Annotated in this window: 52 protein-coding genes and 1 pseudogene (1 of these 53 running past the window's edge); 25 read left to right on the top strand and 28 right to left on the bottom strand. The window is 60.5% G+C overall.

Translation table 11 applies throughout. The features are described 5' to 3' along the window. The 4 genes from KQ659_RS11215 to hxlB all read right to left on the bottom strand — a co-directional run. Nucleotides 1-3,355, bottom strand: partial view of a methylmalonyl-CoA mutase family protein gene (locus tag KQ659_RS11215; protein ID WP_216688717.1) — the 5' portion only. 65 nt of this gene lie to the left of the window's left edge; 3,355 of the gene's 3,420 nt are visible here — the first part of the coding sequence; it begins with the start codon at nt 3,353-3,355; its stop codon lies beyond the left edge, outside the window. Nucleotides 3,356-3,464: 109 nt separating this feature from the next. Continuing rightward, nucleotides 3,465-3,809: a hypothetical protein gene (locus KQ659_RS11210; RefSeq protein WP_216688718.1), complete on the bottom strand. Its 345-nt coding sequence runs from the start codon at nt 3,807-3,809 to the stop codon at nt 3,465-3,467. Nucleotides 3,810-3,902: 93 nt separating this feature from the next. Further along, on the bottom strand, nt 3,903-4,535 hold the full coding sequence (gene hxlA / locus KQ659_RS11205) for a 3-hexulose-6-phosphate synthase (protein ID WP_216688719.1): 633 nt from the start codon (nt 4,533-4,535) through the stop codon (nt 3,903-3,905). A gap of 56 nt (nt 4,536-4,591) precedes the next feature. Next, nucleotides 4,592-5,176, bottom strand: a complete 585-nt coding sequence (hxlB, locus tag KQ659_RS11200) for a 6-phospho-3-hexuloisomerase (protein WP_216688720.1) — start codon at nt 5,174-5,176, stop codon at nt 4,592-4,594. Nucleotides 5,177-5,501: 325 nt separating this feature from the next. On the opposite strand from hxlB, the gene KQ659_RS11195 reads away from it, so the two are divergent. After that, nucleotides 5,502-6,419: an AraC family transcriptional regulator gene (locus KQ659_RS11195; RefSeq protein ID WP_216688721.1), complete on the top strand. Its 918-nt coding sequence runs from the start codon at nt 5,502-5,504 to the stop codon at nt 6,417-6,419. 84 nt (nt 6,420-6,503) lie between these two features. On the opposite strand, the gene KQ659_RS11190 is transcribed toward KQ659_RS11195, so the two are convergent. Continuing rightward, entirely contained in the window at nt 6,504-7,349 is an 846-nt protein-coding gene (locus tag KQ659_RS11190) for a hypothetical protein (protein ID WP_216688722.1), read from the bottom strand. A gap of 469 nt (nt 7,350-7,818) precedes the next feature. On the opposite strand from KQ659_RS11190, the gene KQ659_RS11185 reads away from it, so the two are divergent. The 3 genes from KQ659_RS11185 to KQ659_RS11175 all read left to right on the top strand — a co-directional run bounded on the left by KQ659_RS11185 (nt 7,819) and on the right by KQ659_RS11175 (nt 10,755). Beyond that, complete coding sequence (locus KQ659_RS11185) at nt 7,819-9,240, top strand: BON domain-containing protein (RefSeq protein ID WP_216688723.1); 1,422 nt, start codon at nt 7,819-7,821, stop codon at nt 9,238-9,240. 306 nt (nt 9,241-9,546) lie between these two features. Further along, nucleotides 9,547-9,738 carry a hypothetical protein gene (locus KQ659_RS11180; protein ID WP_216688724.1) on the top strand — a complete coding sequence of 64 codons (192 nt, stop codon included), beginning with the start codon at nt 9,547-9,549 and terminating at the stop codon, nt 9,736-9,738. 123 nt (nt 9,739-9,861) lie between these two features. Further along, nucleotides 9,862-10,755 carry a universal stress protein gene (locus KQ659_RS11175; RefSeq protein WP_216688725.1) on the top strand — a complete coding sequence of 298 codons (894 nt, stop codon included), beginning with the start codon at nt 9,862-9,864 and terminating at the stop codon, nt 10,753-10,755. A 57-nt stretch (nt 10,756-10,812) separates the two neighbouring features. On the opposite strand, the gene KQ659_RS11170 is transcribed toward KQ659_RS11175, so the two are convergent. Beyond that, entirely contained in the window at nt 10,813-11,511 is a 699-nt protein-coding gene (locus KQ659_RS11170; RefSeq protein ID WP_168672799.1) for a Crp/Fnr family transcriptional regulator, read from the bottom strand. A gap of 384 nt (nt 11,512-11,895) precedes the next feature. Further along, complete coding sequence (locus KQ659_RS11165) at nt 11,896-13,455, bottom strand: L,D-transpeptidase scaffold domain-containing protein (protein WP_216688726.1); 1,560 nt, start codon at nt 13,453-13,455, stop codon at nt 11,896-11,898. 346 nt (nt 13,456-13,801) lie between these two features. On the opposite strand from KQ659_RS11165, the gene lepA reads away from it, so the two are divergent. The 5 genes from lepA to KQ659_RS11140 all read left to right on the top strand — a co-directional run bounded on the left by lepA (nt 13,802) and on the right by KQ659_RS11140 (nt 20,374). After that, the gene (lepA, locus tag KQ659_RS11160) at nt 13,802-15,589 is read left to right on the top strand and encodes a translation elongation factor 4 (RefSeq protein WP_216688727.1); all 1,788 of its coding nucleotides are present in this window, start codon (nt 13,802-13,804) and stop codon (nt 15,587-15,589) included. 155 nt (nt 15,590-15,744) lie between these two features. Next, nucleotides 15,745-16,656, top strand: a complete 912-nt coding sequence (locus tag KQ659_RS11155; RefSeq protein ID WP_216688728.1) for a bifunctional 5,10-methylenetetrahydrofolate dehydrogenase/5,10-methenyltetrahydrofolate cyclohydrolase — start codon at nt 15,745-15,747, stop codon at nt 16,654-16,656. A 202-nt stretch (nt 16,657-16,858) separates the two neighbouring features. Then, the gene (locus KQ659_RS11150; RefSeq protein ID WP_216690687.1) at nt 16,859-17,440 is read left to right on the top strand and encodes a 7-carboxy-7-deazaguanine synthase QueE; all 582 of its coding nucleotides are present in this window, start codon (nt 16,859-16,861) and stop codon (nt 17,438-17,440) included. Between the two features lie 8 nt (nt 17,441-17,448). Then, nucleotides 17,449-19,425, top strand: a complete 1,977-nt coding sequence (locus tag KQ659_RS11145; RefSeq protein WP_226915555.1) for an OmpA family protein — start codon at nt 17,449-17,451, stop codon at nt 19,423-19,425. A 574-nt stretch (nt 19,426-19,999) separates the two neighbouring features. After that, nucleotides 20,000-20,374, top strand: a complete 375-nt coding sequence (locus tag KQ659_RS11140; RefSeq protein ID WP_216688729.1) for a hypothetical protein — start codon at nt 20,000-20,002, stop codon at nt 20,372-20,374. A gap of 81 nt (nt 20,375-20,455) precedes the next feature. Here KQ659_RS11140 and KQ659_RS11135 read toward each other — a convergent pair whose 3' ends face one another. From KQ659_RS11135 to KQ659_RS11115, 5 genes are all read right to left on the bottom strand, one after another. Next, nucleotides 20,456-21,745, bottom strand: coding sequence for a citrate synthase (locus tag KQ659_RS11135; RefSeq protein WP_216688730.1), 1,290 nt, complete (start codon nt 21,743-21,745; stop codon nt 20,456-20,458). Nucleotides 21,746-21,950: 205 nt separating this feature from the next. Next, on the bottom strand, nt 21,951-23,375 hold the full coding sequence (gene mnmE / locus KQ659_RS11130; RefSeq protein ID WP_216688731.1) for a tRNA uridine-5-carboxymethylaminomethyl(34) synthesis GTPase MnmE: 1,425 nt from the start codon (nt 23,373-23,375) through the stop codon (nt 21,951-21,953). A gap of 47 nt (nt 23,376-23,422) precedes the next feature. Next, nucleotides 23,423-24,121: a metal-dependent transcriptional regulator gene (locus tag KQ659_RS11125; RefSeq protein WP_216688732.1), complete on the bottom strand. Its 699-nt coding sequence runs from the start codon at nt 24,119-24,121 to the stop codon at nt 23,423-23,425. 92 nt (nt 24,122-24,213) lie between these two features. Beyond that, complete coding sequence (locus KQ659_RS11120) at nt 24,214-25,224, bottom strand: 3-oxoacyl-ACP synthase III family protein (protein WP_216688733.1); 1,011 nt, start codon at nt 25,222-25,224, stop codon at nt 24,214-24,216. Between the two features lie 113 nt (nt 25,225-25,337). Continuing rightward, on the bottom strand, nt 25,338-26,507 hold the full coding sequence (locus tag KQ659_RS11115) for a glycosyltransferase (protein WP_226929947.1): 1,170 nt from the start codon (nt 26,505-26,507) through the stop codon (nt 25,338-25,340). An 84-nt stretch (nt 26,508-26,591) separates the two neighbouring features. Here KQ659_RS11115 and KQ659_RS11110 point away from each other — a divergent pair, with 84 nt between their 5' ends. Next, nucleotides 26,592-27,416 carry a 2,3,4,5-tetrahydropyridine-2,6-dicarboxylate N-succinyltransferase gene (locus tag KQ659_RS11110; RefSeq protein WP_216688735.1) on the top strand — a complete coding sequence of 275 codons (825 nt, stop codon included), beginning with the start codon at nt 26,592-26,594 and terminating at the stop codon, nt 27,414-27,416. Nucleotides 27,417-27,566: 150 nt separating this feature from the next. Here the strand turns inward: KQ659_RS11110 and msrA are convergent, their stop codons facing one another. After that, nucleotides 27,567-28,103, bottom strand: a complete 537-nt coding sequence (msrA, locus tag KQ659_RS11105) for a peptide-methionine (S)-S-oxide reductase MsrA (RefSeq protein ID WP_168672810.1) — start codon at nt 28,101-28,103, stop codon at nt 27,567-27,569. A 264-nt stretch (nt 28,104-28,367) separates the two neighbouring features. Then, the gene (locus KQ659_RS11100) at nt 28,368-29,255 is read right to left on the bottom strand and encodes a 3-hydroxybutyryl-CoA dehydrogenase (RefSeq protein WP_216688736.1); all 888 of its coding nucleotides are present in this window, start codon (nt 29,253-29,255) and stop codon (nt 28,368-28,370) included. Between the two features lie 216 nt (nt 29,256-29,471). Here KQ659_RS11100 and KQ659_RS11095 point away from each other — a divergent pair, with 216 nt between their 5' ends. Continuing rightward, nucleotides 29,472-29,630, top strand: coding sequence for a lmo0937 family membrane protein (locus KQ659_RS11095; RefSeq protein ID WP_216688737.1), 159 nt, complete (start codon nt 29,472-29,474; stop codon nt 29,628-29,630). 92 nt (nt 29,631-29,722) lie between these two features. Here KQ659_RS11095 and KQ659_RS11090 read toward each other — a convergent pair whose 3' ends face one another. Together KQ659_RS11090 and KQ659_RS11085 are read right to left on the bottom strand one after the other, a co-directional pair. Beyond that, on the bottom strand, nt 29,723-30,505 hold the full coding sequence (locus KQ659_RS11090) for a hypothetical protein (RefSeq protein WP_216688738.1): 783 nt from the start codon (nt 30,503-30,505) through the stop codon (nt 29,723-29,725). Between the two features lie 101 nt (nt 30,506-30,606). Beyond that, nucleotides 30,607-32,229, bottom strand: coding sequence for an ABC-F family ATP-binding cassette domain-containing protein (locus tag KQ659_RS11085; RefSeq protein WP_216688739.1), 1,623 nt, complete (start codon nt 32,227-32,229; stop codon nt 30,607-30,609). A 286-nt stretch (nt 32,230-32,515) separates the two neighbouring features. Between KQ659_RS11085 and KQ659_RS11080 the strand changes: the two genes are divergently transcribed. Together KQ659_RS11080 and KQ659_RS11075 are read left to right on the top strand one after the other, a co-directional pair. Then, nucleotides 32,516-32,986, top strand: coding sequence for a hypothetical protein (locus tag KQ659_RS11080; RefSeq protein WP_216688740.1), 471 nt, complete (start codon nt 32,516-32,518; stop codon nt 32,984-32,986). 272 nt (nt 32,987-33,258) lie between these two features. Beyond that, nucleotides 33,259-33,576, top strand: coding sequence for a hypothetical protein (locus tag KQ659_RS11075; RefSeq protein WP_226915556.1), 318 nt, complete (start codon nt 33,259-33,261; stop codon nt 33,574-33,576). A 51-nt stretch (nt 33,577-33,627) separates the two neighbouring features. Here KQ659_RS11075 and KQ659_RS11070 read toward each other — a convergent pair whose 3' ends face one another. After that, complete coding sequence (locus KQ659_RS11070; protein WP_216688742.1) at nt 33,628-34,041, bottom strand: hypothetical protein; 414 nt, start codon at nt 34,039-34,041, stop codon at nt 33,628-33,630. Between the two features lie 128 nt (nt 34,042-34,169). Here KQ659_RS11070 and KQ659_RS11065 point away from each other — a divergent pair, with 128 nt between their 5' ends. Both KQ659_RS11065 and KQ659_RS11060 read left to right on the top strand, forming a co-directional pair. Beyond that, nucleotides 34,170-34,964: a murein L,D-transpeptidase catalytic domain family protein gene (locus KQ659_RS11065; protein ID WP_226929946.1), complete on the top strand. Its 795-nt coding sequence runs from the start codon at nt 34,170-34,172 to the stop codon at nt 34,962-34,964. Between the two features lie 219 nt (nt 34,965-35,183). Beyond that, nucleotides 35,184-35,936: pseudogene (locus tag KQ659_RS11060) on the top strand (M48 family metalloprotease). Between the two features lie 20 nt (nt 35,937-35,956). On the opposite strand, the gene KQ659_RS11055 reads toward KQ659_RS11060, so the two are convergent. Beyond that, the gene (locus KQ659_RS11055) at nt 35,957-36,592 is read right to left on the bottom strand and encodes an LON peptidase substrate-binding domain-containing protein (RefSeq protein ID WP_216688744.1); all 636 of its coding nucleotides are present in this window, start codon (nt 36,590-36,592) and stop codon (nt 35,957-35,959) included. A gap of 155 nt (nt 36,593-36,747) precedes the next feature. Between KQ659_RS11055 and mtgA the strand changes: the two genes are divergently transcribed. Continuing rightward, nucleotides 36,748-37,509: a monofunctional biosynthetic peptidoglycan transglycosylase gene (gene mtgA / locus KQ659_RS11050; protein WP_216688745.1), complete on the top strand. Its 762-nt coding sequence runs from the start codon at nt 36,748-36,750 to the stop codon at nt 37,507-37,509. Nucleotides 37,510-37,525: 16 nt separating this feature from the next. On the opposite strand, the gene KQ659_RS11045 is transcribed toward mtgA, so the two are convergent. After that, nucleotides 37,526-37,810, bottom strand: a complete 285-nt coding sequence (locus tag KQ659_RS11045) for a TIGR03643 family protein (RefSeq protein ID WP_216688746.1) — start codon at nt 37,808-37,810, stop codon at nt 37,526-37,528. 159 nt (nt 37,811-37,969) lie between these two features. Between KQ659_RS11045 and KQ659_RS11040 the strand changes: the two genes are divergently transcribed. Further along, complete coding sequence (locus KQ659_RS11040) at nt 37,970-38,437, top strand: YybH family protein (RefSeq protein WP_216688747.1); 468 nt, start codon at nt 37,970-37,972, stop codon at nt 38,435-38,437. Between the two features lie 35 nt (nt 38,438-38,472). Here KQ659_RS11040 and KQ659_RS11035 read toward each other — a convergent pair whose 3' ends face one another. Next, entirely contained in the window at nt 38,473-39,576 is a 1,104-nt protein-coding gene (locus tag KQ659_RS11035; protein ID WP_216688748.1) for an App1 family protein, read from the bottom strand. Nucleotides 39,577-39,750: 174 nt separating this feature from the next. On the opposite strand from KQ659_RS11035, the gene KQ659_RS11030 reads away from it, so the two are divergent. Together KQ659_RS11030 and KQ659_RS11025 are read left to right on the top strand one after the other, a co-directional pair. Beyond that, a complete protein-coding gene (locus KQ659_RS11030; protein WP_226929945.1) occupies nt 39,751-40,212 on the top strand; it encodes a hypothetical protein in 462 nt (153 codons plus the stop codon). Next, nucleotides 40,106-40,867 carry a DNA topoisomerase IB gene (locus tag KQ659_RS11025; protein WP_226915801.1) on the top strand — a complete coding sequence of 254 codons (762 nt, stop codon included), beginning with the start codon at nt 40,106-40,108 and terminating at the stop codon, nt 40,865-40,867. The genes KQ659_RS11030 and KQ659_RS11025 overlap by 107 nt, the downstream gene beginning before the upstream one ends. Before the next feature lie 38 nt (nt 40,868-40,905). Here KQ659_RS11025 and KQ659_RS11020 read toward each other — a convergent pair whose 3' ends face one another. Together KQ659_RS11020 and KQ659_RS11015 are read right to left on the bottom strand one after the other, a co-directional pair. Continuing rightward, on the bottom strand, nt 40,906-42,444 hold the full coding sequence (locus KQ659_RS11020; protein WP_226929943.1) for a hypothetical protein: 1,539 nt from the start codon (nt 42,442-42,444) through the stop codon (nt 40,906-40,908). 282 nt (nt 42,445-42,726) lie between these two features. After that, entirely contained in the window at nt 42,727-44,343 is a 1,617-nt protein-coding gene (locus KQ659_RS11015; RefSeq protein WP_216688750.1) for a hypothetical protein, read from the bottom strand. Nucleotides 44,344-44,565: 222 nt separating this feature from the next. Here KQ659_RS11015 and KQ659_RS11010 point away from each other — a divergent pair, with 222 nt between their 5' ends. Further along, nucleotides 44,566-46,107: a hypothetical protein gene (locus KQ659_RS11010; RefSeq protein ID WP_216688751.1), complete on the top strand. Its 1,542-nt coding sequence runs from the start codon at nt 44,566-44,568 to the stop codon at nt 46,105-46,107. On the opposite strand, the gene KQ659_RS11005 is transcribed toward KQ659_RS11010, so the two are convergent. Beyond that, nucleotides 46,104-46,820, bottom strand: a complete 717-nt coding sequence (locus KQ659_RS11005; protein WP_216688752.1) for a spheroidene monooxygenase — start codon at nt 46,818-46,820, stop codon at nt 46,104-46,106. The genes KQ659_RS11010 and KQ659_RS11005 overlap by 4 nt on opposite strands. Nucleotides 46,821-47,125: 305 nt before the next feature. Next, nucleotides 47,126-47,638, bottom strand: a complete 513-nt coding sequence (locus KQ659_RS11000) for a pyridoxamine 5'-phosphate oxidase family protein (RefSeq protein WP_216688753.1) — start codon at nt 47,636-47,638, stop codon at nt 47,126-47,128. A 127-nt stretch (nt 47,639-47,765) separates the two neighbouring features. On the opposite strand from KQ659_RS11000, the gene KQ659_RS10995 reads away from it, so the two are divergent. Further along, entirely contained in the window at nt 47,766-48,365 is a 600-nt protein-coding gene (locus tag KQ659_RS10995) for an acyl carrier protein phosphodiesterase (protein WP_216688754.1), read from the top strand. Between the two features lie 141 nt (nt 48,366-48,506). Here the strand turns inward: KQ659_RS10995 and KQ659_RS10990 are convergent, their stop codons facing one another. Next, nucleotides 48,507-49,022, bottom strand: a complete 516-nt coding sequence (locus KQ659_RS10990; protein ID WP_216688755.1) for an FKBP-type peptidyl-prolyl cis-trans isomerase — start codon at nt 49,020-49,022, stop codon at nt 48,507-48,509. Between the two features lie 477 nt (nt 49,023-49,499). Here KQ659_RS10990 and KQ659_RS10985 point away from each other — a divergent pair, with 477 nt between their 5' ends. Both KQ659_RS10985 and KQ659_RS10980 read left to right on the top strand, forming a co-directional pair. Beyond that, on the top strand, nt 49,500-50,327 hold the full coding sequence (locus tag KQ659_RS10985) for an SMP-30/gluconolactonase/LRE family protein (RefSeq protein ID WP_216688756.1): 828 nt from the start codon (nt 49,500-49,502) through the stop codon (nt 50,325-50,327). Beyond that, nucleotides 50,278-50,583, top strand: a complete 306-nt coding sequence (locus KQ659_RS10980) for a hypothetical protein (protein WP_216688757.1) — start codon at nt 50,278-50,280, stop codon at nt 50,581-50,583. Before KQ659_RS10985 ends, KQ659_RS10980 begins: the two co-directional genes overlap by 50 nt. A 175-nt stretch (nt 50,584-50,758) precedes the next feature. On the opposite strand, the gene KQ659_RS10975 is transcribed toward KQ659_RS10980, so the two are convergent. Then, on the bottom strand, nt 50,759-52,750 hold the full coding sequence (locus tag KQ659_RS10975; RefSeq protein ID WP_226929941.1) for an AAA domain-containing protein: 1,992 nt from the start codon (nt 52,748-52,750) through the stop codon (nt 50,759-50,761). Nucleotides 52,751-52,863: 113 nt separating this feature from the next. Here KQ659_RS10975 and KQ659_RS10970 point away from each other — a divergent pair, with 113 nt between their 5' ends. Then, nucleotides 52,864-53,205, top strand: a complete 342-nt coding sequence (locus KQ659_RS10970) for a DUF2489 domain-containing protein (protein WP_216688758.1) — start codon at nt 52,864-52,866, stop codon at nt 53,203-53,205. Here the strand turns inward: KQ659_RS10970 and KQ659_RS10965 are convergent. Next, nucleotides 53,202-53,561: a helix-turn-helix domain-containing protein gene (locus tag KQ659_RS10965; protein WP_216688759.1), complete on the bottom strand. Its 360-nt coding sequence runs from the start codon at nt 53,559-53,561 to the stop codon at nt 53,202-53,204. The genes KQ659_RS10970 and KQ659_RS10965 overlap by 4 nt on opposite strands. Further along, entirely contained in the window at nt 53,558-53,785 is a 228-nt protein-coding gene (locus KQ659_RS10960) for a type II toxin-antitoxin system HigB family toxin (RefSeq protein ID WP_226929940.1), read from the bottom strand. Before KQ659_RS10960 ends, KQ659_RS10965 begins: the two co-directional genes overlap by 4 nt. 336 nt (nt 53,786-54,121) lie before the next feature. On the opposite strand from KQ659_RS10960, the gene KQ659_RS10955 reads away from it, so the two are divergent. After that, nucleotides 54,122-55,654: a carbon-nitrogen hydrolase family protein gene (locus tag KQ659_RS10955; RefSeq protein ID WP_216688761.1), complete on the top strand. Its 1,533-nt coding sequence runs from the start codon at nt 54,122-54,124 to the stop codon at nt 55,652-55,654. Nucleotides 55,655-55,845: the final 191 nt, after the last annotated feature.

Raw genomic sequence — 55,845 nt, 5'->3', positions numbered from 1 at the left:
AGTATTTCACCGTTTCCATCAGCTCGGCGAAGAGGTTGCCGTTGGCCACGGCGATTTGCTGGAGCTGCTTGAGCCGCGCCGGGGCCTGGTCGGCGTTGCGCTGGTGCAGCAGTTGGAGCATGTCGATTTGGTACTGCTTTTCCTCCTCCGTGGCGCGGATGACTTCGGCCGGCACCACCGTGGGCGAACCCTTCGACGAGAGGAAGGTATTCACCCCGATGATGGGGTACTCGCCCGTGTGCTTCAGCATCTCGTAGTGCATGCTTTCCTCCTGGATTTTGCCGCGCTGGTACATGGTTTCCATGGCCCCGAGCACGCCGCCGCGCTCCGTGATGCGGTCGAATTCGAGCAGCACCGCCTCTTCCACCAGCTCGGTCAGCTCCTCGATGATGAAGGAGCCTTGCAGCGGATTTTCGTTCTTGGCCAGCCCCAGCTCGCGGTTGATGATGAGCTGAATGGCCATGGCCCGGCGCACCGATTCCTCGGTGGGCGTGGTGATGGCCTCGTCGTAGGCATTGGTATGCAGGGAGTTGCAGTTGTCGTAGATGGCGTACAGGGCCTGCAACGTGGTGCGAATGTCGTTGAAGTCGATTTCCTGGGCGTGCAGGCTGCGGCCCGAGGTCTGGATGTGGTACTTCAGCATCTGGCTGCGGGCGTCGGCGCCGTACTTCAGTTTCATGGCTTTGGCCCAGATGCGGCGCGCCACCCGCCCAATCACGGCGTACTCCGGGTCGATGCCGTTGGAGAAGAAGAAGCTCAGGTTGGGCGCGAAGTCGTTCACGCTCATGCCCCGGCTCACGTAGTATTCCACGAACGTGAAGCCGTTGCTCAGCGTCAGGGCCAGCTGGGTGATGGGGTTGGCCCCCGCCTCGGCAATGTGATAGCCCGAAATCGAGACGGAGTAGAAATTCCGCACCTTCTCCGTGATGAAGTATTGCTGCACGTCGCCCATCAGGCGCAGGGCAAACTCGGTGCTGAAAATGCAGGTGTTCTGGGCCTGGTCTTCCTTCAGAATGTCGGCCTGCACGGTGCCGCGCACCTGCGTCAGGGTCCGGGCCTTGATGGCGGCGTACACGTCGGCGGGTAGCACCTGGTCGCCGGTCACGCCGAGCAGGAGCAGGCCGAGGCCGTCGTTGCCGGCCGGCAATTCGCCCTGGTAGCGGGGGCGGGCCTGGCCCAGCGCCGCGTAAATCGCGTCGATTTTAGCGTGCGTTTCCGCTTCCAGGTCGTTTTCCTGAATGTAGAACTCGCACTGCTGGTCGATGGCCGCGTTCATGAAAAACGCCGCCAGCGTGGCTGCTGGGCCGTTGATGGTCATTGAAACCGACGTGCTGGGGTTGGCCAGGTTGAAGCCCGAGTAGAGCTTCTTGGCATCGTCGAGGCAGGCAATGCTCACGCCCGCATTGCCGATTTTACCATAGATATCGGGCCGCAAATCAGGGTCTTCGCCGTAGAGCGTCACCGAGTCGAAGGCCGTGCTCAGGCGCTTGGCGGGCAGGCCCATGCTCACGTAGTGGAAGCGGCGGTTGGTGCGCTCCGGCCCGCCCTCGCCGGCAAACATGCGCGTCGGGTCTTCGCCCTCGCGCTTGAAGGGGAACACGCCGGCCGTGTAGGGGAATTCGCCGGGGAAGTTTTCCTGCATGGCCCAGCGCAGGCGGTCGCCCCAGCCGGTGTAGCGCGGCACCGATACCTTTGGTATCATGTTGCCCGACAGTGATTTGGTGTGCGTCTGTACCCGGATTTCCTTACCCCGCACCGAATACACGTACTCCGGGTCGCGGTAATTTTGCAGCGTGGCTTCCCAGTTTTCCAGAATGGCCTGGCTGTCGGCATCGAGGCGGCGGAGCTGGGTTTGCTTGTTCTTGCTGAACTCCTCCACGGTGCCGGCCGGGCTGGCTTTGTCGGCGCCGTAGTGCTCTTCGAGCTTGGCAAACGCGCCGGCTACTTCCGCAATGTTGGCCTGCTCGCGCACGCGCTGGTCGTAGGCGCGGTTGGTCTCGGCAATCTCGGAGAGGTAGCGGGTGCGGTGCGGTGGGATGATGTAAATCTTCTCTGAGTCCTCGCCGCTGGTTTCCAAGTGCGAGGCGAAGGTGGCCCCGGTTTTAGTTTCCAGCATCTTCAGCACCGCGCGGTAGAGGCGGTTCATGCCCGGGTCGTTGAACTGCGAGGCAATGGTGCCGAATACCGGCATCTGGTCGGTAGGGGTGTCCCACAGGCCATGGTTGCGCTGGTACTGCTTGCGCACGTCGCGCAGCGCATCCAGCGCCCCGCGCTTGTCGAATTTGTTGAGCGCAATGACATCGGCGAAATCGAGCATGTCGATTTTCTCCAGCTGCGTGGCCGCGCCGTACTCCGGCGTCATCACGTACAGGCTGGCGTCGGAGTGCTCGATGATTTCGGTGTCGGACTGGCCGATGCCGGAAGTTTCCAGGATAATCAAATCGTAGTTGGCGGCCTTCACCACGTCCACGGCATCCTGCACGTATTTGCTGAGGGCCAGGTTGCTCTGGCGTGTAGCCAGGCTGCGCATGTACACCCGCGGCGAGTTGATGGCGTTCATCCGAATCCGGTCGCCGAGCAGTGCGCCGCCGGTCTTGCGCTTGCTGGGGTCCACGGATATAATGGCGATGGTCTTGTCGGGGAAATCCATTAGAAAGCGCCGCACCAGCTCATCCACCAGCGAGGACTTGCCCGCGCCTCCCGTGCCCGTAATGCCTAAGATTGGTGCCTGATGCTTGGTGCCTAGTGCTTGGTTCTGATTTTTCTCTTCCAACTGAAAATCGGAAACCAACTGCGACTTTACCCGCTCAAACTCTTCGGGAAAGTTCTCTGCGGCCGAAATCAAGCGGCCAATGCTGCGCGCGTCTTTCTCCTTAACGTGGCCGGCCTCACCGTTCAAATTTTGGCCCGTCGGAAAATCGGCCTGCTCCAGCAGGTTATTAATCATGCCTTGCAGGCCCATGGCGCGGCCGTCGTCGGGCGAGTAGATGCGGGTGATGCCGTAGCCCTGCAGCTCCGCAATTTCCGTGGGCAGAATCACGCCGCCGCCGCCGCCGAAGATTTTGATGTGGCCCGCGCCGCGCTCCTTTAGCAGGTCAAAAATGTACTTGAAATACTCGTTGTGCCCGCCCTGGTAGCTGGTAATGGCAATGGCCTGGGCATCTTCCTGAATGGCGCAATCCACGATTTCCTGCGCCGAGCGGTTGTGGCCGAGGTGAATTACCTCCGCGCCGCTGCTCTGGATAATGCGGCGCATGATGTTGATGGCCGCGTCGTGCCCGTCGAACAAAGCGGCGGCGGTAACGATGCGAACGTGATTCTTCGGTTTGTAGGGCGCGGTGGGAGCGGGGTGCATAATTAAGGAGTAGCGCGAACTCTCAGTCCGCGACCATAAGGGTGAAAAACGTAGACGAAGGTACGGGAAACGCCCCGGCGGGGTCGGCCGGGGCAAGTCTCCAGCCGGGTTAGCAGTATTCCGTTTGCAGATAGTCCAGAAACTCCGGCCACGTTCGGCCGACTACGGCCGGCGTTTCGGCATCGTGGCCAATAAAAGGTGTCTGCACGAAGTTGCTGGTGGTTTTAGCAATGGCAAATGCCTCACCGGCCCCATCCGAGCCAATGAGAAAATAGCCGGGATAATGCTCATTCGCACTATATTCGGCATTGAATGGCAGCAATTCATCGGCCTCAACCAAGTAGGCCCCGCCAAATTCATAGCCGCTGTCTGTGGTGAATAAATAGCCCAGATATTCTTTGGGAGGTACGAAGTCAAGGGTATCGACAAACGCTTGTTGGTAGGGGGGGAGCATACGGGCAGTAAGGGAAAAATTCAGCGGGCAAGGTACGAAAAAAGGCCCTGGCAACTTGCCAGGGCCTTTTCATGCCTGTGTCAGGCAGCCGCCTTACGCGGCGTCCAGTGCCTCGCGCAGCGCCTTGGCGGCGGCGGCGGGGTCGGCGGCGCCGTAGATGGCGCCACCGGCTACGGCTACGGCCACACCGGCCTGCTTCACGGCGGCAATGGTGTCGATGTTCACACCGCCCGCGATGGAAACGGGCACGCCGGCACGCTTGGCCTCATCGATGAGCACCTGGATGGAGTAGCCGGGCAGGGCCTGCTCGTCGAGGCCGGCGTGCAGCTCCACGAATTCCACGCCGAGCTTGCTCACTTCCTGCGCGCGCTTCACCCGGTCCTTCACGCCGATGGTATCCACCACCACGCCTTTGCCGTGCTCTTTGGCGGCCTTCACCGCGCCGATAATGGTGGCATCATCCACCGAGCCCAGAATGGTCACGAGGTCGGCACCTGCGCCGAAGGCCATGCCGGCTTCCAGCTCACCGGTGTCGGCGGTTTTGAAATCGGCAAACACCAGCTTGTCGGGGTGGGCAGCCTTCATGGCCTTGATAACGGCGAGGCCTTCGCTCTTGATGAGCGGGGTGCCCAGCTCGATGATGTCTACGTAGGGAGCCACTTTTGCTGCCAGCTCAAGGGCTTCTTTGGTGGTCAGGAGGTCGATTGCAACTTGTAATTTAGCCATGGTGAACGTCTGGTTTAATAGGTTGTTTAACAGGTGATTGAAAGGAAATTGAATAGTTATTCGAGGTTGGCGTGACGTTTCCAGAGCTCCGGGGCGGGCGTGCCGTCCAGGGTCCACAGCGTTTGGAAAAGGGCATCGGTGAGCAGCAGTACCGCCTGCTCGAACAGGCTGCCCGCGTACTGTTGCGAGAGGCTGCCGCCGTGGTCCTGCTTCTGGGCTGCGGGCACCAGCACGACTAAATCGGCCAGCGTGGCCAGCGGCGACTCCGCCGTGGTGGAAATGGCGGCCACCCGGGCTCCGGCGGCTACGGCCTTCTCCGCCGCCTTCACAATGGTGCTGGTGGTACCCGAGCCCGAGCCGGCCAGCAGCAGGTCGCCGGCCCCGATGGCGGGGGTAGTGGTTTCGCCCACCACAAACACCCTAAGGCCCAGGTGCATCAGGCGCATGGCGGCGGCCTGCAGCGCCAGGCCGGTGCGCCCTGCGCCCACCACAAAAACCCGTTCGGCCTGCCGAATGAGCGGGACGAGGGCGGCGGCGGCCGTCCAGTCGATGCGCTCGGCGAGCTGCTGGTTTTCGGTGATGAGCAGCTGCAGGTTCTGCTTCAGGTCCTGGCTCAGCTGCTCGGCTTGGGGTTCGCTCATCGGAGTTGTTTGGCTACTTTTTGGCGTGGATAATCCGCAGGTTCGGCGGTCCGGAAAGGGTAGCACAAAGGTAGAGTTGCCCCAAAACGAGGGTTTGCAGAATCATAGCAATTCATAGCCCTGCCCTGTCAGTATCCTATCAAATGCCGGTTTTGCCCATCGGAATTGCTCCGTAGTGGAGCAAAAGGCGTTGTCGGCCCTTATGTCGTTTCGAAGCTGCCTGGTAGGTCGGCTGCAGTCGACTTGCGAAGCAGCTTCTTCATCAAAGCAGCAGCCATTCGGGCCGCTCAGCTGTTAGCGTCCGTCTTAGCCGATACCAATATTCATGCTGCCAACCCACTTGCTGCCCGACATTCCGCTCACCCACTCGTCGGACCTGACAACCCTCATTGACCACCGCCGGGTGCAAACCCTGGAAAAGTACGAGCTGAGCATCCTCGAAACACTGGTGCCCGGCGACCAGGTGGCGCAGTCCTTCAGCGACCTGGTGCTCACTAACATGCTGCGCGGCAAGAAGGTGATGCACCTGCTCGACCAGCAGGCCTTCCACTACCTGCCCGGCAACACGATGGTGGTGCCGCCCAATCTGAAGATGATGATTGACTTTCCCGAGGCGTCGGACGAAAACCCGACGCAGTGCGTGGCCCTGGCCATCGACCGGCTGCAAATCATCGACACGGTGAACTACCTGAACGAGTTTTACCCCAAAACCGAGGACAGCTGGAGTTTCAGCTTCACGAATTACCACTTCTATAACAACGAAGAGATTACGGCCCTCATCTACAAGCTGGTCCGCATCGGGTTCGATAACTCGCAGAACAAGGATATTCTGGCCGACTTTGCCGTGAAAGAGCTGCTGCTCCGCCTCATGCAGCTGCAAAGCCTGCACGCCATCGAAAGCAACGTGGCGGTGCTGGCCACCTCCAACCGCTTTGCCTACACCCTGAGCTACATCCGGGAAAACATTGCCGAGAAGCTCAGCATCGAGGACCTGAGCGCCCAGGCCTACATGAGCAAGCCCAATTTCTTCCGCGCCTTCAAGCAGGAGTTCGGCCTCTCGCCCATGGATTACATCATCAAGGAGCGCATGCGCGTGGCCAAGCGCTGCCTTCGCAACCCCACCCTCAGCATCACCGACATCTGCTTCAAAGCCGGCTTCAACAACCCGGCCTATTTCACCCGCATGTTCCGGCAGCTCGAAGGCATGACGCCTACCGAATACCGCACGCTGGCCCTGGCCTGAGCCGCTGGCCCGCCGGTTGGCGTGTGTTAACACCAGTTTTTAAACCGGCAGGGCAGGACCTGCCATTCGTTACGCAGTTATCGTTTAGCCAAACGTCAGCGGTGGGCTTAGGGCCAGGCGCCAGGTCAAGGCCACGACAATGGCCACTCCCACCAGGCCCCAGGCCACGCGCGTGGCCTGGGGGCGCTTCACAGTTTCGGAAAATACTTCGTTGAGGCAGCCCAGGGCCAGCGGGGTCACCAGCAGGCCCATCATGGCCAGGTGCAGTGTTTCCTGCACGGTGAGGTAGGGCACTTTGGCGAGGGCAATGAAGATTCCTCCGGCCACCCAGGGCACGATGAGCGTGCTCACCACCATGAGCCGGCGGTTGGCGTAGCGCATCACCGTGTGCGAGTCGTGGGCCTGCAGGAAGGCAATGGCCCCGAAATAGCCCAGGCCCAGCTGCACCAGTCCGGCCAGCAGCGCCAGCAGCACGTTCATCACATTGCCCAGGCGTAGGAGCCAGTCGGGCACGTACCAGAAGCCCGATTGCGTGAACGTATCGGCCAGCAAAGCCCCGAATACGGCGTTGCAGGCGTGGAAAGCCACCCACAGCAGCAATAGCTTAAACTGCCCCCGTCGCGCCCGCTCGCCCCGCCAATACCAGCGAAATGCCACCAGCCCCAGCACGAGGCACACCACCGGCCCGCTGCCGTATACCCCAACGATGGCCGTGCGCCACCACTCGTTATCGGCCAGGGTATAGCGCACGTCGCTGGGGTCCCAGATTCCGTGTAGCTGGAAGTGGTGCGACACGGCCACCTTGGCCGCCTGGTGCAGGCCCCACACAAAATAATAGGCCAGCACATACAGGGCTGTGCCGTTGGCGGCCACGATGTAAAACTTGCGAGGGTCGGTTTTGAGGGAAGTAGTAGCAGTTTCCGGGTGCATGGGCAGCTTTACTGACGCGGGCAAAATTGGGGAATCAGCAAAACTAAGCTGCTGGGCTGCAATTGCGCAGCCGCACTCCGCTGCCCGGCTAAATAAGCCCCGGCCAGGACCGAAAAAGCCGCCTGGTGCCCACCGCAGGCAGCGGGCCGCAATAACTAAAATCATGGCAATATATGATAGTTGTCACGGCATTGAAGGGGGCGCCGGGTGCATCTTGCAGTAGTCAGAAAACCTACGGGTAATTCTGTTTTACTGGCCTTTAACGCCCCCTGTTATGGTTACGCCCTCGCTGTTTTTTTCCCTGCTACTGGTGCTTGGCCTGCTGGCCATTGGCCTGCGTCGTGGTACCCCGGCCCGCTCCGGTGCCTATTGAGAGGCTATGCGAGCAGGCGGACAGCTGGCAAAAAAGCCGGCAGCCCGCCTGCTCGCATAGCTGGTAATCCATTTGCCCTTTTCCTATCTCTTCGCCATGAAAAGTCCCCCCGCAACGATTAGCACGGAAGAGCATTTGGCCGATGCCGACATCACGGCGGCCATCGAGCTGTTGTTTATGCTCAAGAAAGGCGTCACGTCGCACCTGGTGGAGGTGGCCACGCACGAAGGCATTGTGGTGCTTAGCGGCTTCACCGACAACCTGCTGGCGCGGGAGCGGGCGGCCGAAGTGGCCAAAGCCGTGCGCGGCGTGCGCGGCGTGGTAAACGAGCTGGCCATTCGCACCCCCGATGTGCCCAGTGCCGAGCTGCAGCGCCGGGTAGTGCGGGCCCTGCAAAACGACCCCGCCGTACGCCGCTACCACGTACACAGCTACGCCAGCGACGGCGAAATCGTGCTGCAGGGCACTGTTCAGACCTGGGCCGAAGAGCTGCTGGTGCTGCGGGCCCTGCGCGGCGTGCCCGGCGTGCGCCATGTGCACAACCGCCTGGTGGTGCGCGGCGGCCCGGAAACGGCCGCCGATGAGGACATCGCCGCCCACATTCGCAATTGTCTGGCCTGGGACCTGCGCGTGAAAAGCCCGCTCGTGAATATCGTCGTCGACCACGGCGTGGTACACCTGAGCGGCACCGTGGGCACGGCGGCCGAGTTCGACCACGTGCTGGCCACCGCCTACCGGGCCGGGGCCACCAGCGTGGAGGCCGCGCAGCTACAGGTAGCCCCGTGGGCATTGGATAAGGCGCTACGCCACCAGCGGTTTGCTCCGAAACCGGACGAAGCCGTGGCCCAGGCCGTGCGCGATGCCTTGCGCTACGACCCGCGCTGCCAGCCCGATGCGCCCACCGTGCAGGTTGAGCAGGGCACCGTGACCCTGACCGGCACGGTGGGCAACCTGCGCGCCCGCCGCGCCGCCGGCCAGGATGCCCGCAATGTATTGGGTGTGAAGGAGGTGTGCAACCTGCTGCAGGTAAGCCCCGCCGCGCCCGTAGCCGATGATGTGATGGAGCACCAGGTGAGAGAGGCCCTGGCCGCCGATGCCTACCTGGCCGGCTACGACTTGCAGGTGAGCGGCCACCACGGCCGGGTGCAGGTGGGCGGCGCGGTCGATTCGCATTTCGACCAGCAGCGCACGGCGGAAGTGGCCAGCGGCATCAACGGCGTAGTGGCCCTGGAAAACCACGTGCGGGTGGTTCCGGGGCGGGCGCAACCCGACGATGAAGACGATGATGCGGCCGACCTCACCGGCCCCGCCGCCGACCTGGCCCTGGAGCAGCGCATCCGGCTGCATTTCTACTGGTCGGCGCTGCTGCACGACCAGGAAATTGAGGTGCGTGTGGCCAACGGCCGTGCCACCCTCACCGGCCCCGTGGATACGTGGCTGGAGCGCCAGCGCGCCGCCACCGATGCCCGCGACTGCGGAGCCCGCGAGGTAAACAACCACTTACGGCCGCTGCACTGAAGGCTGCTGACCAATTATCAACCGATAAATATAAGCGTATGATGACATGACTATGACTTGCTAATCAACGTACTAGAGTTGTTGCGAAGCAAAAAGCCTTGATAATCAATTAATTATGTCAAAAATAAAAACCGACAAAAATTGCAAAGAGAACGTCTAAGCCACATTGCCAATAAAATTAGCGCGATTTCATACCTGTAATAGGCTGATTTTGAGCACAAACATTACGCAACAAGTCTATTATCAAACCCGTTTCAAATCATGTCGCCGCCAATCCCAATCCCAATCCCTGCTTTTTCATTCACTGTGCAGTCCCCTCACTCCACCGAATCGCCCACCGCCGGCAGCCCCGCTACGTCCAGCTACCCGGTCCCGGAGCGCTACCGCGAGCCCCGTCCCCTGACCGAAATCGACTATGGCCTCGACGATACGCTGACCGAAGCGGCCGGCATGGCCCGCAATCCGGGCGCGCTGGGCGCTTACGCCGGCTCTTTTTAAGCCGATAAATCCGGTGGTGATGAAGCTGCCCGGGAAGTTGAATTTTTGCCGTTTATCATTTTGAGCAAGCGCAGGACGACCAGCTTTTTGGCTCCCTGAACAGCTTCAATAACCCATCCCGCAATGAAAGCGCCCCGGCAACTCTCCTTTATTGTCCTGACCAGCGTTTATTCCGAGGCGCAGCGCGCCGTGCTGTATGCCGACGAGCTGGCCGGCGGCGTAGGGGCCCACCTGCTGCTGCTGCACGCCAACCACGGCTCCTTCTGCGACCCCCATATTTTTACCGGAGAAAGCTGGCGGCCGCAGGAGCTGGCCGATGCGCCCGGCATTAAGGCCCGGCTGACCCAGCTGGCCGGGCAGCTCCGCGCCCCGGCTACGGTGGCGCTCCTCCCGCACCTGCTGCCGGCGGCGGCCCGGGCCCTCACCCGGCAGCACCGCCCGGCGCTGGTGGTGGTGGAGCGGCCCGCCGCCGATGCCGCCCCCCCCGACCAGGTGAGCCTGATGCTGCTGGAGCTGTTGCGTGCCGTGCAGCTGCCCCTGCTGCTGGTGCCCCATACGACCGCCCCCGCCCCGCCCCAGCGCGTGCTGATAGCCGCCGACAGCGAGCCCTTTGCGCTGCCCCCAGCCATTGATGGGGTGAAGCGGCTGCTGCACCAGCTGGCCCCTCACGTCACCATCGTGCACATATCGGGCACCGAAGCCGATGAAAACTATGCCCGGGCCAAGCACGCCGTGGAGCTTAGTGGCCTGACCACGGGCCTGCCCGATGTAGCGTCGCGCGGCTACCAGTATGCCCGCCCGGCCGATGGCATTCTGGCCGCCATCCACGATGTGGGGGCCGACCTCGTGCTGCTGCTGGCCCGCCCGCGGAGCTACCTCGGCGAGGTGTTCCCGCACAGCGTGACAGCCGAAGTGCTGCGCCGTAGCCCCGTGCCCGTGCTCATCGTGCCCGCCGCCGAATCCACGGCGGCTCCCCGCCACGAGGCCCACCACGCGGCCGATAATATTCTGGTCTAGCGGTTGGTGGTGGCGGCCCGCAACGGCAACGGCAGCGGCATCTGGCCCTGGCTGGGCCTAGTCGTAAAGGGTCGAAATCTCGATTAGCCGCTTAATATCCAGGATGGTGATGCTGCTGCCTTTGGTGCTGAGCACGCCTTCCGCCTTCAGCTCGGCCATGAACCGGCTCACGGTTTCGCGCACGGTGCCCACCAGCGCGGCCAGGTCTTCGCGCGAAATCGTGAAGCTGGGCGGGCCATCGGCCGGTTGCTGGTAGGTGCGCAGCAGCAGCAGCAGGGCCTCTGCCAGGCGCTCGCGCACGGGCTTGTAGGCCAGGTGCAGCATGCGTTCCTCGGTTTCGGCCAGCTCGTTGGCCATCAGCTTCATCAGTGAGAAAGCAAAGCCCGGATTGTGCTCGATGAGCTGAAAAAACACCGATTTGGGAATAAAGCACACCTCGGCCTCGTCGAGGGCCAGGGCATTGGCGGCGTGGCCAGTGCCGGCCAGCAGTCCCCGATAGCCCAGAATGTTGCCGTCTCTGGCCAGCCGGATGATTTGCTCCTTGCCATCGCCGCCCACTTTCGTCACCTTCACATGGCCCGAGTTGATGCTGTAGAGCCCCGCCGCGTGGTCGCCTTCCCGAAACAATACCTGCCCGCGCTGATAATGATGAGTCGTTTTCGCGGCCTCAATTAGTGCCATGTGCTGGTTGCTGGCCAGTAGGGCATCGGCCCAGTGGCGGCAATCCGGGGGGGGATGTGGGACAAATGAATTCACGATACCGGCTAATAATTATTAATGCAATATATATATATATAATTTTAATAATAATTATAAAACTTCGATGGTTTCCCGCCTGCCACCAAGCCAGTGGCACCCCACGTTCCCCGCTGCTAAGCACTAATTTGGGCCCTGGTCAGCGCCTCAGGCACATCGGGAAATATTTGGGCTGATAAACCCCGGCACGGCTGCGGCCCGTTACTTTGTTACGCCGGAAAATATTGGGTCTTGGTTTCCAATCGGTTGCTGAAGCTATTCACATATACATGTATGGGGTGTAGAGACGCGAAGTGTCGTGTCTCTACACCCCATACATGCTAAAAAACGGCTCAGAAGCGTTCAGCCAGCAACAAAACCACCGAAGGCCCTACACAGCTACCGCTACTCCCGTTGCCCGGCCAGGGTGGTGCCCGGGGGCTGGTTTTCTGCCGCGTCCTTCCGCTGGCGCAGGCTGGTCTGAACGCTGCGCTGGGTGGCGGCCTGCATGGCCAGCAGCTGCCGGCGCAGGGTAGCATCCTGGCCATATACGTCGGGGTAGAAGCGCAGCTGACCCGCCACCACCGCGCAGGTGGCGTAGCGCACGTGCAGCGGCAGGGGGCGCTTCAGAAAGATGGTGCGCGGCTGCGGATTGGCGGTGCACTGGGCTTCGGTGGGCAGCGCGGCGCTGGTGCTGTCGGGCCCCAGCAGGTAGGCCGCCAGGTGCATGGGGCGCGCCAGCTTCATGCAGCCTTCCTCCAGCGCCCGGTAGGCGTGCGCAAACTGGCCGGGCTCGGGGGCATCGCTGAGGTACAGGCCGTAGGGGTTCGGAAATCGAAAGATGATGTTGCCCAACAGGTTGCCGCAGCCCGGGCTTTGGCGAATGGTGTAAGGGAAGTTCGTCACCGTAACGCGCTGCCAGTTCACGGTGGCCGGGTTCACGGCTTTGCCTTGGGCATCGAAGAGCCGGTAGTTGTTGTTGGCCAAGAAATCCTGCTCCGGCGCGTAGCGGGCATTGGCCTTCAGGTAGGGCAGAATGTGGCGCACTGCTACGCCGTGGGGCACGTTCCACTCGGGCGCAATCGTGAAAGACGTAACCCGACTGTTCAGCGTAGGAGTGGGCCGGTCGGGCCGCCCAATTATAATCCGCTGGCTGAGCTGCACGCGGCCCTTGCGCACCACTTCTAGCTGATAAGCCGGCAGGTTCACCAGCAGGTATTCGCTGCCGGGAATGGCTTCCCAGCGCCACCGCTCCAGCGTCAGGGCCATTTGCTGGCTGCGCCGGCTGTGGGCCGGGGCATCTTTACCAGTGGCGGGCTGCCGCCGCCAGCGTGCCAGCGCCTGCTGAAGCTCCTGGTACTCGCGCTGCGGTGGCTGGCAGCGCACCAGGGCCGCCGCAAAGCCCGGCGCAGCCAGCGCCCGGGCCACCCAGGCCGCCGGCTCAAACGGAGCCCCGGCTTTTTCCAGCGGCGAAGGCGTGAAGGCGTGCAGCTGCCCCCGCCGCAAATGCCGCGCAAACAGCACCACGCCATCGGTCAGCAATACGTCGAACCGGGCCTGCCGGGCCACCTGGCCCGCCGTGCCGGCCGGCTGCGCCAGCGAATCGGTCAGCACCTTCAGTAGGGGCACATGGTACATCGCCGGCGTCAGGCCGTAGTCGCCGGCCTGGGTCAGCAACGCCAGCGCCGCCCGGCCTTTCGGCCCGGCCCCGGCATCTGCGCACCAGGCTGCCGAGTGCTGGCGCTGGGTATAAAATGCCTGCACGGCTGGTTCATCGGCCAACGCCAGCGGTAAGGTCCGCTCGGCCGCCGGCACCGCCAGCAGGCGCTGGATGCGGCCGGTCAGCGAGTCGGCCGGGTAATTGGTTGCCGGGGCACGGGGCGCGGCCAGCCGGTCGGCGTTGGTCAGCCCGAAAAGAATGGCCATCAGTGAAGCCGCCAGCAGCATGGACTTTAACGGGCGCATATTCAGGGGGGTAGGGTGAGGATGACCGCTGGCAAAGGTGGTGGGTCCGCCCCCGCAATGCTGTGATGAACGTCATGGCAAGGCATGAGATTTCTCATCTGGCCAGCCCGGCTGCCGCGATGCACTGCGCCGCGCAAAATCCGCGCTCCAAAACGAGTCCCGAAGCCGGCAGCTGCCCCGGAATTTGTCCCTCGCCAGGCCAAATCGTGCAGACTAGTTATTCTGGTCGTAATTTGCAGGCTCAAGCTAGTAAAACGGGTACTAGGGTAGCGGAAAGCCGGGCAACGGCCAGTCAGCTTCCCCGAGTTTCAACCGCCCCGCCAGCAGCCCAGCTTAAGAAATATCTGTGAAGAATATCCGCAACTTTTGCATCATTGCCCACATCGACCACGGTAAAAGTACCCTGGCCGACCGCCTGTTGGAATTCACCAGCACCGTGGCCAAGCGCGACATGCAGGCCCAGCTGCTCGACAACATGGACCTGGAGCGCGAGCGCGGCATCACCATCAAGAGCCACGCCATCCAGATGCAGTACCCCTACAAAGGGGAAATCTACACGCTGAATCTGATTGACACGCCCGGCCACGTCGACTTTAGCTACGAAGTAAGCCGCAGCATCGCCGCCTGCGAAGGCGCACTGCTGATTGTGGATGCTTCCCAAGGCATCGAAGCCCAGACGATTTCCAACCTCTACCTCGCCATCGGGGCCGATTTGGAAATCATCCCCGTACTCAACAAAATCGACCTCCCGCACGCCATGCCCGAGGAAGTGACCGACGAAATCGTGGACCTCATTGGCTGCGAGCCCGGCGATATTCTGCACGCTTCCGGCAAAACCGGCATCGGCATCGAAGCCATCCTCAATGCCATCTGCGACCGCATTCCGGCCCCGAAAGGCGACCCGGAAGCCCCCCTGCAAGCCCTGATTTTTGATTCCGTCTTCAATTCCTACCGCGGCATCGAAGTCCTGTTCCGCATCAAAAACGGCACCATGCGCAAAGGCGACAAGGTGAAGTTTATGGCCACGGGCAAAGAGTACGGCGCCGACGAAATTGGCATCCTGGGCCTGAACCAGGAGCCGCGCCAGGAAATGAGCGCCGGCAACGTGGGCTACCTCATCTCGGGCATCAAGGAAGCCCGCGAGGTGAAGGTAGGCGACACGATTACCCATGTGGCGCGGCCCACCACCGAAGTTATAAAGGGCTTTGCTGATGTGAAGCCGATGGTATTCGCCGGTATCTACCCCGTAGAAACCACCGAGTACGAGGAACTGCGCTCATGTATGGAGAAGCTGCAGCTCAACGATGCCTCGCTGGTCTGGGAACCCGAAACGTCGGTGGCCCTGGGCTTTGGCTTCCGTTGCGGCTTCCTGGGCATGCTGCACATGGAAATCGTGCAGGAACGCCTGGAGCGCGAGTTCAACATGACGGTCATCACCACCGTGCCCAGCGTGCAGTTCCACGCCATCGGCACCAAGGACCAGCTCCTGACCATCAACGCCCCGTCGGAAATGCCGGAGCCCAACCTGATTAAGCTCATTGAAGAGCCCTTCATCAAGGCGCAGATTATTACGGCGGCGGAGTATGTAGGCCCCATTATCACGCTGTGTATGGACAAGCGCGGTATCATCAAGGGCCAGTCCTACCTCACTTCCGAGCGGGTAGAGATGACCTTCGAGCTGCCGCTGTCCGAAATCGTATTTGATTTCTTCGACAAGCTCAAAACCATCAGCCGTGGCTATGCTTCGCTTGATTATGAGCTGATTGGCTTCCGCGAAGCCGACATGGTGAAGCTCGACGTGATGCTGAACGGCGAAAAGGTCGATGCCCTGTCGGCCATCGTGCACCGCTCCAAGAGCTACCAGTGGGGTAGCCGCCTCTGCGAAAAGCTGCGCGAGCTGCTGCCCCGCCAGATGTTCGACATCGCCATTCAGGCCTCGATTGGCCAGAAAATCATCGCCCGCGAAACCGTGAAGGCCCTGCGCAAAAACGTAATTGCCAAGTGCTACGGCGGCGACATTTCGCGGAAGCGCAAGCTGCTCGAAAAGCAGAAAGAAGGCAAGAAGCGGATGCGCTCCGTGGGTTCCGTCGAAATCCCGCAGGAAGCCTTTCTGGCAGTGCTTAAGATTGATTGATTTGAAAAGGCGGCTTTCGGGCCGCCTTTTTTATGCCTGTCATGCTGACGAAGGAAGCATCTTATCACGGCCGCTTTCGTCAGAATTGCTAACAACATGCGGTGCAAGGCGTGATAAGGTCCTTCGCTGTGCTCAGGATGACACATAATCCCCTTATGACTTCCGTAACAACCTCCAACCTCATCGACGGCAAGCAGACCGCCGAGGACATCAAAGCCGAAATCGCCATCGAAGTGGCCGCCCTGAAAGCCGCCGGCCAGAAGGTGCCGCACCTCGCCGCCATCCTCGTGGGCCACGACGGCGGCTCCGAAACCTACGTGCGCAACAAGGTGCTGGCCTGCGAGCGGGTCGGCTTTGCGTCCACGCTGCTGCGCTACGAAGATGATATTACCGAGGCCGACCTGCTGGCCAAAGTAGATGAGCTGAACCGCGACCCCGAGATTGACGGTTTCATTGTGCAGCTCCCGCTGCCGGCCCACATCAACCCCGAAAAGGTCATTGAAGCCATCCGCCCCGAGAAGGATGTCGATGGTTTTCACCCCATGAATATCGGCCGGATGGTGGCCGGTTTGCCGGCTCTGCTGCCCGCCACGCCCTCGGGCATTGTGGAGCTGCTGGCGCGCCAGGGTATCAAAACCAGCGGCAAGCACGCCGTGGTTATCGGTCGTTCCAATATCGTTGGTACTCCGGTTAGTATACTGCTGGCCAAGAACCTGGATACGGCTAACTGCACGGTTACTTTATGCCATTCGCGCACTCAGAACCTGGCTGAAATATGCCGGACGGCCGACATCGTGGTGGCCGCCATCGGCCGCCCCGAGTTCGTGACCGCCGACATGGTGCAGCCCGGCGCAGTGGTGATTGACGTGGGCACCACCCGCGTGCCCGACGCCAGCAAAAAAAGCGGCTATACCCTGAAGGGCGACGTGAACTTTGCCGAGGTGGCCCCGCTGGCTTCGGCCATCACGCCAGTGCCCGGCGGCGTGGGCCCCATGACCATCGCCATGCTTTTGCTGAACACGCTACGGGCCGCGAAGGGCGAAATATACCCGCACCCAGCCGGCTGATTCTTAGGAATATTTGGTTATAATTAGCTCCTGGCGTACTTTTAAAGTCCGGCCTTGGGAACGGCGTGTCCTATAGTTGGTGTTCGGGTTGCTTTGCTTCCTGAGGTTTTTTGTAATAATACCCGTGACGTTACTTACTTCTGAATTAATTGCATCTTCCGATGATGTGACGGCTGTGCCCGCCGGAACGCTGCTGCCCGTAATGGAGCAGTTCTATACCATTCAGGGCGAAGGGTATAACACCGGCCGGGCCGCCTATTTTATCCGGCTGGGCGGTTGCGACGTGGGCTGCGTATGGTGCGACGTGAAGGAATCGTGGGATGCCGACGCGCACCCCCGCCAGTCGGTAGCGCAGCTCGTAGAAGCCGTGCTGGCTTATCCCGGCCGCGATGTGGTCATTACTGGCGGCGAGCCGCTGATGCATAATCTGGAGCTCCTTACGGCCGCATTGCAGGCGGCTGGTTGCCGCACCTGGCTCGAAACCTCGGGCGCGCACCCGCTCTCCGGCACCTGGGACTGGGTGTGCCTTTCGCCCAAAAAATTCAAGGCCCCGCTGCCCGAAGTGTTGGCTGCTGCCCACGAATTGAAGGTAGTTGTATTTAATGGGCACGATTTTGCATGGGCTGAGGAACACGCGGCGTTGGTTCCGGCCACCACGCGCCTATACTTGCAGCCCGAGTGGAGCCGCGCCGCGCGCATGACGCCCGAGCTGGTTGACTACGTGAAGCAGCACCCGCGCTGGCAGGTGTCGCTCCAGACTCATAAATACCTCGACATTCCCTAGCTTACCGTATGCGTTGCATTTCAGTGTTGGGGGCCGTGCGCCTCGGAATGATGTGTCTGCTGGGCCTGGCCTCTGCCGAAATGGCCTGGGCGCAGCTACCGCCCAAAGTGCAGATGCCCACCAACACGAAGGCCCGCAGTCTACTCGAAAAAGCGCAGCAGCAAACCAAGGAACGGGACTTTGTCAAGGCCGTTGAGACCCTGAACCAGCTCAACCAGAAGTTCCCATCCTTCGGCGAAGCCTTCCTGCTGAAGGGCTCCCTGCTGAAAGCCATGGGCGACAACCGGGGGGCGCTGGCCGCCTATCGCGACGGCCTGTCCAAAGTAGTCCCCGAGCCGATTCATGCCTCCGAATACCAGCTGCTGGGCGACCTGGCCCTAAGCTACGGCGACTACCAGACTGCCCTCGATGCCTACCGGCAGCTGATGAAAGTGGCCCCCAAAGCTCAGAAAAACCTGGCCAAATCGCAGCGGCAGCTCCTCACCTGTGAGTTTGCGCTCGATGCCATGAAGCACCCCATGGGTGAAGCGCCGCTGCCGCTGCCCGCCCCGCTGAACAGCTTTAAGTTTCAGTATTTCCCGGCTCTTACGGCGGATAACCGGTTCCTGCTCTTCACGGGCCGGCCGGCGGCCAGCAGTGGCGAAGACCTGTACGTGAGCCGCCAGAACAAAGACGGCTCTATGGGTGCGCCCGTGCCGATTTCGCCGGCCATCAACTCCAGCTACAACGAAGGCGCGGGCTCGATTTCGGGCGATGGCAAAACGCTGGTTTTTGCGTCCTGTGACCGGCCCAAGGCCATTGGCAACTGCGACCTGTACATTTCGCGCCGCACCGGCAACAACTGGAGCCCGCCCATTAACCTGGGCCTCAACGTGAATTCTACGGAGTGGGACTCGCAACCCTCGCTCTCGGCCGACGGCCGAACGCTGTACTTCACCTCGACGCGGCGCGGCGGCCAGGGCCAGGAGGATATTTACGTGACCAGCCTACAGCCCGATGGCAACTGGAGCCCCGCCCAAAACGTGGGCACGCCCGTGAACACCGCCGGTAAGGACATGGCCCCATTCATCCACGCCAGCGGCACCACGCTTTATTATGTTACCGATGGCCTGGTCGGCATGGGTGGCCTCGACGCTTTTCGGTGCGAAAAGCAGGGGGCCAGCAATTGGAGCAAACCCCGCAACCTGGGCTACCCACTCAATACCTTCGAGAACGAAGCCTCCCTTTTTATCACTTCCGACAACCAGAAGGGATTCTGCTCGCGCAGCCGGGCATCAGAGGAGCCGCCCGGGGGCTACCGGCTGTCGCGCGAGCGGCCGGTGGAGCTGTTCGGCTTTGCGGTGCCGCCGGCCGTGAAGGCCCGCGAAACCAGCACCTACACCCAGGGCCGCGTATTTGATGCCAACACCAAAAAGCCGCTCAAAGCAGAAGTAAAGCTCTACGACCTCGACACCGACGTGCTCACGCAGTTCGTGACTTCCGACCCCGAGTACGGCGACTACACGGTGGTGCTCAACGAAGGCCACCACTACGCCATGTACGCCGCGGCCGATAAATACCTGCTCAAAAGCCTCAGCTTCGACTATTCCAGCCAGCACCCGTTCAGTCCCACGGCGCTGGATATTTACCTTGAACCCGTGCGCGCCGGCCGCAGCGTGGTGTTGAATAATCTGTTTTTCGATACCAATAAGTACGACCTGAAGCCGCAGTCCCGCACCGAGCTCAACCGCCTGATTGAGTTCCTGCGGCAGTACCGCGACGTGCAGATTGAAGTATCCGGCTATACCGACAACGTAGGTGCCCCCGAGTCTAACATTCAGCTCTCGCAGCGCCGCGCCCAGGCAGTGGTTGAATACCTGTCTGACCACGGCATTTCCACCACCCGGCTGCGCTCCAAAGGCTACGGCGCAGGCCACCCCCTGGCCGCCAACGATACCGAAGACCATCGCCAGCTCAACCGCCGCATAGAACTGCACATTTTGTAAGGGCGGGGTTACCCATTCCGGGCATCAGTGCCACTGGGATGATTGTGGGCTGCCGGCTTTTTCGCCGGTAGCCCCCCTGTTCGGAGAGGTGCTTATGGCACGGTAGCCTTGATGGTGCTACCGTTGCTGCCCCAATTCGTCGCACCACACCATTCAAAGCCCGCACACCAGCCCGAAAATCACTCATTTACGGGTGCCATGGCTGCTGAAAAGCCACCGTACCCGCACAGGCCGGCCTGGATAGCAACTTAAACCAACAATTGAGAGAATAGCCCTACAAGGGCTTTTTACTTAAAGTAAGGCTTTAGGTCAGGTGAAATATAATTGCATTCGTAAGGAAAAATATATGGTTTGCCCACTGGTAATTTTTTTTCCGGCCTCAGCGACTGATTATTTTAAATAAGCTATTTGACTGCAAATCAGATTGTTATTGAATAATATAAAAACCTTGAAATTAAAAAAGTGCCAGAAAAAGTATTTTTTATTCAAATTGATAATTTGTCTATGTTTGATGAGCCCAATTGCACTCCAGCAGGGCACTTGCCTTATCTCATCACCATAACCCCCACATTCCATGAAAAACTTATTCCTGGCTACTTGCTTTGCTGCGGGTGTTACCGTTACCCCAGTGGCTGTAGCCGGCCCCGGCGACGGCTCTTACTCACACGCCATGATGGCGCGGGCTACCACGCTCACCCGGGCGCTGGCGCAGCACGTACATTTCAACGAGGCCCAATACCTCTCGGTGAAGCAGCTGCACCTGAATATGCTCACCGAGCGGCGCGACCTGGAGATTATGCTCAACGGCGCCAGCGCGGAAGAGCTTGATAATCAGTTGGCCCAGGCCCAGCAGCGCTACGAAACCGAGCTGGCCGGTATCCTGCAGCCCCAGCAGCTGCTGGCTTACCAGAACCTCCGCACCAACTTTACCGCGCATCGCTTGAAATAGGGGAGGGCAACCTTCCCGGCCGGACACGAAAAAGCCCGCTCCATAGAGCGGGCTTTTTGTTTTTTAGCCGATTGGCCGGGACTAGCGGGCGGCAATGGCCGTGTAGTCGCGCTCCAGCTCGCCGGTGTAAATCTGGCGGGGACGGCCGATGGGCTCTTTGTTCTCGCGCATTTCTTTCCACTGGGCAATCCAGCCGGGCAGGCGGCCCAGGGCAAACATCACGGTGAACATCTCGGTGGGGATGCCCAGCGCTTTGTAGATGATGCCGGAGTAGAAGTCTACGTTCGGGTACAGCTTGCGCTCGATGAAGTAGTCGTCGGTGAGGGCGGCCTGCTCCAGCTCCTGCGCGATTTTCAGCAGCGGGCTGTCCTGCATGCCGAGGGCCTGCAATACTTCGTCGGCGGCTACTTTGATGATTTTGGCACGCGGGTCGAAGTTCTTGTACACGCGGTGGCCAAAACCCATGAGGCGGAACGGGTCGTTCTTGTCCTTGGCTTTGTTGATGAACTTGCTGGTGTCGCCGCTGTCTTTTTCGATGGCTTCCAGCATTTCCACAACTTCCTGGTTGGCACCGCCGTGCAGCGGACCCCACAGGGCGTTGATGCCGGCCGAAACCGAGCCGTAGAGGCTGGCGTTGGCCGAGCCCACGAGGCGCACCGTGCTGGTGGAGCAGTTCTGCTCGTGGTCGGCGTGCAGGATGAGCAGCTTATTGAGGGCGCTCACCACGACGGGGTTGATTTCATACTTCTCGGTGGGGAAGCTGAACATCATGTAGAGGAAGTTGGCGCAATAGTCCATGTCGTTGCGCGGGTAGTTCAACGGATGACCCATGTTGTTCTTATAGGTCCAGGCCGCGATGGTCGGCATCTTCGCCAGCAGGCGAATGATGTTGAGCTCCATCTCCTCGGGGCTGAGGTCGGGCGACACGCTCTGCGGATAGAAGCCGGTGAGGGCGCAGATGAGCGACGAGAGGATGGCCATGGGGTGCGTAGCCGACGGGAAACCGTCGAAAATCTTCCGCATGTCCTCGTGTACCAGCGTGTGCTTGGTGATTTGGCCGTTGAAGTGCGCCAACTCAGCCTCCGTGGGCAGCGCACCATAAATCAGCAGGTAGGCTACTTCCAGGAAGCTCGACTTTTCGGCCAGCTGCTCAATGGGATAGCCGCGGTAGCGGAGGATGCCTTCCTCACCGTCGAGGAACGTGATGGCGCTTTTGGTGGCGCCGGTGTTTTTGTAGCCCGAATCGAGGGTGACATAGCCGGTCTGGTCGCGCAGCTTGCCAATGTCAAATGCCTTTTCGTGTTCGGTGCCTTCGATAACGGGCAAGGTGATGGACTTGCCGTCGAGGATGAGTTCAGCAGTTTCTGCCATGGGCGGGAGGGGTGTGAGGGAAATAGAGTGCGAAACTAAGCCATATGGGTTAAGCCGGGAAACTTTCTCGGCTTAGTACGAACATTCATTACAACTAAAAGGACCGTGAGGTTTCGATAAACGACCCTAAAAAGTGCGCAGAAGCCGCCTGGCAACGTTTGCATTGATTTCGGGCGGGGTATTGGAGGAAAAGCAGTAAAAAAAATTATTTACCGATGCAGAACTGGGTGAAAATGCTCGTGAGCAAGTCTTCGGATGAAATTTCGCCGGTGATTTCGCCCAGCGCCGCCAGGGCATGGCGCAGGTCGGCGGCCAGCAGCTCGGTGCCAAAGCCGGTATCGAGGCCGGTTTGTACGGCGGCGAGGTGGGCGGCGGCGGTTTCGAGGGCGCGGGCGTGGCGCACGTTGGTGACGATGGTAGCCGAAGCGTTGTTTTCGAGCGCCGAGCCGCGCACCTGCTTCAATAGGGCCGTTTGGAGGGCTTCGAGGCCCTGGTTTTGCGCGGCGGCCAGCAGCACCAGCGGAATGGGTTGGGCGTGGTCGGCGGGGCTGGCCCGAAACGCTGTTTCGAAAGCCGCCAGGGCTTCGGCCGACGCCAGGTCGGTTTTATTGCCCACGGCCAGCACGGGCAATTGCAGCCCGGTGGTGAGCTCCTGGATTTCGGCGCGCACTGCTGCTGGGGTTAGCTCCGCCAAATCGAACAGATAGAGCAGCAGCGAGGCCTGGCGCACGCGCTCCCGGGTGCGGGCCACGCCAATGGCTTCCACTTCGTCGGCCGTATCGTCGCGCAGACCGGCCGTGTCCACGAAGCGGAAACGCAGGCCGTCGATGCTCACCTCATCCTCAATAAAGTCGCGGGTGGTGCCGGGAATGGCCGACACAATTGCCCGTTCCTCGCGCAGCAGTGCGTTGAGCAGGGTGGATTTGCCGGCGTTGGGCCGGCCGGCGATGACGGTGGTAATGCCGTTTTTGATGACGTTGCCCAACTCAAACGAGCGCAACAGGCCCCGCACCACGCCGCGCACTTCGGCCAGCAGCGCGGCCAGGCCGGTGCGGTCGGCAAATTCCACGTCTTCTTCGCCAAAGTCGAGCTCCAGCTCCAGCAGCGCGGCGAATTTGATGAGGCGGGCCCGTAGCTCGCGCAGCTCCTGCGAGAAGCCGCCGCGCAGCTGGTTCAACGCTACTTTGTGGCTCAAGGCGGAGTCGGCGGCGATGAGGTCGGCCACGGCTTCGGCCTGGGCCAGGTCCATGGCCCCGCTCAGGAAGGCGCGCTTCGTGAACTCGCCGGCTTCGGCCAGGCGGACGCCGTGGCGCAGGAGCAGGGCCAGCACCTGGCGCACCACGTAGTCGGAGCCGTGGCAGCTGATTTCGACCACATCTTCGCGGGTGAAAGACTTTGGGGCGCGGAAGAGCCCGACCACTACTTCGTCGAGGATTTCGCTGCCGTTGGGGTCGCGCAGGGTGCCGTAGTGCAGAGTATTGCCGGCTGCTTCGGCGAAGCTTTTTTTAGAAAACACGGTCGCCGTAATGGCCACGGCCGCCGGCCCGGACAGGCGGATAACGGCCAGCGCACCCGCGCCCGGCGGCGTGGACAGCGCCACGATGGTATCGGAGAAAATGGTCTGAGCCACGGATTTTTCGGTTTAGTCGGAGTGCCCCGGTTGTATGGAATTCCTGCTTATGCCGTTACAAACAGGTTGCGGCTCACTTCGGCTGATATCAGCGTGGTACGCTCCCGGTTTATCCTCAGCTCGAAGGAGTTGTCAAAGGCCACCTTGTCCAGCACTTCAACCTCGGCACCCAGCTGCAAGCCCACCTTGTCGAGGTATTGCAGGAAGGGCGGCGAGGTGTTTTTAACGGCCGATAACGTGCCGCGCTCCCCGGCGTTGAGGTCGGCCAGGAGGCGGTGGGCGGGGCGGCGCATGGCCCCGTCCTCGGTGGGAATGGGGTCGCCGTGCGGGTCGAGCACGGGGTAGCCCAGGAAGGCGTCGAGCCGGCGCATGAGCAGCGGCGACTGCACGTGCTCCAGCTCCTCGGCCACCTCGTGCACCTCGTCCCAGCTGAAGCCGAGCTGCTGCACCAGAAAAACCTCCCAGAGCCGGTGCTTGCGAATGGTGAGCAGCGCCAGCCGGCGGCCCTCGGCCGTGAGCTGCACGCCTCGGTACTTTTCGTAATTCAGCAGGCCTTTGTCGGCCAGGCGGCGCAGCATATCGGTCACGGACGCGGCGCGGGTATCGAGGGCAGCCGCGATGCGATTGGTGCTCACGCCGGGCGTTTCGGGCTCGGCCTCGGCCAGCTTAAAAACGGCTTTGAGGTAATTTTCCTCGGTTTGGCTTGGGAGTTTGGGCGGTTGGGGGCTGGACGGGGAGTCGCTCATACTGACAGGGGCGGAACAGGAAGGCCAGTGCAAAGCTGCATGTAAAAATGCGCGCTTCACACCGGCCCGAACTGCCCGCTAATAAAAACTACTTAAAATTTCAACAGCGCCGAGGCCCAGGTGAAGCCCGAGCCAAAGGCGGCCAGGCATACGAGGTCGCCGCGCTTGATTTTGCCTTCCTGCACGGCTTCGCTGAAGGCCAGCGGCACCGAGGCGGCCGTGGTGTTGCCATAGCGCTGGATGTTGCTGAACACCTTATCGTCGCTGAGGCCCATTTTCTGCTGCACGTACTGGGTGATGCGCAGGTTGGCCTGGTGCGGGATGAGCATGTCGATATCCGACGCCTGCATGCCGTTCTGGTCCAGCGCCTCCTTGATGACCTGCGGAAAGCGCACCACGGCGTGCTTGAACACGTTCTGGCCGTTCATGTAGGGGAAGAGCTCGGCTTTGTTGGCCATGATGTAGTCCACGCGGTTTTCGCGGTTTGAGCTGGGCTCCTTCACGATGAGCTCCTCGGCATGCTCGCCCTGGGCGTGCAGGTGAGTGCTGAGCAGGACGTGCTCATCGGAAGTGCTGGGGCGAAGCAGCATGGCACCCGCCCCGTCACCGAAAATGACAGAAACGCCGCGCCCTTCAGGCGTCTTGTCGAGGCCCGAGGAATGAATTTCGGAGCCCACTACGAGCACCGTGTCGTACATGCCGGTGCGGATGAACTGGTCAGCCACTGAGAGGGCGTAGATGAAGCCCGAGCACTGGTTGCGCACGTCGAGGGCGGGGCAGTTGTTGGTCATGCCCAGCTCGCGCTGCATGAGTACGCCGGAGCCGGGGAAGAAATAATCGGGCGAGAGCGTGGCGAACACAATCAGCTGCACGTCGTTGGCTTCTACGCCGGCCATTTCGAGGGCCTTGCGGGCCGCGTTAGCGCCCATATTGGCGGTGGTATCCTTGCCTTCCTCGAACCAGCGGCGCTCCTGAATACCAGTGCGCTCCTGAATCCAGGCATCGGAGGTGTTCATCATTGGTTCCAGCTCGGCGTTTTTCACCACGCGGCTCGGAACATAGTGGCCGACCCCGGCGATGAATGAGTGACGTAAAGTTGCCATGGATGGTGGGAGCATAAAGTTGGGCTGGAGGAGAAGTAACCGCCGCAGGGGCGTTAATAAATACAGTAAAGTGACTATGTGCTACGGGCAAATTGGGGCGCAAAGGTGGCAGGTTAAATCACAGTATCCAGCAAATGCCACAATTTTTTGCCTTCACCGGCCCAGAGTACGTCGCCGGGAATGCCGTGGGGGTAAAAGGAGTAGCCTTGCAGCCGTGCGGCCAGCGCTGGCCCATCGATGGGCTGCCCGAAGGTGAGCGGCAGGCCCGCGCCGTGGGCCGTCAGCAATTCCTGCCACAGCGGGTTGGGCGCGGCCAGCACCGGCAGCCCGTGCGCCAGGTACTCAAACAGCTTGGTAGGCCGGCAGCGTTCGGTGCTGGTATGCGGTCGGTAGGGCAGCAGGCCGAGGTGGCTGCAGCCTATTTCGGCCACAATGCGGGCGTGGGGCACAGGCTCGGCCCCGCCAATGAGCGAGAGCCAGGCGGGGTGCTGCGCGGCTTCTGCCAGCAGCTGCCGTAGCAGCTCGGGCTGCTGGCAGAAGCCGATGATGGTGAGCCGCACCCCGCCGGGCCACGCGGCGCGCAGCTGCCCGGCCAGGGCAAGGGTCTCCCACACGCCGTTGAGCTCGGAAATGGTGCCGGAGTACAGCAGGCGCAGCGGCTCTGTGGGTGGTGGCAGCGCGATGGGCTGAGGCCGCAGCTTTTCGCCGGGCTGGGGCTGGTATTTGTTTTCGAGCACCACAATGCGGCCCGGTGGTAGCTCATTCAGAAATGGCAGCTCGGCAGCGTAGCTGGCTTCGGCCAGAATAACGCCGGCGGCCCGCCGCGCCGCCAGCCCCTCCACCCAGCGCAGCCCGGCTGCCAGCCCGCGCCGCGTGAACCCCTGGTACACGCGCTGCGTCGAAACATTGAGGGCGTAGTTTTCGCGGATGTCGTAGAGGAACTTCCGGCCCTGGCCCAGCGCCTGCCAGAGCAGCGTGAGCGGCAGCAGTTCCGGCGCATGCACGATGACTACCCCGGGTTTGAGCCGGTGCAGGAGTTGCCCGTAGCGCCACTGCCCGGCCAGCCGGCCCAGGCTGAGGCGAGTACCACTGAAAATAGGGTGGAGGATGTTATTTGCGGGGTTAGCGCCTGCACCGGTCGTGGCCCGCCCGGCAATGTGCACCCGGGTTCCGGCCCGTTCCGCGAGGGTTTCGGCGAACTTTCCCCGCATACGGGTATCGTCCACCGGCTTCAACACCGAGGCCAGTAGAATAACGAATTGGGGTGTTCCGGAACCATGCACGGCCCAAAGATGCTATTTTTGCAGCTTCTAAAGCGCGCTGGCATTCTCCGGCGGCTTTGCCCATTAATCCTTTCGCCTCATTAAATGGCTGACCTGCAAACCCAAATTGAAGCCGCCTGGGCCGACCGCGCCCTGCTCCAGACCCCCGAAACCAAAGCCGCCATCGAGCACGTCATCGAGGAACTCGATAAGGGCCGTCTGCGCGTGGCCACCCCGCCCACCGAAGACGGCGGCGAGTGGACCATCAACGAGTGGGTGAAAAAGGCCGTGATTCTCTACTTCCCCGTCCGCCAGATGAGCACCCAGGAAGTCGGTCCCTTCGAGTTTCACGATAAAATGCTGCTCAAAACCGACTACGCCGGCCAGCAGGTGCGCGTGGTGCCGCCCGCCGTGGCTCGCTACGGCGCGTTTCTGGCCCCTGGCGTCATCCTCATGCCCAGCTACACCAACATCGGCGCCTACGTAGGCGAAGGCACCATGGTGGACACCTGGGCCACCGTGGGCAGCTGTGCCCAGGTGGGCAAGGGCGTGCACCTAAGCGGCGGCGTCGGCCTCGGCGGTGTGCTGGAGCCCGTGCAGGCGGCCCCCGTCATCATCGAAGACGGCGCCTTCATCGGCTCGCGCTGCATTCTGGTAGAAGGCTGCCGCATTGGTAAGGAAGCTGTGATTGGCGCGGGCGTCACCATCACCGGCAGCACCAAAATTATCGACGTCACGGGCCCCGAGCCCAAGGAGTACCGTGGCTACGTGCCGCCGCGCTCGGTGGTCATTCCCGGCACCATTCCCAAGCAATTCCCCGCCGGGGAATACCAGGTGCCCTGCGCACTTATCATCGGTCAGCGCAAGCCGAGCACGGATTTGAAGACGAGCCTCAATGACGCGCTGCGGGATTTTGGTGTGAGTGTCTGAACCGCGGATTTACCGGATTTCGTAGCCGACTACTCCTGACGTTGATGTACTAAAAAAGGCTGCCCAGTGGGCAGCCTTTTTGCTTTGAATACTGGTGCGAAAGTCGGCCACAAAATTCGGTGAATCCGACCAATCCGATAAATCCGCGGTTCAGACACCCGCCTTCAGCTTTTCGCCAAACAGCGCTTTCACCTTATCCACCTTGGGGCGGGCCACAAACTGGCAGTAGGGCTCGTGGCCGTGCAGGTTGAAGTAGTTCTGGTGGTAGTCCTCGGCGGGGTAGAAATTAGGAACGGGCAGAATCTCCGTCACCACGGGGTTGGGGAAGGCGTGGCCGTCGTTTAGTTTCTGCTTGTACTCTTCAGCGAGCTGCTTTTGCTCGTCGTTGTGGTAGTAGATACCCGAGCGGTATTGCGTGCCCACGTCGTTGCCCTGGCGGTTGAGGGTGGTCGGGTCGTGGGTTTTCCAGAAGATTTCGAGCAGCTCCTTGTAGCTGATAACGGCCGGGTCGAACGTGATGTCGATAACCTCGTTGTGGCCGGTGAGGCCGCTGCAAACTTCTTTATAAGTTGGGTTGGCAATGCGGCCACCGGCGTAGCCGGAAACCACTTTTTCAACCCCGTTCAGGTTCTGAAATACGGCTTCGACGCACCAGAAGCAGCCGGCGCCAAATGTTGCTTTTTGCATGGGTAGGAAATTGATTCGTTGGTTGTGGTAACAACGCGGTAGACGTAGCGCAGGTTATTTCCTTACATCCGTAAGGTATAGAAAGAACGTCACGCCGAGCGCAGCCGAGGCGTGACGTTCTTTCTATACCTTACGCACTTCAAAAGCTATGTAACCTGAAAATCAACGACTTGCATTCAAGACGTATATTTGTTATATTGCTGTTTTTCAGTTTGTTAGTGTTTCAACTGCGTAAGTCCTATTTCTATACCTTACGGCGCGGTCCTACTTCCGCAGCCGCTCCGCCACCACTAGGTCTTTCGAACCGGCGGTGTATTGGTAGAAGCCTTCGCCCGACTTCACGCCCAGGCGGCCGGCCATTACCATGTTTACCAGCAGGGGGCAGGGGGCGTATTTGGGGTTGCCCAAGCCCTCGTGCAGTACCCGCAGAATGGCCAGGCACACATCCAGCCCGATGAAATCGGCCAGCTGCAGCGGGCCCATGGGGTGGGCCATGCCCAGCTTCATCACCGTGTCGATTTCCTCCACGCCGGCCACACCCTCAAACAGTGTGATAATGGCCTCGTTAATCATGGGCATCAGAATCCGGTTGGCCACGAAACCGGGGTAGTCGTTCACCTCGGTGGGCGTTTTGCCCAGCTGGCGCGACAGCTCCATCACCTGCTGCGTCACGGCATCGGAAGTGGCATAGCCGCGAATCACCTCCACCAGCTTCATCACCGGCACTGGGTTCATGAAGTGCATGCCAATGACCTGTTGCGGGCGCTTGGTGACGGCCGCGATTTTGGTGATGGAAATCGACGACGTATTCGAGGCCAGAATGGCCTCGGCGGGCGCGTACTGGTCGAGGTCGCGGAAAATCTGGAGCTTCAGGTCCACGTTTTCGGTGGCGGCTTCCACCACCAGGCCCACGCCGGCCACGCCTTCCTGAATGGAGGTGAAGGTTTTCAGGCGGCCCAGGGTGGCCATTTTATCATCCTCGCTCAGGGTGGCTTTAGTTACCTGACGGTCGAGGTTTTTGGTGATGGTGCCCAGGGCGCGGTCCAGGGCCGGCTGGTTGATATCAATCAGCGAGACAGAAAAACCGTGCTGGGCAAATACATGGGCAATGCCATTGCCCATGGTGCCGGAGCCAATAACGGCGACGTTCATAAGTAGCGGAAAAAGAGTGGGTGGGATAAGTTGAGCGGCCAGATAGCCTGCTACAACAAAGCTACGGCAGCATTGGCTACCCGACTTTTTGTTTGAGGTCTGGAAAATATTTTTTCGATTACCATATCCTTTTAAATAACCCCCCCGTACAATGCCCCAGAGACACTTCTCTAACATTTTTCACCTCTCCTTATCCTTCTTTAATTTTACAAAGCCATGGGCAATCTCCTGTATATCATCGCCGTAATTCTGGTTATCATCTGGGCTGTAAGCTTCTTCGGCAACTTCTTCACCGGCGGTATTATTCACGTCCTGCTGGTCATTGCCATCATCGCCATCCTCCTCCGCGTTATTAGCGGCCGAAGCGCCATCTAGCGCAACCCGAAAAGGGTAACTTATAAAACACAGAAAAGCCGCACTGGATTTCCAGTGCGGCTTTTCTGTGTTTTCGAAAATCAATTTCAGCGTTATTTTCCGAAATTAAACAGGAAGCTAAAGCGAATTACCAGCGGTGGATATAACGAAGAAATAGTGTTGTCGAAATTGTATAGGCCGACAATATCAACCGCTGCATTCTGCCCCAGATACGAGCGGTAGCCAATGCCAGCGAGGGGCGTTGCCACCGTGCGCTTGTATTTATAGAAATACAGGTTGGCATCCTGGTCAATAAGCTGCGCGTTCGTTACCTCGTATTCGGCGTGCACGAAAAACTCCTTGTACACGATGTACTGCGCGAATGCTTTAAAGCCCAGGCTGCTGGTGTTGATGCTCTTGTCGCCGTTGGCCGTAAGAACATATTGCGAGTTGTTGGGTAGGCTGAAGCTGCTGTAGGCATACGAAATGCCGGGGCCAACTGCAAACTTATCCGTGATGCGGAAGCCGATGGCCGGAGCCGCACTCACATTGAACTGGCTCAGGCCGTTGTAGGAGCTGAAGCCCAGTCCGAAGTTGGTGTAAATGAACTTCTTCGTTGGCGGCTTGTCTTCGGCGCCGCCGGCCTTCGTGGCCTTGCGGTTGGGGAAATCCAGGCCCGAAGGGGCGTCAGGCGTCGATTGTACCGGGGCGCTGAAAGTCGGCTCGGGAGTGGATTCGGGGGCTGGGGTGGCGGGCACCGGCGTGGGCCGGGGTGGGGCCGGCTGCGGCGCGGGCGGGGCCGTGTTCAGCACGGGCTTGTCCTGGGCCTGGGCCCGGAAAGCGGGCAGCCCAGCCGCCGCAACTACCAGCAGTACCGGAAACAAATGACGTTTCATGCGAAGGATTAAAAAAGAAGGTAAGTAGGGTGACGGGGCGTAGCCGGATAACGAAAGCGGCCGGAAAATTATTCATTTTCCGGCCGCCATTCGTCGATTGATTAAGCCAATTGGTACATTTTCTGGCGCTGGGCTTTCAGCGTTTCATCGGCCAGATACTCTTCGTAGTTCATCCGGCGGTCGATGATGCCATCGGGCGTGAGCTCGATGATGCGGTTGGCCACAGTTTCGATAAACTGCAAGTCGTGCGAGGCGAAAATGAGCGAGCCGGAGAATTCCTTCAGGCCGTTGTTCAGGGCCTGAATACTTTCCAGGTCCAAGTGGTTCGTCGGGTCATCCAGTACCAGCACGTTGCCGCTTTCCAACATCATTTTGGAGAGCATGCAGCGAACTTTCTCGCCGCCGCTCAGCACGTTGGGCTTTTTCTGCGACTCCTCGCCCGAAAAAAGCATCCGGCCCAGCCAGCCGCGCACAAAGCTCTCGTCCTTCTCCACCGAGTACTGGCGCAGCCAGTCCACCAGGTTCATGTTGTCGGCCTGGAAGAAGGAGCTGTTTTCCTTGGGGAAATAGCTGGGGGTGATGGTGGTCCCCCACTTATACTCGCCCTTGTCGGGCGTGGCTTCACCAAAAATAATATCGAACAGGAGGGAGGCCGCCCGGTCGTCGCGGCCCACGATGGCCACCTTATCGCCCTTATCCAGCGTGAACGACACGTTTTTCAGTACCGACTGGCCGTCTACGGTCTTGGCCACGCCATTCACTTCCAGCAGCTGGTTGCCGGCTTCGCGCTCGGGCTTGAAAGCAATGTAGGGGTAGCGGCGCGACGACGGTTTGATTTCCTCCAGCGTGAGCTTTTGCAGCAGCTTTTGGCGGCTGGTAGCCTGCTTCGATTTTGAGGCGTTGGCCGAGAAGCGGCGCACAAACTCTTCGAGCTCCTTGCGCTTGTCCTCCGTTTTCTTGTTCACGTCCTGGCGTTGGCGCAGGGCCAGCTGGCTGCTCTCGTACCAGAAGTTGTAGTTGCCGGGGTACATCGTGATTTTCGAGAAGTCCAAATCGGCCATGTAGTTACACACGGCGTCGAGGAAGTGGCGGTCGTGGCTCACCACAATCACCGTGTTCTGAAACGAGTCGAGGAAGTTTTCCAGCCAGAGCACGCTCTCCGCGTCCAGGTTGTTGGTCGGTTCGTCGAGCAGCAGCACGTCGGGGTTGCCAAACAGGGCCTGGGCCAGCAGCACGCGTACCTTTTCGCTGGCGCCGAGGTCCGACATCAGCGAGTAGTGCTTGTCTTCGGTGATGCCGAGGCCGGAGAGCAGCTCGGCTGCCTCGTAGTCGGCGTTCCAGCCTTCGAGGTCGGCAAATTCGCCTTCCAGAATGGCGGCGCGCTCGCCGTCGGCGTCCGTGAAGTCGGCCTTGGCGTAGAGGGCATCCTTCTCGCTCATCACCGCATACAGGCGCTGGTGGCCCTGAATCACGGTCTGCAGCACGGGCTGGTCGTCGTAGGCAAACTGGTTCTGCTTCAGCACGGCCAGTCGTTGGCCGGCCGGCATCTCCACCGAGCCGGTGTTCGGCTCCAGCTCACCCGACAGGATTTTCAGGAACGTGGACTTGCCCGCCCCATTGGCCCCGATGAGGCCATAGCAGTTGCCCGGCAGGAATTTAACGGTAACGTCTTCAAACAGGATGCGCTTGCCGTAGCGCAGGCTCACATTGGTGGTCGAAATCATTCAGTCAGAAAATAGTAGCTCACAAAAGCCGCGCATTGGCACGCGGCAGCCCGGCAAAATTACGCAACAGGACCTCCGTTGGAATCGTTGCGAAAAAAGTAGTTGCCAAGCCTCCCGAAAATAACTAACTAGCAGGGCAATTAGTGCCCGCAGCTACCCGCAACGGTCGCTGCCGCACCCGGCCCCACCCAGCAAAGGATAACCCTCCGCCACCGGGGCAAGTATAGGTAGTATAGTATTTGTGGCCGGCGCGCCGGCTGATTTCTCATTTTTACCTCTTACGGGCATGGCAGACAATCAATTGACTTCCGAAAGCAATGGCATCCGCATGGGCGCGTTCACGGCCGTCGTGCTGGCAGTTTATACCGGTATTGCCGCTGCAGCCGGATTTTTGGGTCAAATCGAAGCAGGTACGCTCGATATCGTAATTCTGGCGGCAGGCGTGGTGCTCTCCATTCGTCGCCTCAAGCGGGCCAAAGGGCGGCACATGTCGTATTTCCAGGGCTTTAGTACGGGCATCATCACGGCCTTGGCGGCCTCGGTGCTGCTGGGTGCCTTTTTCTGGCTGCTGGGCGGCATCAGTCAGTCTGCCATGCAGCAAATTCAGGCTCGGAACTTGTTCGGTGCAGAACTCGGAGTACTCATTGGCGGCCTAGGCATCATTTTGCTGGGCACCATGACCGGGATGGTAACGTCACTCGTTGCCATGCAGTATTTCAAAGCTTCTGAGCATCAGGCAAAAGTGAGTATGGAGTAACCGGATTTTACAGCATGATTATAAAAAAAGGCCCTGTTAAGGGCATTTTTTTGAGCTAAGTAGTATTACATTTTTTATATTTTATAAAATAAATTAGGCAAAGCAGAAACCGAATAATATCTTGCAGACGTTTCGGGGGAAATCAGCTCTTGGTTACTGACAAAAAGATATTTATTATGTTCAAGCATTCTCTCATCATCGTCTTTGTTTTAGCTTTCTTTTCGGCCCACGCTCAGATGTCAGACCGGCTTGCCGAGCATCCGACTGCAAAAATGACCGTAGCCCGGAAGTCCTCGACCGAAGCCGCCGCCATTGCCGAAACCCGGGAGATGACCAATCGGCTCCATCTCAACGAAGGCCAGTTTCTGAAGCTATTGCCCCTGAACCGCACCAGGCTGGCCGGCATGCACAACATCGACCAGCAATACCGGGCCGATGAGCCCACCCGCGCCGCCAAAGTCGCCGAGCTGGAGGCGCAGTTTGAGCAGGAATGCAGCCGTATTCTGACGCCTTCGCAGCTCAGCCAGCTGCAGCAGCAAAACGGGCAGCCCAATGATGGCCCTTCCAATGCCGGTAACGGCCTCGGCTAAAAAAAACTATTAAACGAAAAGGGCCCGCCAGATTTCTGGCGGGCCCTTTTTTTATTTCGACGATAGCGGGTCGGTGAGTACTTCGGTGACGGTGCCCAGCGGCCCGAAGCGCAGGCTGATACAGGCGGCCCCCGAGCGGGCGTGGCCGGCGTCGCACTGGGAGCCGGGCTCCAGGTAGTAGTAGTACACTTTCTCGGTACCGGCGCGCAGCTCCTCCTCATCGGGCGGGCCGAGCAGGGCGTTTACGTCATCGGCCCGGGCTTCGTAGAGCTGCTCTTTGGCCTTGGTGAGGGCGGGCACGGCCGCTCGGCGCTGGTTTTTGCAGGCGTAGGGGTCGGCGCGCCAGGTAGCGGCATCGAAGCCGGGCACCTGGGGCAGCGCGTGGCCGCAGCCAGCTAAGAGGGCGCTGCACAGAGCAGCGCCGGCCAGTTGCTTGAAAAAAGAAGAAAAAAAAGCGGCTGACATCAGAAAAAAAGCTGAATAAACGTTTGGAGTTAATAGAGACTTAGCGAAACTAAGCACTATTTTTGGCTTGGTTGTGTATAGAGGCTCGTATTAAAATTATTCAAATCTCATATAGCTTTAATTATTTGATGACCAGAAAGTTTTTTTCTGCTATTGCGCTATTGGGTCTGTTTGCTGCCGCTAATCCGGTGGCGGCACAGGACCGAAAGGTAGCCGTCGAGATGCTGCCAGCTCCGGCGCGTCGGGCCTACTACCAGGTAGCTTTCATGCAGCAGGCGGTGGCAATGTATGCCAAAATGCATCTGGGAGCTTCGGGGCTGCCGTTGCCAGTGTTCCGGGAGGGGCTGGTGGGGTACTACAACCTGCGCGCGTCGGTCAACTACGCCGCTACCCCGCCGGTACTCACCCTGATTGACTTTAGCCAATCCAGCCAGCAAAAGCGGCTGTGGGTAATCAACGTGGAGAAATGCAAAGTGCTGTTTCATACGCTGGTGGCGCACGGCAAGGCCAGCGGCGAAGACCGGCCCCTGGCGTTTTCAAACAAAGACGGCTCGGAGATGAGCAGCCTGGGCTTTTATCGCACGGCCCCAACTACTTACGTGGGCAAGCACGGCCTGTCGCTGAAAATAGCGGGCATGGACCCGGGCTTCAATTCCAACGCGGCAAGCCGGGCGGTGGTGGTGCACGGGGCCGAGTATGTGTGCGAGGATTTTGTGAAGGCGCACGGCCGCCTGGGGCGCAGCCAGGGCTGCCCGGCCCTGCCAGTGGCTGAAACGGAAGCCATTGTGAAAACCATTCGGGGAGGCAGCGTGATTTACCTGCACGGGCCGGCGGGCGCGGGCTACCGGTCGCAGTGGCTGAACGTGGACACGGCGGCTTCGGCATTTGCCAGCCAGCTCGGCGCGGGGCGAATGGAGCAATAGAATAACCAGAATTCGAAGGGTGCGTTTAAAGCGCATCAGGCGTGGCACGTAGCAGTGAGCTATGGCTGCGCCCGTTTCTTTTTCACCCTTTTTATTTCCTGTTCCAGGCGCTTAAATCTCCGCTTCATCATTGCTATTATCGTGGCGGCGGTATCTCTGTTCGGCTACTTCTTCAACACCTCCAAAAACGAAGTGACCGGCGAAACCCAACACGTTAATATGAGCGTCGCCCAGGAAGTTGCCCTGGGGGTGCAGGCCGCGCCCGAAATGGCCGCCCAATACGGCGGCGAAAGCCCCGATGCCCGCGCCACCGCTGCCGTGCAGGCCGTGGGCCAGAAAATTATCAGCAGCACGAAGGCGGGCCAGACGCCCTACCGCTTCCAGTTCCACCTGCTGGCTGATGACCAGACCATTAATGCCTTTGCCCTGCCGGGCGGGCAGGTGTTCATCACCCAGGGCTTGCTCAAAAACCTGACTTCGGAAGGGTAGCTGGCGGGGGTGCTGGCGCATGAAATCGGCCACGTGGTAGGTCGTCACTCGGCAGCCCAAGTGGCCAAATCGAACCTGACCCAGGGCCTGGCGGGAGCTGCTACCATTGCTTCTTATGACCCCAATAGCCCCAATAGCCCCAATAGCCCCAATAGCCCCAATAGCCCCAATAGCCCCAATAGCCCCGGTAGCTCGGTGGCCAAGGCGGCCGTAGCCGCCGCAATTGCCAAGGTTATCGGCCTGCGCTTTGGCCGAAACGATGAGCTGGAAGCCGATAAGCTGGCCGTGGACTTCACGCCCAAAGCCGGCTATGACCCCCGCGCCATGATTCAGGTGATGAAGATGCTGGAGCAGCAGGGCGGCCGCAGCTCAACCCCCGAATTCCTGAGTACGCACCCCAACCCAGGCAACCGCATCGGCGAGCTGGAAAAGGAGATTGCGGCAGAATATCCGCAGGGCGTGCCAGCTGGCCTCAAGCAATAAATCACCGATTAATCGGTGATTTAGAAGTTAGGTGGTGTTAGGTTTTTGAAGTGGCCGTTGAGGCGCACCCGGTCTTTGAGGCGCTCGGTTTCGAGCACGACGGGCAGGATGGTATCGAGGTGCTCGCGCACCATCTCCTGGCGTTCCTGCTCGCTGGTGGTGGCCAGGAGCTGGTATTCCTGCTCGGTGCTGAAGCCGATGTGGTGGGCTACGTCGAAGATGCAGTAGTCGGGGGCCAGCTCCAGCAGGAGCTTGCGCAGGCCGAGGGCTTCGTAGAGCTGGCGCACCTGCTTGGTGATTATTTCGCGCAGAACCGGGTCGGGTACTTCGTCCTGCACCACGTCTTCGACGAGGCCGCCGGCGTAGAGCTTGCCGGGGGTCTGGCGGTAGAATTTGTTGATGCGGAACACGCCCACGGCTTTGGTCCGAATGTCGAGCTCGCCGCTGGCGTAGGTTTGCTCCACGCTGATGAGGCGCATTTCGGTGCCCAACTCGCTCAGGGAATTGTCGAGATAGGGCGAGATGCCAAAGGTGGTATTCTGCTCGATGCACTCGCGCACCAGCTGTCGGTAGCGGGGCTCGAAGATGTGCAGGTTCAGTTTTTCGCCCGGAAAAACGACCAGATTTAGGGGAAACAGCGGAATCAGGCGAGCCATGAGTAGCGAAACGGATAAGGGATGTAACTACCGGCTCAACAATCGGAACCGGTGGTTGGGTTTTGGGCAGCGGGCCGGAGCCTACGGCTGATGAAGCCACCGGCAAGGTAGGGGCGAAAGCCGAAACCCCGCCGGCCCCGCTACTTTTGTGCTCCATGCCATCTGCCAAGCTGATTCCCGACGTTTCCGTACTCCTCAAAAAAACCGGCCGCCTGCTGCTCCAAGTAGCGGCGGCACTGTTTCTAACTTCGTTGGCCTGGGTGCTGATTTACCGCTGGGTGGCCCCGCCCGCCACCTGGCTGATGCTGGACCGCCGCGCCCACGCGCCCGTGGGGCTGGGCTACTATGGCATTCAGGAGGAGCCCCGGCACATTCGCTACCGCTTCCGCACCCTGGATGAGGTGTCGCCCAGCGTGCCCCTGGCCCTGGTGGCGGCCGAAGACCAGCGCTTCCTCATTCACCACGGCTTCGACCTCGATGCCCTGACCAGCGCGGCCAAACGCAACTGGAACGGCGACGGCAAGCACATCGTGGGCGGCAGCACCATTTCGCAGCAGGTGGCCAAAAACGTGTTTCTGTGGCAGGGCCGCAGCTACGTGCGCAAGGCCGCCGAAGCGTATTTTACGGTTCTGATTGAGACGCTCTGGAGCAAGCGCCGCATCATGGAAATGTATCTCAGCGTGGCCGAAATGGGCGATTGCACCTTTGGGGTGGAGGCCGCCAGCCAGCGCTACTTTGGCAAGCCCGCCAGCCAGGTAAGCCCCGCCGAGGCCGCGCTGCTGGCGGGGGTGCTGCCCAACCCGCTCCGCTTCCGGGCCTCGAACCCCGGGCCCGTAGCGCGGGCCAAGCAGCTGCGGGTGTTGCGCAACATGCGCCGCCTGGGCGGCACGCGCTACGTGGCCGAAATGCTGAAATGAGCCGTTGGCTGCTCGCTTAGCCGCGTTTGGAAATTTTGTTGAAGGTGATGCTGCGCTGCAACGTCGATTTGAAGCGCGCATCAGTGACCCGGCTTTTGGCCTGGTGCTTGGTGGCGCGGCCCTGCACACGAGCGCGCCACATGCGCCAGGATGACGCCTTCAACTCGCGGCGCATCAGCTTGATAACGGCTTCTTCGGCGAGTCCGAACTGCGCCTCAATGGCTTCAAAAGGCGTCCGGTCTTCCCAGGCCATTTCGATAATGCGGTCGATGTCTTGGTCGGTTAAGGTTGATTCAGGCATGGGGTGGACGTTTTGTAATGGAGGTCGTTTAAGCACTGGCTGAGACATCAGTAGAACAGTCGTTGCGCCGTTTTGGCTATGTGCCGGAGCAATTAATTCAGGTTTTTTGCGAGATTGGGACATCATTTATCAGCGTAGCTTCACGCATTCAATAACCCAATGGCAACTCCAAACACGATACTCGGCCTGCTGGCCTGTCTGGCCGGTACGCACTGCGCCGCCGCCCACACACCCCCCAAAACCAGCCCGGAGGCGGCCCGCCGGGCCATTGTGCAGGTGCTCACCACCCAAACGGCGGCTTGGAACCGGGGCGATATCCCCGGCTTTATGCAGGGGTACTGGCAGTCTGATTCGCTGGTGTTCATCGGCCGCAAGGGCCCCACGTATGGCTGGCAGCCCACCCTGGCCAATTACCAGAAAAACTACCCCGATGCCGCCGCCATGGGCAAGCTGGATTTCAGCGGCCTGCGGGTGTCGCTGCTAGCACCGAGCGCCGCGCAGGTGGTGGGGCACTGGCACCTGGCACGGCCAGCGGCGCTGGGCGATTTGCAGGGGTATTTCCTGTTGGTGTTGCGGCAGATTGGCGGGAAATGGGTGGTAGTGGCCGACCACACGAACAGCCAATAGGCGGCCTGCTTGTATCGACGTGCTCGGCTGTGTTGCTACACCACCAGCCCCAGCGCCGCCGCGTGCGCCGCGGCCGCGGCGTATTCCGCTACCAGCAGCATGGGCACGTTCTCCCGGCCCAGCTCCTCCACAATTGGCCCCACCAGCAGGGCCCGCGCTGGCACCTGCACATCCCGGATGTAAATGGCCAGAATGCGGCTGGGGTGCCGCCGCACTACTTCGCGGTAGATGCGGGCGTCTTCCTGGCCGCTGTCGCCGAGGAGCACGAAGGGCAGCTGGGGGTAGGTGGTGAGCAGGTTGTCGATTTCGTGCAGCTTGTGGGCGAAATGGATGGCGGCCGAGCCCGTGACGCCGGGCGGGGGCGTGGTTTTGGGGCGGGCAATACTCAGGTCGCGCAGCAGGAGCGGGCCAGTGGGGATTTCGTGCAGCCGCAGGAACTCAGCCAGCAGGTCGTAGAGGTTCCACGGGCTGCTGCTGACGAAGAAAAACGGGTTGTCGGGCTGGCCATTGCGGCCCCGCTGGAGCCGGCGGTAGAACTCGGCCACTCCCTCAAACGGCTGTTTCGACTGCGCATTGCTGAACAGCACCCGGCCCAGCATTTTAAAAATATTGGTGGCACTTGTTTCGAATACCGTGTCGTCGAGGTCGGAAATCACGCCAAACTCGGCGCTGGCGGGCGGCACCAGCACGGCGGCCTCGGTGGCAATGGCCTCGGGTGGCAGCTTCAGGAATTGGGGCAGCCGGGCCACCCGCACCGGCACCGGGTACCAGAGGTAGGCCAGGGGCGCGGGCAGCGTGTGCGGCTCGATAACGAGGGTGAAATAGCCTTCGTCGTCGGTGGTGACGAGGTGTTGGCTGCCGTCGGGCAGTTCGGCGACGAGGTCGGCCCCGGCTACTTCGCGGCTGTTGAAGCGCCGTACCATGCTGCGGAAATTGCGCCAGCGCGAGTCGGTGGCGGTGGCGGCGGTCAGGCCGGGGTCGGCCAGGAGGCGGCCTTTGATATAAAACTTCGCGGCGGTGCCATAGCTGCGGTAAGCGTCAATCTGGAGGGGCCGCAGCCAGCCGCGCCGGGCCGAAAAGCGGGTGAATAAATGGTCGGTCCACTCGGTGAGACTGGAAAGGGCAACAGGCAGCTTCATGGGGCAAACCTACGGCGGATAGCTGTAGCGCGGAATTTTAGTCCGCGTGGCCGCACGACAATTGAACGGCGCGGGCGACGCGGACCAAAAGTTCGCGCTACGGCGGCATGGCCGCGAATTGCCTTTTTTCGTAAAAACCCGACGCCCAAATCCAAGGCTCCTACACTGCTATCCATGTCCACCGCTGCCCACCCCAAAACCCGCAAAAAGTTGCTTCAGCCGCAGGAAGAAGCGCATATTGTGTACAAAGACCCCGCCCGGCAGGCCGAAATGGCCGGCCTGCGCTACGCCACCGACCAGGGCCCCGGCTTGACCCGCAAGCCTACCCGCGCCGGCCACTTCACCTACCACGACGCGAAAGGCCAGAAAGTAAGCGACCCAAAAACGCTGGACCGCATCGCCAGCTTCGTGATTCCGCCGGCCTGGACGCAGGTCTGGATTTCGCCCTCGGCCACCACGCACCTCCAGGTAACGAGCCATGACACCCTCGGCCGCAAGCAGTACCAGCTACCACCCGGCCTGGGACGAAGTGCGCAGCCTCACCAAGTTCTCGCGCCTGCGCACCTTCGGCGAAAAGCTGGGGCCGTTGCGCGAGCAGCTCAGCAAAGACCTGCGCCGCGCCGCCCTAGACCGTGAAAAAGTGGTGGCCCTGGTGCTCACGCTCATGGACCAATCTTTTATTCGCGTCGGCAACAAGGAGTACGCGAAGAAAAACGGCAAGTCGAAGCCCAGCTACGGCCTTAGCACCTTGCAGGATAAGCACGTCGCCATCGAAGGAGCCAAGGTCAATTTCAGCTTTGTGGGCAAAAAAGGGGTGCCGCACGATGTGACCCTGCACGATGCCCGGCTGGCCCGGCTGGTGCGCAAGTGCAAGGAAATTCCGGGCCAGCACCTGTTCCAGTTCTACTCGGCCGATGGGCAGCGTCACGCCCTGGAATCGGGTGACGTGAACGACTATCTGCACCGGCACACGGGCCTGCAGCTGTCGGCGAAGGACTTTCGCACCTGGGGCGGCACCGTGAAAATGGTGAGCTGCCTGGAAGCCGTGCTGAACGAAGAGCCGGAGCTGGCCCCCGAAAAAGTCATCAAGAAAGCCGTGAAGGAAGTGGCCATCGGCCTGGGTAATACGCCCACGGTGTGCTCAAAATACTACATTCACCCGCAGGTAGTAGAGCTGTTCAAATCGGGTCAGCTGATTGACTACTTGCGCGAACACGACGCCCAGGCCCAGGCCAACGACCCGCTAACGCCAGTGGAGCGGCTGGTGCTGAAAATGCTGGTCCAGGCGTGAGTTGGCAGCGGTGAGGCGCATCCTTACGCGCCTCACCGCTACTCTTCCGGCGGCTTGTCATAAGCCCGCTTGGCCGGCACGCTCTTTTGCGAGAAGCGAATGCCCCGGCCACTACCGGATGCTTGAAACTCGTCGTGGCCCGCGCCGCCGTAGATGCGGATGGCAGGTTTGCCGGTTGCATTAGCGGTGCGCTCCTCTACCATGAAAATGTCGTCGCCTGCCAAGCCTTCCAGTTGAATGAGCCTGGTTTCGGCGGGCAAAAAGGTGCGGCGTAATAACGGTGCGGCTGGAGTATCGGCTGCCAATGATTCGACGATTACCACCGTCGAATCGGCGTAGCGCCGGATGGTGAACCGCTCGGCCTGCGCCGTGCCGCCGATGCAGGGACGTTTGGCCAGCATCTCGTAAAATTCATCGGCCAGGGCGGGGAGGGCGGCGCGGCGGGCTTGCAGAGCCGCAATGGTGCGCGGGCCTTCGAGGGTGAAGGCGGCGGGGGGCAGCTGGTGTACTGCCCGGGTAATCACGGTATCGGGCAGGCGCTGCTGCATAGCCCCGGCGGCGGCCTGAAACTGGGCGCGGCTCAGGCCATTGAGGATGCGCTGGTCGAGGTAGTGGCCGGACGACATCAGGCCCGAGGGATTCTTATACCGGGGGGCAAACGTGGCCCAATGGCGCAGAAATACGTGGCCAATGAGCCAGCCGAGTACGCCATCATCGAGGCGGTAGAGCACCATGTCGCGGTCTTTGGGTAGGGGCACGAGGGTGGCGGGGCTGGCTTCGGTGGGGCTGGTTACGGCCCAGCTCCACTGGCCGGGGTGGCGGTCCCAGTCGCCCAGCCAGCCGTCCAGCAGGCGGGCGCGCAGCAGGTCGGCCGGGGCAAAGCGCTGCTCGGGGCTGGCGAATGCGGCGGCAAATGCCTTGGTGCTGTTGAGCACGGCGGCGGGCGGCGGGGTAATCGGGGCCGCTTTTTCTTCCAGGTAGGCCAGCTGGCCCCGGAAGTGCCGCAGCGAATCGGTCTGGAAAGCCGGGTCGTCGGCCCGCACGTAGAACAGGCGCGGCGAAGCGTGCGGCACCCCGGCGGCAGCGGCCAGCGGCGGCACCACTAGGGCGGCGTAGGGGTTGGTGGAGGAGATATTATCGCGCAGCACATTCACCAGAAAGCTGCCCCGCAATAGCTCCGGCGTGGCCCGAATAGGGTCTTTATCCACGGTGCGAACCACGTAGGTGCGGCCGTCGGGGTCCGTTAGGTTCAGGCTGGTGCTATTGAAGCCGCCGCCTACTTTGCCGGGGCGCAGGCCGCCGTGCCGCACGGTGCCCAGGTGCAGCACCGGGGCCGCTACCGGGGCCGCCCAGGTGGGGCGGTGGTGCCGGCCCACCAACGCGTTGTAGAGGCTGCCGTGCCGGGCATATTGCCGGCCGGCGGTGGCCCCGCGCACGCTATCGGCCGAGGCGGGTAGGGGCGTGGTGGCAGCGAGCCGGGCATCGGACTGAAAAAACTGCCTGCGAACGCAGCCGGTACCGAGTAGCCCAGCCAGTGCGCCTCCCATCAATGTATAAAAACGCAAACGGAGGAACATCAAAAGCAGGCAGGGTAATTATGGTTGAGCTTTGAACGGCAAGAAGGCAGAAAAGGCTGGCTGGGGGCCATGGTTATTCCGAATAAGTAGCGAATGTCGCCCTCCGCGTTCACCTCACCCCCTAGCCCCCTCTCCGAAAAGGAGAGGGGGCTATTTTATAGTGCTTAGTTCTGGTAATCAATAATTTATATTGCATTGCTAGGGCTAATGCCCCCTCTCCTTATCGGAGAGGGGGCCAGGGGGTGAGGCTAACGTACGAAAGGCCTATGCGTGTAACATCAGCTAATCATCATTAAGCCGGTTGTAGGCGCGATGTTTCTTTTTGGGCAGGCTGGGGCGCAGGTGGCTGGCGGCCGTCACGTCGGAGGCTTCGTCGAAGAGCTTGAGCCGCCGGCTGCTGCCTTGCAGCACCAGCTGGTCATGGCCCTCGCCGCCGTAGAGCAGCATGGGTATGGGCCGGCGGGTGGCGCTGGTGGTTACCTCAAAGATGTCATCGCCCCCCAGGCCGTCGAGGCTCAGCTCCTTGGTTTCGGCGGCGTAGTAGGTGCGGCGGAACCGGAGTGAGTCGCCGGCCGAAAGCTGGCTGAGGGCCTGTGAGAACACGCGTACGGTGGTGGAATCGGCGTAGCGATGTACCACAAACCGCTCGGCCTGGGCGGTGCCGCCCAGCGTGGGCTCGTGGGCCAGGGTGAGGTAAAATTTTTCGGCGGCCTGGGGCAGGGTTTCGCGCCGGGCCTTGAGGGCATTGCCGAGGCGGGTGCCTTCCAGGGCATACACGGCGGGCGGCAGGCGGCGCATGGCCCGCTCAATCACGGAATCGGGCAGGCGGCGCTGCAGGTCGCGGGCGGTGCGCTGGAAATCGGCCCGCGTCATGGCCGAGAGGCCGCGCTGGTCAATAAACTTCGCCTGGAATACCAGCGCGGCCATGTTGTTGTACTCGTTGCGAAACGTTTGGAACTGCGGGGCGATGAACGGCCGGGCCGCCAGCCAGGGAATGATGCCGTCATCGAACCGAAAATACACCTGGTCGCGGTCTTTCGGAATGCCGAGGTAGCGCACCCGGCCCCCGGCTTCCTCAAACGCGGCCCAGCTCCACTGCCCCTCGTGCCGGTCCCAGTCGCCGAGCCATACATCGAGCAGGCGGGCGCGCAGGAAGGCGGGCTGGTCGATGAAATAGGAGGGATGGTGGTACACCTTTTTGAGCATGGCCTCGCCCCCGTCAAAATCAACGGCCTTGGCCAGGTCGAGGGTGCGGGCGGCCGGGGAGTTATACTTCTCTTCGAGCAGCGCTAGCTTGCCCTGAAACTGGGCGGAGGACGTGCCCAGGCCGGTTTCATCGGGCCGGATGTACACGAGGCGCGGGTGGGTGTGGGGCACGCCGGCCGCCTGCGCCAGCGGCGGCACCGTGAGCGCACCGTAGGGAATGGCGGCCGAGGTGGCATCGCGCACCACGTTGAGCAAGAAGGTGTTGCGCAGCACCGGCGGCAGGGTTTTATAGGGCTCTTTATCGAGGGCACGCAGGGCGTATTCGCGCTGCTGATGGCTTTCCAGTGTCATGCTGATGCTTTGGTAGCCGCCGCCGGCCTTGCCTGCCGTGAGGCCGCCGGGGGCGGCCGTGGCTAGGTTCAGCACCGCTACTTTGGCGGGAGCGGCCCATACGCGGCGGTAGTGGCGGCCCAGAAAAAACCGGTAGAAACCCGAGTGACGGTCATATTGGCGGCCGGCCGTGGCCAGTACCGAATCGGCGTGGCCCGGCAGGGCGGCGGCACTGCCCGGGCCCACGTGGGCATCAGGCTGAAAATAATTGCGGCGGGCGCAGCCGCTGGTGGCCAGCCCCAGGCCCAGCAGCACCAGCAGGCGCGGGCAAAAACCGGGGTAGCGAACAAAAGGGTGAGGCATTCGGTAAAGGCAGGCAAGCGCGAATGAGCCTTTAACGCAACTTTCCCGTAAAGGTGGGCAGCGAATGGCTTCGGCTATATATTTCACTCGCACTTTCGTCGACAACTACTTGTTTTTTGGCCCTGAAGGGCTTTTCCTGGTTTTGGAAAACTGCTGCTTATGCCGGGCTTGACTGCTGAATGGAAACCGTGGGCGCGGGGCTGGTGCACCGGGGCGGCAGCCGTGCTCTTAGCAAGCTGCGCCGAGCACACGGCCCCGGCCGGGGCCGCTCCGCGATGGAGCACCGACTCGACCACGGTGCGCATGGCCGCCGGGCCGCAATACGCCCGCAGTACTGCCTGGCAGTTCTTCTTTGGCACCCACTACCGCAGCATCTGGGCCACGACGGTTACGGTGCCGGTGCTGCGGCTGGCCACCGCCGTGCCCGGCGGCCTGGTGCCCATGCAGGCAGGCGGCAGCTACCAGAGCCACACCCTGCGCCTGCACGCGCCCGACGGTCGGGAGTACGTGCTACGCTCCGTGGACAAGGATATGAGTGCCGCGCTCAGCCCCGGCTGGAAAAGAAACCTGCTGCGCGGCCTGCTCAAGGACCAGACCAGCGCCACGCAGCCCTTCGGGGCGTATCCGGCTGCCCAGCTGGCCGAGGCGGCCGGGGTGCTGCACGCCAACCCGCGCCTGGTATTCGTGGGGCCAGATGCCGGCCTGGGCAAGTTTAAAGCCGCCTATGCCAATGCGCTTTACCTGTTTGAGGAGCGGCCCGACGGCGACCAGCGCCTGGTGGCCAGCTTCGGCCATTCGCCCCGCGTGGTAAATTCGGCGCATATGCTGGCTGCCCTGCGCCGCTGGCCCGGTGCCCATGTGCCCGCCCGCGCCTTCCTCCGCGCCCGCCTGCTCGACTTGCTGGTGGGCGACTGGAGCCGCCGCGAAGACCAGTGGCGCTGGGCCACGTTTTCGCAGGCTGGCCGGGTGGCTTATCGGCCCGTGCCGCGCGACCGCGACCAGGCTTTTTTTCTGTTTGATGACGGGCTAGTGACGCGGCTGGTGTCGTGGTTTGCGCCCAAATACCAGACCTTCCGGGCCACCATTGGCCTGGAAAACGTGGATGGCCTGACCACCACTGCCCGTGCCCTCGACCGCACCCTGCTCACCAGCTTGAGCGCGAATGACTTTCGGGAAGTGGCCGATTCCGTGCGGGCCAGCCTGAGCGATGCGGCGCTGGTGCGGGCCTTCAACGCGGGGCCGCCGGAAACGCGGGCCCGCCTGGCGGCGCGGTTTGTGCCCATGCTGCGCGCCCGGCGCGAGCAGCTGCCCGCCGTGGCCCAGCAGTATTACGCGCTATTGAACAAGCAGGCCTGGCTGATTGGCACCGACCAGGCCGAGCGCTTTATTCTGAGCGAAGCCGGCGGCAGCCTGCGCGTGCAGCTGCTGGCCCGGCGCCCCGGCCGGCCTGATAGCCTCGTGGTGGAGCGCACCTACAACCGTAAAATCACCCCCCGGCTCGATCTGTACGGCCTGGGCGGCGACGACGTATTTGAGCTGCGCGGCACCTTGCCGCAGGGCATTGCCGTGCACTTCTATGATGGGGCGGGCCGCAACCAGGTCATTACTACCCCGGGGGCCACGCCGGGCGACGTAACCTGGTACACGGGCCCCGGCGAGCGGCTTACTTCGCGGCCGGCCGGAGTGCAGATAGAAGCCGACCCGCACCCCGAGCTCACGGCCAACGGCCGCGCCTGGCTGCACCGCTATAATTTGAGCGACTAGCCCGGGGCCGCCAGCAGGCCTGCTAGTGGCTCCCGGCCATCGAGGGTGCCCTCGCTGCTCAGCACCTGGAAGCGGGCAAATAGCTCCTCAGCGTACCAGTTTTCGCGGCGCGTAAGCTTGATTGCCTCGCGGTGCGTGGCGTCTTTATAGGCATATTCCCGCATGGCTTTGGCCGATTCCCACACGCTGAACGTGGCCTGCCGCACCAGTGGCAATTCGCCCAGCCCGATGGCGGCGCGCACGCCAACCGCGTGGGCCAGCGCCGCACTGGTGGGCTCTACGAATTTCCAGAAGCGCGGGGTTTTGCGCCAGCGAATGCTGGCCCGGGTCAGCACGGCTATGGGCGTATCGGCCGGGGCTGAAAGGGCATTGGAGCTGTATTCAAAAGGGTTTTGGCCGTCCCACAGGCCCTGGGCTTTGATGGGGGCAAGGCGCACGGTCCACTGTTCGGCGCTGCGCTGCTGGTAGGCCGCCCACAGTGGGTGACGACTGAAAAATGCGGCGGCCGAAGCCACATCTTGCCATACAGCCATGAAGCCGTAGCGGTCGAAGTTGGGCCACACGCCGAAGCCGTTGGCGGCCCCGCTGCCCAGCAGCTTGAAGAACTTCAGGCCCGGTACCTTTTTCAGGGTGGGGGGCGAGGTGCCCATCTGGGCCAGGCCCCAGCGCCGATGGCCGGGTTTTAGCGTGAAAACGGTAAGGGTGGTGTGCAAAGTGAGGTAAGCTTAAAAGGATAAAATCAAACCGGTTGTGCCGATAACTAAAGCTCCGATTGACCACCTTCTTACAACCTTCTATTTGAAAAAGTCTCGGAAGGATTGGCTTGTATTATCAACACTGGTACCCAGCCAAAAGCCTTGTTCTTTAGCTTTATCCGCAATACTTAACCCCAAAGAAAACAGGGCTGAGGAAATCAGAATAGCAAAAAAACTCTGCATGTAGAGGGGGCTTCCTTGTAATTGAGTTAACAAAAAAAGGCCGAAATTGCTTCCGGCCTTTAAGAATCACAGCTTCAAACTTACTTCACCTGCACCTGGGCGTGCTGGTTCACGTCGTCGTCCTTGCTGCCTTCGCCGGTCACTATTGCCCGCACGTAGCCGTAGGCGCGAGACAAGATGCTGCTGGGCGAATCCCAGTATTCTGCCTTGTCAATGGTCACTTTCAGGATGCTGATGCTGGGGTCTTCTTTGCCCTTGGGGAACCAGGCGCGCAACGGCTCGCTCCAGAGCTCGGCAATTTTTGCTTCGTCGCGGTAGGCATTGGCCTTGCCCGAAACGGAGGCGTACACGTTGCTTTCGGGGTTGGAGTAGCTCAGGTTTACCTGGCTGTCTTTCTTTACCTCGTACACTTTGGCCGAATTCACATCGGTGAGAAAATACAGGGCCTCGTCTTTGCCGGGGTTGATGGTGGCCATGGGGCGGCTGTGGAGGTTGCCGTGCTCGTCGGTGGTGGTGAGCATAGCCATGCGCACTTCTTTGATTTTACCGAATAGCTGGGTCAGGTCGTGGGTTACGGGCGACTTATCGGACATGGGGGAGGTTGTTGGGAAGGTGAAAGAATAGGCCGTGCCCAAACTGGGCCGGCGGCATATTGGTTTACGTCAGCCAGAGGGCCGGGGTTGAATAAAACTCTGGCCCCGCCCGTACCTTCCTGCCACAATGAACTTTCTGGCCCATCTTTTTCTCTCCGGCGCGCCCGGTTCGGCCCCGTATGCCGATGTGCTGCTTGGCAACTTCATCGCTGATTCGGTGCCCGGCCGCCAGTTCGAAAACTACCCGCCCGCCGTGCAAACCGGCATCCGCCTGCACCGGGCCATCGACACGTTCACTGACCAGCATCCCGTGGTGCGCCGCAGCACCCAGCGCCTGCGCGCCGCCGGCTACGGCAAGTATGCCGGGGTGATTTCAGATATGTTTCTGGACCATTTACTGGCCCGCAATTTCAGGGAGTTCTCCGCCGAAAGCCTGCCTGATTTCACCCGCCGCGTCTATGCCCTGCTCGCCGCTCGCGAAGCCGAAATGCCGCCCCGCGTGCAGCACTTCTTTCCCTACATGGCCCAGCAAAACTGGCTGCTGACCTATGCCGAAACCGAAGGCATCAGCCGCGCCCTGAGTGGCCTGAGCCGCCGGGCCTCAGCGGGCTCGGGCATGGAAACGGCCGCCACGGAGCTGGTTGCTAATTACGAGGAATACGAAGCAGACTTCCGGGCGTTTTTTCCAGAGCTGCAGCGGTATGTAGCGGGAATGCTGGACGGGTGAAAAACAGAACGTCATGCTGCATTGCGCGCAGCATGACGTTCTAGAAGAACTCAACATAGCCTTGGAGCCTATTCAAAATAGGCACTAAAAAGCACGTCATGCTTCGCTCTGCTCTGCGTGACGCCCTATTTGGATAGGGTCTTAGTGCTGGTGGCCGCCTTCGCCGTGCGCGTGGCCATGGGCCAGCTCATCGGCGGTGGCGTCGCGCACATCGGCCACTTTGCCGGTAAAGTGCATCACCATGCCGGCCAGGGGGTGGTTGAAGTCCATTTGCACGGCGGTTTCGCCGATGCTGATGACCTTGGCCTGCATGTGGTTGCCTTCGTTGTCGGCCATGGGCAGAAAGTTGCCGGGCTGGAGCATTTCCTCGTCCAGTTTGCCGTCGATGAGGAAGACTTCCTTGGGGATTTCGACCAGCGCCTGCTCGTCGTACTCGCCGTAGGCCTGCTCGGGGGTGAGGCTGAACTCGAAGGAGTCGCCCGGATTTTTGCCGTCGAGCTGCGTTTCAAACTCTTCGGGCAGGCCGCTGTGGCCGAAGAGAAAAACCATGGGCGCGTCGGCTTCGGCCGATTCGACCAATACTTTTTCCTGGTTTTCGTCGGTTACGCTGAGGTCGTAAGTAATGGTGACGACTTTTTTATCGCTGATGGCAGCCATGGGATTAAATTGGGGAATGGGGGAGAAGTTAGCGCCAGCCCGGACGGCTGATGCACAAAGAAAGGGAGTTCTGCCGGGAACGGCGGGCAAATCCAGGAAAATAAAAACGTCATGTTGAGCGAGGTCGAAGCATGTCTGCCGCGCAAGTAATTCTTTCTTATTAGAGTAAGGTTTCGGCGGCGCTTCGCATGACGGTTCAATTTATCGGCTGCTCGCTCTAAGGGTTCTGTATGCGTTTAGCCTGCGTGGTTTTTAACCTCAGCTCTAGGTTGGTACCAGTCTGCCAATAGTTTCCGGTCAACAACCTGTCCCAGGCGCTGTGCGTACCGACTAAATACGATTTCTCATAACCGAACCAACGTATTTCAATCCTTTCCAATGCCTAAATAAACTTATAAACCACTGGTTGCCTTGCTACTAAGCGGTATGTTGCTAGCCGGTTATAATTCAAACTCACCGGCCATCCAGGACCAGGCTGTGAACAAAGAAGCAGTGGTGAATGCCGATTCGGCGACCCTGAAAACGGCCTCTGCCGATACCATGGGCGTGCCCGCCGGCTCCATTCCCACCATTGGCAGCCCGCAGCTGCTCTTCACGCTGCTGGATACGCACAACACCCCCGACGGCCTCGCCCGGAGCCCCGACGGCCGCATCCTGCTCTCGGTGCCCAACATTGCCGATAATAGCCAGCCAGCCGCCATTATCGAGATTGTGGGCAATGCCTACCAGCCTTTCGCCCCCAACCTCCCCCTGGAGCCCATCACCAAAAAAGCCGCCCCGATGGACCTGGCTTTCGGCCCCGATGGCAACGTGTACTACACCGAAAACCAGTACGAAAACAGCAAGAAATTCGTGTCGCGCCTTATGCGCATCAACATGAAAAACGGCAAGCCTGGCAACATCGAAACCGTGGTGGACAGCTTCGCGCTATCCAACGGCCTGGTGTGGAAGGGCAATTTGCTGTATATCACCGATAGCCAATGGGATATGCCCGGCAACGACAAGGGCAGTGCCATCCTGCGCTTCACCCTCGATGAGCTGAAAAGGTCCAATGGCCCGCTGCACCTCAAGCCCAAAACCAAGGACCCGCACGTACTGGCCATGTTCACGACCAACGAACGAAACCGGCGTGGACAACGGGGCCGACGGCATCGACTACGACAGCAAAGGCAACCTCTACACCGGTCCCTTCGGCGACGGCAGCTTCTACAAAGTCACCCTCAAGCCCGACTGCATCTTCGCCAAGCAGGAAGCCGTGCAACTGACCGGCGACAAAATTACCTGCATCGACGGCTTCGTGATTGACCGCGCCACCGACAAAGCCTACGTAACCGGCGCGCGCCAGAATGCCATCTTCGTCATCAACCTAAAGGATAACAGCGTGATGACGCTGGTCCAAAATTCCGATACCGACGGCACCGGCGGCAAGCTCGACCAGTCCGCCGAGGTGCTGCTCAAAGGCAAGCGCCTGTACATTTCAAACTACGACAACCCGGCGAAGCATTTTGTGAATACGAAGTCGGACGCGCCGCACACGGAGTCGGTGATTGACTTGCCGTAGTCGTCACCTCACACCCAACCCCTCTCCTGCGGAGAGGGGAGACAGTTCCGTGCTGCTGTTAACCAACCCTGAATGAAAAAGAGCCAATTGCGTCTAGCAATTGGCTCTTTTTGTTAACCCTCGTTAGGCTCTCCTCTCCGCAGGTGAGGGGCCGGGGGTGAGGTGACCCGCGAAGTTACTCCTGCAACTCCCAGGCGGTGCGGTACCCCCCAATGCTCTCCACGTACTCAATCAGCGCCTTGAAAAATGGGTTCGCACTGAGCGTCGAAGAATCGCCCACGAGCAGTAGCTTTTTCCTTGCCCGCGTCATGCCCACGTTCATGCGGCGGATGTCGCTCAGAAAGCCGATTTCGCCGTGGTTGTTGCTGCGGGTGAGGGTGATGGCGATGATGTCGCGCTCCTGGCCCTGGAACGAGTCTACAGTGCCCACGCTGAGCTGGCGGTGCAACATGAAGCCGCTGAGCTCGTCATTTTCCTCGATGGCGTCCTTCAAATAGTTGATTTGGGCACGGTAGGGGGCTATCACGCCAATGCTGAGGGGGTCTTCCTCGTGGTCGGCGGGGTCGTAGGGTTCCAGCAACTGCGCGAGGCGCTTGAGGAGCAGGTCGGCTTCTTCGGGGTTGGCGGTGGAACGGCTTTCGGGGATGGTGATTTCCTGGAAGCCGAAGCCGGCCGTGTCGAGGAATTCCACGGGCAGGTCGGGGGCGAAGCGCAGGTCGTAGGCATCGAGGCCGGCGTGGGCCACGGTTTCGTAGGCCACCAGCTGGCTGTCGTAGAACTGGTCGGAGCTGAACTGCATGATTTGCTCGTGCATGCGGTACTGCACCGTGAGCATTCGGGCGGTGGCGGGCTGGCGCTTAATGGCCTTCTCGAACAGCGTTTCGCGCAGGGCCCCAGCCTTGTCGCTCTTCACGGTGGGCGGCAGCTGGTGGTGGTCGCCGGCCAGAATCACGCGCTGGCCCTTGGAAATCGGAATCCAGCAGCCCGGCTCCAGCGCCTGGGCAGCCTCGTCAATAAACACCGTTTCGTAGGTCAGGTGGCGGATATTGCGGTTGCTGGCGCCCACCAGCGTGCACGTTATCACCTGCACCGACTCCAACAAATCTTCCGTGATGTAGCGCTCCAAGTCGTCGGCCTGCTGAAAAAGCATCCGCGCTTCCTCCTTCAGCATCCGGCGCTGCTGCTGCTCCTCGTAGCCGAAGTTGCGCACGTGTTTGCTGGCGGTTTCGCGGTACTGGTCGGCGGTCTGGCGCATCGAGCGCATCTCGTTGTAGCTCTTATGGTTCATCACCTGGGCATCCAGGGTGTGCTCCAAGAGCAAGTCGGAAACCCGCGAGGGGTTGCCCATGCGAATGACGTTGACGCCACGCTCGGCCAGCTTTTCGGTCAGCAAATCGACGGCTGTGTTGCTGGGTGCGCACACCAGGACGCGCCGCTCGCGCCGGATGGTTTCCAGAATGGCCTGTACCAGCGTGGTGGTTTTGCCGGTACCGGGTGGGCCGTGGATGATGGCCACGTCCTTGGCCGCCAAAACGTGCTTCACGGCGGCCAGCTGGGATTCATTCAGCGGGCTGGGGTAGAAAAGGTCGGTGGCCTTTTCCTCGCGGAAACGGGCTTCCTTGGCCCCCAGCAGGATGTCACGCAGTTCGGCGAGGCGGTCGCCGTAGGCGCCCATCACCTTGCCCAAGGCGTAATCCATCTCGCGGTAGCTCACCTCATCGAAGGTCAGGTCGATGCCCATTTTATTGCCCTCGGTCACCCAATCGGGTAGGTCCTCCTTGGTGGTGGCGAGCCGCAGCTTGTTGCGTCGCACGCTGATGATGACGCCATTAAGCGTGGGCCGGTCGGTGGCCGAGCGGCCGGGTACGTTGCCAAACAGAGCGGCATTCTTGCCCACCTGAAACAGGTGAAGGCCCTGCTGGCCAGCCGGCCGTTCCAGCTCCAGCACCACCTTGCCGCCGAAACCAATGTCTTCCTGCGTGATGGTGACGGGGTACCAGGTGAGGCCGCGCTGCTGGCGCTCTGATATGCTGGCCTTGGCGTTTTTGAGCTTGAACTGCATCAGGTCTTCCTGCTGCTCCAGCTTCATAAGGGCCTGCACCTGGCGCAGTTCCTTTTCGATGGCGTAAGGGTCGACGGGGGCGAAAGTGGGGATGGTATCGGACAAGAGAGAATAGCTATTTTGAAGACGCAATAACAGCGCAAACGGAAAAAGGGCGGCATGACGGCTAACTTGGCCGCGTTCTGTACGTCCCAGAGTTGGTTTATGATAACATTTGTATGGCCAAAAACCCGCCAAAAGAAGTTGGCTTATTACGAAAGTTTATTTCGACAGCCCGCTCCATTACTACCGGACAAGTTGATTTGTCGTTGGGAATCTTACGATTAGAGAAGAACTTGTTTTGGCTAAAAGGGTACGATATTAACCCGCTGACCACTGATGAGCTGAAAATAGTAAATGATTATTATGACCGAATAAGAGAGCTTCCGATAGAGGAAGAGCGGCTTGCCTGGGCACCGGATAAACTGGAAAAGTTAGATGAGAAACTCGAGCGAATAACGACTAGATACCGACCGCAGTTGATGGAAATTCTGAATCGAATTGTTACCGAAGCATCTTAAGCCGCTGCCAGTAGCACTTCGGCCGAAATCCCCAGGTTGTCGTGTAGCGCCTTCATCATTTTGGCGGTGAGCTTGCGCTTGCGGTTCAGCACCTCGCTCACCCGGTTTTCGCCCCCAAACCACTGGGCCACATCGCGTTGCAACAGGCCGCGTTCCTGCATCTTGTACTTGATGTATTCGATGGGGTCGGGCTCAGGGATGGGGTGATGCTGGGCTTCGTAGGCTTCAATGAGGGTAATTAGAATTTCGAATTCGTCTGCAGTGGGGTCGCCGGGCTTGGAATCGAAAATGGCATCAACTCGGGCCAGGGCCGCCTGATAATCGGCTTCGGTACGGATGGGTTTGATAGTATTCATATAGTTGCGGCATTAATATGGTCGTATTCGGTATAAGTGCCAATAAAGCGAATGTAGATGACGGAGAATTCGTAGTTTATTTTGACAATCAGCCGAAAATCGTTGCCTTTTATGTTGAAAACGAGGCGATTGTTGGCAATAATGCTGGCCGTGCCATACTGCGCTTTTACGTCGTTGGGTGTGGCCCAATTGGCCGCCGAAACATCCTTAAACCACGTGCGCAAGGGGAGTTCGGCGGCGGGATATTTTTCCCAGAACGTCCGGAGAGTGGATTTGCTAAGGATACGCAATTATTGGCAAAGATAACTGCTACTTCCCGGATTGGGAAGCGGGCGACTGGTAAAGGATTGGTGCTGCCCGCGTTGTGAATAGTGCCCCACTCGCAACGACAGCAGCAGGGCTTGTGAACGCCGCGGCCAAGGTGGCGGCGAGCTGGGCGCAAATCCGGCCACCGTTCATTTTCCTGCGTAGGAATAGAAGGACCACTCCGTTACCAATCGTACCCAACAGCCGCCCCAAGGGCCGCCCGTTAGCTCCGCAATTACCCCTTATTGCCGTTTATGAATGAATTAATTGAAATACGCCACCTCCTCAAATCCGACTACGAAGCCCTGAAAGCCGCCATGCTGCTGGCCTACCCGCGCATGCAGAGCTACTGGCGGCGCGAGCAGGTTGAGCAGCTCGTCGACCTGTTTCCCGAGGGCCAGTTTGTGGTAACGGTGAACGAGGAAATTGTGGCCGCCGCCCTGGCCCTGATTGTGACGCACGACCAGTTTGGCGAGGTGCACACCTTTCAGGACGTGACCGGCGACTACACCTTCCGCACCCACAGCGCCGCCGGCGATACGCTCTACGGCATCGAGGTATTCGTGGTGCCGGCCATGCGCGGCCGCCGGCTGGCCCGCCGTCTCTACGATGCCCGCAAGGAACTCTGCGAGCGGCTCAACCTGCGCTCTATTGCTTTCGGGGCCCGCATTCCGGGCTATCACGAATACTTGGATACGCTCACGCCCAAGCAGTACGTGCAGAAGGTGAAGGACCGCGAAATCGTGGACCCTTCGCTGAATTTCCAACTGGCCAACGACTTCCACCCCGTGCGGGTGCTCAAGGGCTACCTGCCCGGCGACGCGGCCTCGGGCGACTATGCCCTGCTCATGGAGTGGGACAACATGCTCTACGACACCAGTCCGGTGCAGGCCGTGGCCCGCAAAACCCAGGTGCGCCTGGGCTTGGTGCAGTGGCAGATGCGCCTGTATGAAGGTCTCGACGATATGTTTCAGCAGGTAGAATACTTCGTGGATGCGTTGGCGGCCTACCGCGCCGACTTTGCCCTGTTCCCCGAGCTTTTCCACGGCCCGCTGATGGCCGAGGCCAATGAGCTGTCCGAAATAGATGCCATTCGCAAGTTGAGCCGCTATTCCGAAGAAATTCTGGCCCGCTTCACGGCGCTGGCCGTAAAGTATCACATCAACATCATCACCGGCTCGATGCCTGAGGTGGCCGCCGACGGCAAGCTGATGAACGTTGGCTACCTCTGCCGTCGCAACGGCTCGACGGAGCGCTACGAGAAAATCCACGTCACGCCGAACGAGGCCAAATACTGGGCCCTGACCGGCGGCAAGCGCCTGCAAACCTTCGAAACCGACTGCGGCCCCATCGGCGTGCTGATTTGTTATGACGCGGAGTTTCCCGAGCTGGCCCGCCTGCTGGCGGACCAAGGCATGAACATCCTGTTTATCCCATTCCTCACCGACACTCAGACGGCCTACTCGCGGGTGCGCCATTGCGCCCAGGCCCGGGCCATCGAAAATGAATGCTACGTGGCCATGGCCGGGTCGGTGGGCAACCTGCCCCGCGTGAAAAACATGGACATTCAATACGCCCAGTCGGCCGTACTCACGCCCTGTGACTTCGCCTTTCCCAACACCGGCGTGAAAAGCGAGGCCACGCCCAACACCGAGATGATTCTGGTAACCGACGTGGACCTGTCGATTCTGGACAAGCTCCGCCACAGCGGCAGCGTGCAAAACCTGCGCAATCGCCGTTCCGACGTGTACCAGCTCAGCGCTTCTGAATTGATGCCTAAGCATTAATCCGGCCTGATTGCAGCGCAGCCGCGTAGCGGTGACAGGTTTATAGTAACATGCCACCTGAACGATAGCGCCGCGCTGCGGTGACAGATTGCTTTAGTGCTTCTGTCACTGCGGTGCGGCTTTTTTTCAAACGAGGCTCCTCGTGTTGAAATAATTTGCGGAAAAGTAGTAAGGTGCGACTCCGTGCCCTA

Origin of the sequence: Hymenobacter siberiensis (assembly GCF_018967865.2) — a bacterium.
Taxonomy (GTDB): domain Bacteria; phylum Bacteroidota; class Bacteroidia; order Cytophagales; family Hymenobacteraceae; genus Hymenobacter; species Hymenobacter siberiensis.
The sequence above is the reverse complement of the archived record's forward strand: the minus strand, read 5'-3'. Positions and strand labels throughout refer to the sequence as shown.

Excerpts from the sequence above, each read along its gene's own strand:
- KQ659_RS11210 (WP_216688718.1), bottom strand. The coding sequence starts at position 3,809 with ATGCTCCCCCCCTACCAACAAGCGTTTGTCGATACCCTTGACTTCGTA.
- hxlA (WP_216688719.1), bottom strand. The coding sequence starts at position 4,535 with ATGGCTAAATTACAAGTTGCAATCGACCTCCTGACCACCAAAGAAGCC.
- hxlB (WP_216688720.1), bottom strand. The coding sequence starts at position 5,176 with ATGAGCGAACCCCAAGCCGAGCAGCTGAGCCAGGACCTGAAGCAGAAC.
- KQ659_RS11195 (WP_216688721.1), top strand. The coding sequence starts at position 5,502 with ATGCTGCCAACCCACTTGCTGCCCGACATTCCGCTCACCCACTCGTCG.
- KQ659_RS11190 (WP_216688722.1), bottom strand. The coding sequence starts at position 7,349 with ATGCACCCGGAAACTGCTACTACTTCCCTCAAAACCGACCCTCGCAAG.
- KQ659_RS11185 (WP_216688723.1), top strand. The coding sequence starts at position 7,819 with ATGAAAAGTCCCCCCGCAACGATTAGCACGGAAGAGCATTTGGCCGAT.
- KQ659_RS11175 (WP_216688725.1), top strand. The coding sequence starts at position 9,862 with ATGAAAGCGCCCCGGCAACTCTCCTTTATTGTCCTGACCAGCGTTTAT.
- KQ659_RS11165 (WP_216688726.1), bottom strand. The coding sequence starts at position 13,455 with ATGCGCCCGTTAAAGTCCATGCTGCTGGCGGCTTCACTGATGGCCATT.
- KQ659_RS11155 (WP_216688728.1), top strand. The coding sequence starts at position 15,745 with ATGACTTCCGTAACAACCTCCAACCTCATCGACGGCAAGCAGACCGCC.
- KQ659_RS11150 (WP_216690687.1), top strand. The coding sequence starts at position 16,859 with ATGGAGCAGTTCTATACCATTCAGGGCGAAGGGTATAACACCGGCCGG.
- KQ659_RS11145 (WP_226915555.1), top strand. The coding sequence starts at position 17,449 with ATGCGTTGCATTTCAGTGTTGGGGGCCGTGCGCCTCGGAATGATGTGT.
- KQ659_RS11140 (WP_216688729.1), top strand. The coding sequence starts at position 20,000 with ATGAAAAACTTATTCCTGGCTACTTGCTTTGCTGCGGGTGTTACCGTT.
- KQ659_RS11135 (WP_216688730.1), bottom strand. The coding sequence starts at position 21,745 with ATGGCAGAAACTGCTGAACTCATCCTCGACGGCAAGTCCATCACCTTG.
- KQ659_RS11125 (WP_216688732.1), bottom strand. The coding sequence starts at position 24,121 with ATGAGCGACTCCCCGTCCAGCCCCCAACCGCCCAAACTCCCAAGCCAA.
- KQ659_RS11120 (WP_216688733.1), bottom strand. The coding sequence starts at position 25,224 with ATGGCAACTTTACGTCACTCATTCATCGCCGGGGTCGGCCACTATGTT.
- KQ659_RS11110 (WP_216688735.1), top strand. The coding sequence starts at position 26,592 with ATGGCTGACCTGCAAACCCAAATTGAAGCCGCCTGGGCCGACCGCGCC.
- msrA (WP_168672810.1), bottom strand. The coding sequence starts at position 28,103 with ATGCAAAAAGCAACATTTGGCGCCGGCTGCTTCTGGTGCGTCGAAGCC.
- KQ659_RS11100 (WP_216688736.1), bottom strand. The coding sequence starts at position 29,255 with ATGAACGTCGCCGTTATTGGCTCCGGCACCATGGGCAATGGCATTGCC.
- KQ659_RS11095 (WP_216688737.1), top strand. The coding sequence starts at position 29,472 with ATGGGCAATCTCCTGTATATCATCGCCGTAATTCTGGTTATCATCTGG.
- KQ659_RS11090 (WP_216688738.1), bottom strand. The coding sequence starts at position 30,505 with ATGAAACGTCATTTGTTTCCGGTACTGCTGGTAGTTGCGGCGGCTGGG.
- KQ659_RS11085 (WP_216688739.1), bottom strand. The coding sequence starts at position 32,229 with ATGATTTCGACCACCAATGTGAGCCTGCGCTACGGCAAGCGCATCCTG.
- KQ659_RS11080 (WP_216688740.1), top strand. The coding sequence starts at position 32,516 with ATGGCAGACAATCAATTGACTTCCGAAAGCAATGGCATCCGCATGGGC.
- KQ659_RS11075 (WP_226915556.1), top strand. The coding sequence starts at position 33,259 with ATGACCGTAGCCCGGAAGTCCTCGACCGAAGCCGCCGCCATTGCCGAA.
- KQ659_RS11070 (WP_216688742.1), bottom strand. The coding sequence starts at position 34,041 with ATGTCAGCCGCTTTTTTTTCTTCTTTTTTCAAGCAACTGGCCGGCGCT.
- KQ659_RS11065 (WP_226929946.1), top strand. The coding sequence starts at position 34,170 with ATGACCAGAAAGTTTTTTTCTGCTATTGCGCTATTGGGTCTGTTTGCT.
- KQ659_RS11055 (WP_216688744.1), bottom strand. The coding sequence starts at position 36,592 with ATGGCTCGCCTGATTCCGCTGTTTCCCCTAAATCTGGTCGTTTTTCCG.
- mtgA (WP_216688745.1), top strand. The coding sequence starts at position 36,748 with ATGCCATCTGCCAAGCTGATTCCCGACGTTTCCGTACTCCTCAAAAAA.
- KQ659_RS11045 (WP_216688746.1), bottom strand. The coding sequence starts at position 37,810 with ATGCCTGAATCAACCTTAACCGACCAAGACATCGACCGCATTATCGAA.
- KQ659_RS11040 (WP_216688747.1), top strand. The coding sequence starts at position 37,970 with ATGGCAACTCCAAACACGATACTCGGCCTGCTGGCCTGTCTGGCCGGT.
- KQ659_RS11035 (WP_216688748.1), bottom strand. The coding sequence starts at position 39,576 with ATGAAGCTGCCTGTTGCCCTTTCCAGTCTCACCGAGTGGACCGACCAT.
- KQ659_RS11030 (WP_226929945.1), top strand. The coding sequence starts at position 39,751 with ATGTCCACCGCTGCCCACCCCAAAACCCGCAAAAAGTTGCTTCAGCCG.
- KQ659_RS11020 (WP_226929943.1), bottom strand. The coding sequence starts at position 42,444 with ATGTTCCTCCGTTTGCGTTTTTATACATTGATGGGAGGCGCACTGGCT.
- KQ659_RS11015 (WP_216688750.1), bottom strand. The coding sequence starts at position 44,343 with ATGCCTCACCCTTTTGTTCGCTACCCCGGTTTTTGCCCGCGCCTGCTG.
- KQ659_RS11000 (WP_216688753.1), bottom strand. The coding sequence starts at position 47,638 with ATGTCCGATAAGTCGCCCGTAACCCACGACCTGACCCAGCTATTCGGT.
- KQ659_RS10995 (WP_216688754.1), top strand. The coding sequence starts at position 47,766 with ATGAACTTTCTGGCCCATCTTTTTCTCTCCGGCGCGCCCGGTTCGGCC.
- KQ659_RS10990 (WP_216688755.1), bottom strand. The coding sequence starts at position 49,022 with ATGGCTGCCATCAGCGATAAAAAAGTCGTCACCATTACTTACGACCTC.
- KQ659_RS10970 (WP_216688758.1), top strand. The coding sequence starts at position 52,864 with ATGGCCAAAAACCCGCCAAAAGAAGTTGGCTTATTACGAAAGTTTATT.
- KQ659_RS10965 (WP_216688759.1), bottom strand. The coding sequence starts at position 53,561 with ATGAATACTATCAAACCCATCCGTACCGAAGCCGATTATCAGGCGGCC.
- KQ659_RS10955 (WP_216688761.1), top strand. The coding sequence starts at position 54,122 with ATGAATGAATTAATTGAAATACGCCACCTCCTCAAATCCGACTACGAA.